The sequence below is a fragment of the Clostridium lamae genome (genome assembly GCF_033043255.1).
Classification (GTDB): Bacteria; Bacillota; Clostridia; order Clostridiales; family Clostridiaceae; genus Clostridium; species Clostridium lamae.
This window is the reverse complement of the sequence record NZ_JASCQJ010000030.1, coordinates 1-41,806: the sequence shown is the minus strand read 5'-3', so window position 1 is coordinate 41,806 and position 41,806 is coordinate 1. Positions and strand designations below refer to the sequence as shown.

At 27.6% G+C, this 41,806-nt stretch carries 38 protein-coding genes, 1 pseudogene and 1 other annotated feature; of the genes and pseudogenes, 30 read left to right on the top strand and 9 right to left on the bottom strand.

Annotated features, from left to right (window positions below):
• Nucleotides 1–210 precede the first annotated feature (210 nt).
• Together QK892_RS13330 and QK892_RS13325 are read left to right on the top strand one after the other, a co-directional pair.
• A complete protein-coding gene (locus QK892_RS13330; protein ID WP_317274030.1) occupies nt 211–420 on the top strand; it encodes a hypothetical protein in 210 nt (69 codons plus the stop codon).
• A gap of 124 nt (nt 421–544) precedes the next feature.
• Nucleotides 545–1,054: a ferritin gene (locus QK892_RS13325; RefSeq protein ID WP_317274029.1), complete on the top strand. Its 510-nt coding sequence runs from the start codon at nt 545–547 to the stop codon at nt 1,052–1,054.
• 52 nt (nt 1,055–1,106) lie between these two features.
• Here QK892_RS13325 and QK892_RS13320 read toward each other — a convergent pair whose 3' ends face one another.
• Nucleotides 1,107–1,733, bottom strand: coding sequence for a phage antirepressor (locus QK892_RS13320; protein WP_317274028.1), 627 nt, complete (start codon nt 1,731–1,733; stop codon nt 1,107–1,109).
• A gap of 170 nt (nt 1,734–1,903) precedes the next feature.
• On the opposite strand from QK892_RS13320, the gene QK892_RS13315 reads away from it, so the two are divergent.
• From QK892_RS13315 to QK892_RS13300, 4 genes are all read left to right on the top strand, one after another.
• A complete protein-coding gene (locus QK892_RS13315) occupies nt 1,904–2,800 on the top strand; it encodes a ParA family protein (protein WP_317274027.1) in 897 nt (298 codons plus the stop codon).
• Nucleotides 2,801–2,824: 24 nt separating this feature from the next.
• Nucleotides 2,825–3,328: a hypothetical protein gene (locus tag QK892_RS13310; RefSeq protein ID WP_317274026.1), complete on the top strand. Its 504-nt coding sequence runs from the start codon at nt 2,825–2,827 to the stop codon at nt 3,326–3,328.
• Between the two features lie 191 nt (nt 3,329–3,519).
• The gene (uraA, locus tag QK892_RS13305; RefSeq protein ID WP_317274025.1) at nt 3,520–4,806 is read left to right on the top strand and encodes a uracil permease; all 1,287 of its coding nucleotides are present in this window, start codon (nt 3,520–3,522) and stop codon (nt 4,804–4,806) included.
• A gap of 183 nt (nt 4,807–4,989) precedes the next feature.
• Nucleotides 4,990–5,364, top strand: coding sequence for a hypothetical protein (locus QK892_RS13300; protein WP_317274024.1), 375 nt, complete (start codon nt 4,990–4,992; stop codon nt 5,362–5,364).
• A gap of 219 nt (nt 5,365–5,583) precedes the next feature.
• On the opposite strand, the gene spoVAE is transcribed toward QK892_RS13300, so the two are convergent.
• Genes spoVAE through QK892_RS13275 form a run of 5 tightly spaced genes read right to left on the bottom strand, consistent with a single transcriptional unit; the run spans nt 5,584 to nt 8,526 of the window.
• A complete protein-coding gene (gene spoVAE / locus QK892_RS13295; RefSeq protein ID WP_317274023.1) occupies nt 5,584–5,937 on the bottom strand; it encodes a stage V sporulation protein AE in 354 nt (117 codons plus the stop codon).
• 16 nt (nt 5,938–5,953) lie between these two features.
• Complete coding sequence (gene spoVAD / locus QK892_RS13290; protein WP_317274022.1) at nt 5,954–6,955, bottom strand: stage V sporulation protein AD; 1,002 nt, start codon at nt 6,953–6,955, stop codon at nt 5,954–5,956.
• A complete protein-coding gene (gene spoVAC, locus QK892_RS13285) occupies nt 6,956–7,435 on the bottom strand; it encodes a stage V sporulation protein AC (RefSeq protein ID WP_317274021.1) in 480 nt (159 codons plus the stop codon).
• Between the two features lie 10 nt (nt 7,436–7,445).
• The gene (locus QK892_RS13280; RefSeq protein WP_317274020.1) at nt 7,446–8,306 is read right to left on the bottom strand and encodes a DUF421 domain-containing protein; all 861 of its coding nucleotides are present in this window, start codon (nt 8,304–8,306) and stop codon (nt 7,446–7,448) included.
• Between the two features lie 13 nt (nt 8,307–8,319).
• On the bottom strand, nt 8,320–8,526 hold the full coding sequence (locus QK892_RS13275; protein WP_317274019.1) for a DUF1657 domain-containing protein: 207 nt from the start codon (nt 8,524–8,526) through the stop codon (nt 8,320–8,322).
• 190 nt (nt 8,527–8,716) lie between these two features.
• Between QK892_RS13275 and QK892_RS13270 the strand changes: the two genes are divergently transcribed.
• The 4 genes from QK892_RS13270 (at nt 8,717) to QK892_RS13255 (ending at nt 12,091) form a co-directional block, all read left to right on the top strand.
• Nucleotides 8,717–8,920: a DUF1657 domain-containing protein gene (locus QK892_RS13270; protein ID WP_317274018.1), complete on the top strand. Its 204-nt coding sequence runs from the start codon at nt 8,717–8,719 to the stop codon at nt 8,918–8,920.
• Nucleotides 8,921–9,089: 169 nt separating this feature from the next.
• Nucleotides 9,090–10,595: a carboxypeptidase M32 gene (locus QK892_RS13265; RefSeq protein WP_317274017.1), complete on the top strand. Its 1,506-nt coding sequence runs from the start codon at nt 9,090–9,092 to the stop codon at nt 10,593–10,595.
• 114 nt (nt 10,596–10,709) lie between these two features.
• Complete coding sequence (locus QK892_RS13260; protein ID WP_317274016.1) at nt 10,710–11,057, top strand: hypothetical protein; 348 nt, start codon at nt 10,710–10,712, stop codon at nt 11,055–11,057.
• A gap of 329 nt (nt 11,058–11,386) precedes the next feature.
• Nucleotides 11,387–12,091: a hypothetical protein gene (locus tag QK892_RS13255; protein WP_317274015.1), complete on the top strand. Its 705-nt coding sequence runs from the start codon at nt 11,387–11,389 to the stop codon at nt 12,089–12,091.
• Nucleotides 12,092–12,159: 68 nt separating this feature from the next.
• Here QK892_RS13255 and QK892_RS13250 read toward each other — a convergent pair whose 3' ends face one another.
• On the bottom strand, nt 12,160–13,977 hold the full coding sequence (locus QK892_RS13250) for an LTA synthase family protein (RefSeq protein WP_317274014.1): 1,818 nt from the start codon (nt 13,975–13,977) through the stop codon (nt 12,160–12,162).
• Nucleotides 13,978–14,460: 483 nt separating this feature from the next.
• On the opposite strand from QK892_RS13250, the gene QK892_RS13245 reads away from it, so the two are divergent.
• Complete coding sequence (locus tag QK892_RS13245) at nt 14,461–16,800, top strand: glycoside hydrolase family 31 protein (protein WP_317274013.1); 2,340 nt, start codon at nt 14,461–14,463, stop codon at nt 16,798–16,800.
• Between the two features lie 49 nt (nt 16,801–16,849).
• Here the strand turns inward: QK892_RS13245 and QK892_RS13240 are convergent, their stop codons facing one another.
• Entirely contained in the window at nt 16,850–17,434 is a 585-nt protein-coding gene (locus tag QK892_RS13240; protein ID WP_317274031.1) for an NAD(P)H-dependent oxidoreductase, read from the bottom strand.
• A gap of 307 nt (nt 17,435–17,741) precedes the next feature.
• On the opposite strand from QK892_RS13240, the gene QK892_RS13235 reads away from it, so the two are divergent.
• The 18 genes and pseudogenes from QK892_RS13235 to pyrE all read left to right on the top strand — a co-directional run bounded on the left by QK892_RS13235 (nt 17,742) and on the right by pyrE (nt 39,437).
• On the top strand, nt 17,742–18,215 hold the full coding sequence (locus tag QK892_RS13235) for a glutathione peroxidase (protein ID WP_317274012.1): 474 nt from the start codon (nt 17,742–17,744) through the stop codon (nt 18,213–18,215).
• Nucleotides 18,216–18,321: 106 nt separating this feature from the next.
• Nucleotides 18,322–18,750, top strand: a complete 429-nt coding sequence (locus QK892_RS13230; RefSeq protein WP_317274011.1) for a MarR family winged helix-turn-helix transcriptional regulator — start codon at nt 18,322–18,324, stop codon at nt 18,748–18,750.
• A gap of 131 nt (nt 18,751–18,881) precedes the next feature.
• Nucleotides 18,882–19,610, top strand: coding sequence for a pseudouridine synthase (locus QK892_RS13225; protein WP_317274010.1), 729 nt, complete (start codon nt 18,882–18,884; stop codon nt 19,608–19,610).
• A gap of 9 nt (nt 19,611–19,619) precedes the next feature.
• Nucleotides 19,620–20,162, top strand: a complete 543-nt coding sequence (locus tag QK892_RS13220) for a tRNA (mnm(5)s(2)U34)-methyltransferase (protein WP_317274009.1) — start codon at nt 19,620–19,622, stop codon at nt 20,160–20,162.
• Nucleotides 20,163–20,297: 135 nt separating this feature from the next.
• Nucleotides 20,298–21,194, top strand: a complete 897-nt coding sequence (locus QK892_RS13215; RefSeq protein WP_317274008.1) for a MurR/RpiR family transcriptional regulator — start codon at nt 20,298–20,300, stop codon at nt 21,192–21,194.
• Nucleotides 21,195–21,311: 117 nt separating this feature from the next.
• Complete coding sequence (locus QK892_RS13210) at nt 21,312–22,535, top strand: BaiN/RdsA family NAD(P)/FAD-dependent oxidoreductase (RefSeq protein ID WP_317274007.1); 1,224 nt, start codon at nt 21,312–21,314, stop codon at nt 22,533–22,535.
• A 77-nt stretch (nt 22,536–22,612) separates the two neighbouring features.
• The gene (gene cmk, locus QK892_RS13205; RefSeq protein ID WP_317274006.1) at nt 22,613–23,269 is read left to right on the top strand and encodes a (d)CMP kinase; all 657 of its coding nucleotides are present in this window, start codon (nt 22,613–22,615) and stop codon (nt 23,267–23,269) included.
• A 16-nt stretch (nt 23,270–23,285) separates the two neighbouring features.
• A pseudogene (locus QK892_RS13200) lies at nt 23,286–25,193 on the top strand (bifunctional 4-hydroxy-3-methylbut-2-enyl diphosphate reductase/30S ribosomal protein S1).
• Between the two features lie 116 nt (nt 25,194–25,309).
• On the top strand, nt 25,310–26,224 hold the full coding sequence (locus QK892_RS13195; RefSeq protein ID WP_317274005.1) for a GNAT family N-acetyltransferase: 915 nt from the start codon (nt 25,310–25,312) through the stop codon (nt 26,222–26,224).
• A 151-nt stretch (nt 26,225–26,375) separates the two neighbouring features.
• Nucleotides 26,376–27,710, top strand: coding sequence for a tRNA (N6-isopentenyl adenosine(37)-C2)-methylthiotransferase MiaB (gene miaB / locus QK892_RS13190; RefSeq protein WP_317274004.1), 1,335 nt, complete (start codon nt 26,376–26,378; stop codon nt 27,708–27,710).
• Between the two features lie 100 nt (nt 27,711–27,810).
• Nucleotides 27,811–28,061 (top strand) — a binding site (T-box leader).
• 145 nt (nt 28,062–28,206) lie between these two features.
• Nucleotides 28,207–28,689, top strand: coding sequence for an Lrp/AsnC family transcriptional regulator (locus QK892_RS13185; RefSeq protein WP_317274003.1), 483 nt, complete (start codon nt 28,207–28,209; stop codon nt 28,687–28,689).
• Complete coding sequence (locus QK892_RS13180; protein WP_317274002.1) at nt 28,686–29,855, top strand: aminotransferase class I/II-fold pyridoxal phosphate-dependent enzyme; 1,170 nt, start codon at nt 28,686–28,688, stop codon at nt 29,853–29,855. The genes QK892_RS13185 and QK892_RS13180 overlap by 4 nt, the downstream gene beginning before the upstream one ends.
• A 204-nt stretch (nt 29,856–30,059) precedes the next feature.
• The gene (gene glnA, locus QK892_RS13175) at nt 30,060–31,391 is read left to right on the top strand and encodes a type I glutamate--ammonia ligase (RefSeq protein ID WP_317274001.1); all 1,332 of its coding nucleotides are present in this window, start codon (nt 30,060–30,062) and stop codon (nt 31,389–31,391) included.
• 25 nt (nt 31,392–31,416) lie between these two features.
• On the top strand, nt 31,417–31,965 hold the full coding sequence (locus tag QK892_RS13170; protein ID WP_317274000.1) for an ANTAR domain-containing response regulator: 549 nt from the start codon (nt 31,417–31,419) through the stop codon (nt 31,963–31,965).
• 74 nt (nt 31,966–32,039) lie between these two features.
• On the top strand, nt 32,040–36,578 hold the full coding sequence (gltB, locus tag QK892_RS13165) for a glutamate synthase large subunit (RefSeq protein ID WP_317273999.1): 4,539 nt from the start codon (nt 32,040–32,042) through the stop codon (nt 36,576–36,578).
• The gene (locus tag QK892_RS13160) at nt 36,578–38,050 is read left to right on the top strand and encodes a glutamate synthase subunit beta (RefSeq protein WP_317273998.1); all 1,473 of its coding nucleotides are present in this window, start codon (nt 36,578–36,580) and stop codon (nt 38,048–38,050) included. Before gltB ends, QK892_RS13160 begins: the two co-directional genes overlap by 1 nt.
• An 88-nt stretch (nt 38,051–38,138) precedes the next feature.
• Entirely contained in the window at nt 38,139–38,567 is a 429-nt protein-coding gene (locus QK892_RS13155) for a hypothetical protein (protein ID WP_317273997.1), read from the top strand.
• Between the two features lie 186 nt (nt 38,568–38,753).
• The gene (pyrE, locus tag QK892_RS13150) at nt 38,754–39,437 is read left to right on the top strand and encodes an orotate phosphoribosyltransferase (protein WP_317273996.1); all 684 of its coding nucleotides are present in this window, start codon (nt 38,754–38,756) and stop codon (nt 39,435–39,437) included.
• 26 nt (nt 39,438–39,463) lie between these two features.
• Here the strand turns inward: pyrE and QK892_RS13145 are convergent, their stop codons facing one another.
• Nucleotides 39,464–40,441 carry an alpha/beta hydrolase gene (locus tag QK892_RS13145; RefSeq protein ID WP_317273995.1) on the bottom strand — a complete coding sequence of 326 codons (978 nt, stop codon included), beginning with the start codon at nt 40,439–40,441 and terminating at the stop codon, nt 39,464–39,466.
• A 224-nt stretch (nt 40,442–40,665) separates the two neighbouring features.
• On the opposite strand from QK892_RS13145, the gene QK892_RS13140 reads away from it, so the two are divergent.
• A partial coding sequence (locus tag QK892_RS13140) for a hypothetical protein (protein WP_317273994.1) occupies nt 40,666–41,806 on the top strand: 1,141 nt, incomplete at its 3' end.

Below are 41,806 nucleotides of genomic sequence, written 5' to 3'. Positions count from 1 at the left end.
AAGAATACGCATTTTATAGTTATAAAATAGTTCTTTATTTGTATAAAATTAGTTGTAAATAGTGGCAAATAATAGATATAATAAATATATAGTATTATGTTATATAGAAGAGGATTTGGGATAGATATAAAAAGGTATTTTAATAAATTTAAATAATGGAAGTGATTTATAATATAAAAATTATATGTAAATCAATATTGGGAGGGCAAAATGGTAGAGTTTTTAGTTATAACAGATATTGATACATATGACGAAGATATTGGTTATTGTGGGTTAAATGAAATTGAAGCTTATAAAAATTTTAAAACTTTAAAGATAAAACATAGAAAAGTAAACATTGTTAAAGCAGAAGTAGAAAAAATATTAGTAAAAAATATTGAATTTATTATAAATTATAAAATTATTCAAATAATAAAATAAGTGTAGTTGAAAGTGCGTTAAAGAATATTTTGTATTAAATTTGTTAACTATAATATTGGAAAAGACATGAAAAAGGTATAGAATATAAGAGAGATACTGTTTATATATAGGAGGAACATATTATATGTTAAGTAAAAAGTTATTAGAAGGTTTAAATGATCAAATTAATTTTGAATTTTATTCTTCATATACATATCTTGCTATGGCTGGATACTGTGAATCTATAGATTTAGTTGGTTTTGCTAATTTCTTTAGAGTTCAAGCAAAGGAAGAATTAGATCATGCAATGAAATTATATGACTATGTATATCAAAAGAATGGTTCAGTTACATTAGAGCAAGTAGATAAGCCTAGAGCAGATTATGATGGAATCATTGATGTTTTTGAAAAAGGCTATGAGCATGAACAATTAGTTACTAAAAAGATATATGAATTAACTGACATTGCTTATGAAGAAAGAGAGCATTCTACTATAAGCTTATTAAAATGGTTTATAGATGAGCAAGTTGAAGAAGAAAATAACTTCAATACATTAGTAAAGAGAGTAAGAAGAGTTATAGAGAATCCAGCAGGACTTTACTTAATGGATGATGAGTTAGCTACAAGAGTATATACTCCACTTACAAATAATTAGTTACATAAAAAATCCATATCAGATTAAGATTAATTAATCTGATATGGATTTTCTACTTAATTTCTATAAGAGGAATAATATCTAGTTTTTCCTTTAAAATTCTATATATAAATTCTCTTCCTTTTTCTGTCCAGTAAGTTACAACTACGGGTTTTCCACTAGAAGTATTAATAGTCTTAGAATGAGTATATCCACCCTTAGCATAATCTTGATATAAGACCCACTTATTACCTAATCTATATTGTACTTTTAATGAATTAAGCAGTTTATTCATCTTTAATCCAGACATTCCATAGTCTTTTGCTATAATAGTTATAGGAATAAGTAAATCATTTTGATTAATTTCCTCTTCTTTTATTTTCACTTTATTCTTAGATCTTATATTAGGAATAATCTCATCAAATACCCATTTCTCAAATTTATCTGCATAAGGCAGCTTTGAATTTACTATGAGTTTATATAAATCAATTTCTGTTATAAAAAAGGCATCTTTAACTCCTCCTGTAGTTTCTACCTTGTGTTTAAAATAGTTATTAGTATGATTCTTTATAGCTTTAACTGGATCTGAATATCCTAGAATCAAAGCGCATGGCTTCCCTTGAAAGTATTCAACTCCATTTAAAATAAGTATTTTTATTTCGCCAAAAGTATCATTCTTAAAAACCAATAAGTTTTCCATTATTTAACCCTCCATATTACTTATATATTTAGATATTTTAGTCACATTTAATTTACAAAATTTATTCTCTATCTCTTATATACGTAAGTGAATGAATGATTTTTAATTTTTCATAAAAATAATAAAAAATAAATATATATAAAGGTATAAATATATTTAAGGAGATTATAATGGCTAAGAAAATCTTTGTTGGAAATTATAAAGGGGGAGTTGGTAAGACAACAAGTATATATCAAATTGGTATGCATATCGCAAAAACAGGTAAAAAAGTATTACTTATTGATTTAGACCCACAATGCTCACTAAGTGAAATTTGCATAGGTAAATATAATACTTTAGATGATCTTAAAATTAATGAGTGTTTAAATTATATATATGATATATGGATAAAAACAAAAGAATATCCAAATATAGAGTTTAATTTTAATAATGATACCCTAATAAAAAGAATTCCAATAGAATTAAACATATACTTAGATTATATTCCATCTAATATCTTTTATAGCGGTGGAGGATTAGATGAGATAGCAATGAGATTGAAAGATGATTTTGAGGACTTAGCTGTATTACAGCAGTTTATACAAAAACAAGGATTAGATAATGTCTATGATTATATATTATTTGATTGTCCTCCTAGTAATAACATTATAACTCAAGGTGCATTTTTGCTTTCAGACTACTTCATAATTCCAACAATTGTACAAGCTATAAGTATAAGGGGAGTAGCTCATTATATAAAAACTATAGAAAGAATATATAAGAAGTATTGTGAAGAATATAAAAATGCAGATATTGCAAGGCTATTATTTGGAGAAAAGTCAAAGTTTTTAGGGATATTTCAAACGTTGAAAAAAGGATCTGTTAATAATAATAGTGTATTAAATGAATTAAATGCTATGTTAGATACTTCAAATGTAGAGACAGTATTAAAGTTTAAAGGGAAAGGTCCTTATTTATTTGATTCTATTATTAAAAACTATGAAGATATTGCGAGAAATACAGCAGAAGGTAATATTGTTAGTGAATATGAAAGTTTAACTAATGAAATAATTAATTTAATTGAATAAAAAGAGAATAATTGAGAGGTAAATATGGAAAATATATATGTAAAAGATATTATTACTATCATGACTAAATATTGTGAAATACTAAAGGTTATTAGATGTAAAAATCTTAATTCTCAATTAAAAGATATTGATAAAATTATTAATTACATTAGCTTATATAGTGATATTTCTCTAGAGGACATGAGATTAAAGCTTGATATAAAGGATGAGGAAGATATAAAGAGTTCCAATAAACAATCGTTTATAGAAACTATAAATTTATTAGATAGTAAGGAATTTAAGAAAATTAGTGGAATAAAATTAAAATACAATAATTTTAATAATAAGTTAGACATAGTTGAATTTATTGAAAGTAAAAGTAAAGAGGAGATATTGAAATCAACAACTTTAATAGATTTAAATTTAATTTACTATTTATTAAATGGAAACAAAAAGTTTATAAAGATTAAAAAAGAAGAAATATATAATAATATAATTAGTTATATAAAAGCTATGAAACAAGGAGAGGCATTTAAAAAGTATATATAATTTTTACAGTGATAAATAGGATTTCCTATGAAAATATAGTAATAAATGCATATTTATATGAGTTATTTTCTTATTATGTGCAAATAATTTATATATTTATGCGAAAATTGTTGTATTTAATAAAAAAAAGTGGTATATTCTAAAAAATGCTTTTAATTTAGTTCAGCGAAACTAAGAAGGGGGATAATAATATGAAAAACACATCAGAAGAAGTATTAATGGTGGATGTCACCGATAAAGTTCCAATGAGGAGGGCTATTCCATTAAGTATTCAACATCTATTTGCAATGTTTGGAGCATCTATTCTAGTTCCTATCTTATTTAACATTGATCCAACAACAGTATTATTTTTTAATGGAATAGGCACATTACTTTACGCTTTTCTTACAAAGAAAAAAATACCAGCATATTTAGGTTCAAGTTTTGCATTTCTAGCACCAACGTTCTTATTATTTAGTGAAGGGTATAGTTTTCAAACTGTACAAGGTGGTTTTGTAATTTCAGGTCTTGTTTTTTCAATAGTAGCAATTATAGTAGGTTATACAGGTACAGGCTGGATTAATAAATTATTTCCACCAGCAGCAATGGGGGCAATAGTCACTATAATAGGTTTAGAACTTGCTGGTACAGCAGCAGATATGGCAGGATTCCCCGTTGGAGGATCAAATTCACCAGAGCTTAATATGACTTGGGTTACAGTTTCAATGATTACATTAATAACAGTTATATTATGTAATGTATTATTAAAAGGCTTTTTAAAGGTAATACCAATTTTAATAGGGGTCGTAGTTGGTTATATAGCAGCTTGTATCTTGGGATTAGTAGATTTTAATGCTATAAGCTCTGCATCTTTCTTTACATCACCACAAATAAAATTAGCTAAATTTGATATTACAGCTATATTAACTATACTTCCTGCAACATTTGTTGTATTAGCTGAACATATTGGACATTTAAAAGTTACTAGTAACATAGTAGGTAAAGATTTATCAAAAGATCCTGGACTTCATAGATCACTGTTAGGTGATGGAATATCAACAATGATTTCAGGTATGTTTGGATCAGTACCAACAACTACATATGGTGAAAATATAGGTGTTATGGCATTAACAAAGGTATATAGTGTATATGTAATATGCGGAGCAGGAATAATTTCAATAATACTTGGATTCTCAGGTAAGCTTTCAGCTATAATAAGTACAATTCCAACTCCAGTAGTAGGTGGTGTTAGCTTATTATTATTTGGAACTATTGCTACATCTGGACTTAGAACCTTTATAGAAGAAAAAGTGGACTTTTCAAAATCAAGAAACTTAATACTTACATCAGTAATCTTCATGATAGGATTAAGTGGTATTAAATTAAGTATAGGTGTTATAGAGTTAAAAGGAATGGGATTAGCAGCTGTAGTAGGAATTGCTTTAAACTTAGCATTTATAATATTTGATAAGCTTGGAATTATGAATGAAGAACCTTAATCATATATTTAATAAATAGCACTAAGGAAAATCACAATAAGCCTTCAGAATGCATAAATGTATTACTGAGGGTTTATTGCTTTTTAGCTAGTTAAGGTTAACAAGAGTTATAAATGATGAAATCATTTGTGGAATATAGTAAAATAAATTTAGAACTGATATAAATCTTTATAGGAGGATGCTTTGGATAGAAAGTTAATAGAAAAAATAATAGGTAAAAAGAATTACGTTGATTTAAATGATGAAATATATAATTTAAGAGAAGTCACTGCAGAGATGAGAGAAAAAATTGTATTTAAAGAAATCTTCAAAGAAGACTTACTAGATTATATTAACAATAAAGCTTTAAAGTCTAAAACTATAATAGATAATATAATTGAAGGCCTTGAAAATGATAAGTTTGCTCAAGGATATACTAATAGTAAGATTTATTTACTAAAGTACTTAAAGGATTATCAATATAATTTAAATGGAATCTTAGAAACAATAAATCCTCTAAATTATGATGAGTTAATTATATATACTAACAGTTTAATAGACCTTATACTATTATTCTAAAAAAAGCTGAATAGAAATACACCCCAAAAGTTAGAAATGAGTATTTAACTATTGAGGTGTATTCTATTTTTTGATTCTATAAAAGTAACTATACAAATAATTTTCATAATTTCGAATGAAATGAGGAATTATTACCTTCAGTTTATGAAGAACTAAATATCATATGAGGGCGACTTGGAGCCTGCGACGGAGCAACGAAAATGATATTTAGTTCTTTTCTTATCCTTTTGGTTTAAATATCATTGCTGTGAAGAAACCAAACACTATTGCAGAAGATACTCCAGCACTTACTGTTTTTAATAATCCATTAAAAAGACCTATAAAACCGAATTCCATTGCTTCATTTATTGCAGCAGTTACAAGAGTATTTCCAAAGCTACTTATTGGAACGAAGGCTCCTGCGCCTGCAAACTTTACTAAAGGATCATATAAACCAAATCCACCTAAAATTGCACCAATAACAACTAATGTGCAAGTTGTATGGGCTGGGGTGATTTTTAAAGTGTCCATTAATAGTTGACCAATTACACAAATTATACCACCTATAATAAAGGCAAAAATAAATTTTTCCATAATATATCACACCCTTTTACATTTCTATAGATACTGCATGAGCAACACAAGGTATACTTTCTTTTTGTTGAAAAGAAATAGGAGAGAATAGTGCGCCAGTTGCAACTACTAATATTTTTTTTAGTTCTCCCTTACGCATACGATTTAAAAAATGTCCATAAGTTACACTAGCAGAGCATCCACATCCACTTCCACCTGCAAAACTTGGTTGTTCTTTTTTATATATTAAAAGACCACAATCCGTAAATATATCTATTGGCATATTAATGTTATGTTTTTTGAATAATGCATTTGCCGTTTCATGACCAACTTTTCCTAAATCACCTGTGGCAATTAAGTCATAATATGTAGCATCTATATTTAAATCTCTAAAATGTGCTTCAATTGTATCTACAGCAGCAGGTGCCATTGCAGGTCCAACATTATATGGATCTGATATACCCATATCTATAACTCTTCCTATAGTGGCAGATGTTACTTTAGGACCATTTCCTTTTTCGGAAACTACTGCAGCACCAGCTCCTGTAACTGTCCATTGAGCTGTAGGAGGTCTTTGAACTCCATAATCAGTAGGATATCTAAATTGTTTTTCAGCAGCAGCATTATGACTACTTGCTGATGTAAGAACATATTTTGCAGCTTTACTGTCTATTAATTGAGCAGCCAATGCTAATCCTTCCATAGCACTAGAGCAAGCTCCAAATACACCTAAATAAGGAATACCTAGGGTTCTAGCAGAAAAGCTACTTGATATTATTTGATTCATTAAATCTCCGCTAAAATAAAAATTTATATCTTCCTTTTTCAAATTTGCTTTTTGAATTGCTCTGTGACAAGCATGTTCTAGAATAGCTTTTTCAGCTTTTTCATAACTATCTTGCCCAACCCATAGGTCTTCAGTAATAATATCAAAATCATTTGCTAAAGCTCCATTTCCTTCAAATGGACCACCTACAGCAGCAGAAGATAATATTGTAGGTTTTGATTCAAAAATCCAAGATTGATGACCTTTAAGCATTTACATCCCCCCCAACCATAGTATTGTCATTTTAATAGTAGCTACTATAAAGGCAGAAACAACACCATATACAACAATGGCCCCTGCTAATCTAAACATATTACCAGCTACTCCAAGTACTAAACCTTCACTTTTGTGTTCCATTGAAGCAGATGCAATAGAGTTTGCAAATCCAGTAATAGGGACTGCTGTTCCACATCCTGCCCATTGACTTAAATGATCAAAAACACCGAGACCAGTAAATAGGGCAGCGAAGAATATTATTACTACTAATGTAGGAGATACTGAAGTTTTTTCATCAAAACTAAAGTAATTCATAAATATCCATTGAATTATTTGACCTATTGTACAAATAGCGCCTCCAACTAGAAATGCTCTTATACAATTTTTAAATATAGGTCTTTTTGGTTCAATATCTTTGACTAATGCATCAAATTGTTGTTGTGCTGTAGTCATTTTTTTCTTTTTCATATTTGACATAAATTCACCTCTAACGTAATAAATATGGCTCTAATTTTTTTAAGATTTCATCTAACTTTTTAGAATTTTCAGAGTACATCTTTTTAGCATCTATATTATCAGTGTCTAACGAGTATGACATAAGATCCGATACTGATTTTTGAATACTTGCATATAACATTTCTTTAACTTGTGCTTTAGGTACTTGTATCATATCATCATAAAGATCCACATATAAGTCACCAGATGAATCAACTTGACCAAGAAATACGTTCTCAAGAGATACTCCTTGCATTTCTAATTGAGTAGTTAGCCATCCTTTATTTAATCCTGCATTAGTAAGACCTTCATTTAAAATATTTCCATCTAAAATTACTGCTTGTGGTTCAGACTTATCACCTGATTTTTTACCTAAATCATGAGAGGTAACAGGTTTCTTATCAGCTTTAAGACTAATATTTATATCTCCATTAGATTCCATAAGAGCAAATTCTACATCTGCTAAACTAAAGGCATTTTTTGAACGCATTTGCTGTAAAAACTCTTGTCCTGTAATTCTTTCTTTAGATAAGTTGTCTTCCATTATCTTTCCATTTTTAATTAAAACTCTTTCTTTTCCATGTAAAATGTTATAGATAGTTTTGCTTTTCATTTCAGAATAATCTAAAACTAGAGGCATAAATGCCCAAACAGCTAATGCGACTAATCCAAAATAAAAGTTACTTATTATATTTAAAGACATTAGTGAAATTATAATTGCAATAACAGAATATGAAATAAAGTCAAATGGAGTAGCCCTAGATATTGTCTTTCTCTTTATATATTTAGTTATTACTATTGCTATAAAAAATAAAAATATCGATTTTAAAAATATAATTAACCAAGTGTCCATTATTTCACCTCATTTAGTTGCCCTTATACTGTGGTTCCTCGTGTTCCATAAATCCTATTCTGTTATGTAATTCTATATTAATTTTATTTATTTCCTTTAAAGCTTCACTAAAGATATCTTTAGCTTCTTTATTTTGCTCTTGAACATAATACATTCTTAAGGTAGCTTCTGCTCCATTTAAAGTAGCTAAGGTTTGTTTTACTTTTGCAATGGCAGTCATATAAAAACCTCCGTTAATATTAAAATCTTTATAAGGTTACTTTAACCTTTATAAGGTATTTTAATTCATTACTTAATAAAAATTATTCATTGACTCTACTAAGGGAAAATTTACATTATATAATATGAATATTTAATTTGGTAATGAAAAAGAATACATTTGAAAATGAAATTAATTAGGAGGAATTATTATGCCAACAGGAACCAAATTAGAAACAGCGCTAGCTAGTGCTAAAGGGCTAGCAGCAGATATGAAAACTTTTTCGTTAGATACAGACAATCAAGAAGCTAAACAAATGTTTAATCAACTTGCAACCACTATGGATAGTGTTGAGAAATCACTTCAATCCAGGCTCGATTTTGTAAAACAACAAGAACCACAATATAATAAATAGTATTATAAGTAAGAATTTAAAGAGACATTATATAGAGTAAATCTACATAATGTCTCTTTTGAATATATTTAAATTTTTAATTCCTGATAATCAATATGAATTATTTCTATATATACCTAAAATATGGTATATTAATATTAAGTTAAACTTGAAATAAGGAGGAAAAGACATGGGATTAAAAGAAAAAATAAATGAATTGAAAGATTATCTAGGGCAATATGAAAGACTAGAGCAGGCTATTGCTCTAACTTATTGGGATATGAGAACCAATATGCCAAGCAAAGCTGGTGAATCAAGAGGAAAGGTTTTGGAATATCTATCTGGTGAATCCTTTAAAATAATTACTAGTCCAAAGGTAGAGGAGTTTATTAAAGATTTAACTAAATATAAAGATGAAATGAATCATACAGAAAAAAGAATTCTTGAGGAATTAGAAAGGAATTATTATGAGACAAAAAAAATACCTCAAGATAAATATGTAGCTTATGTAGGTCTTTGTAGTAACTCACAATTAGCATGGGAAAAAGCAAAGGATGCTAGTGATTTTGAAATATTTAAGCCTTACTTAGAAAAAGTAGTTGAATTCCAGAAGGAATTTATTAATTACTGGGGATATAAAAATGATAAATATGATACTTTATTAGATAAATATGAATTAGGACTTACTACTGAAAAGCTAGATAAGATTTTTTCAGAATTAAAGGACGGTATAATTGAAGTATTAAATAAAGTTAAAGGAAGCAAAAAGAAATTGAATCGTGATTTCTTATATGGACATTTCAATGCAGATAAGCAAAAAGATTTATCTTTATTTATATTAGAAAAAATGGGTTTTGATATGGATGCTGGTAGATTAGATGTAAGTGTTCATCCATTCACAATTAACTTTGGTAATAAGGACGTAAGATTAACTACTAATTATCATGAAGATGAATTTACATCTGCTTTATTTAGCACAATACATGAAGGTGGACATGGTATTTATGAGCAAAACATTAGTGATGACTTAGAAGCAACAAGATTACAACAAGGAGCTTCAATGGCAATTCACGAATCTCAATCAAGATTCTATGAAAACATCTTAGGAAGAAGTAAAGAATTCTGCTCATATCTTTTACCTGTAGCTAAGAAGTATTTTGAAGACTTTAAAGATGTTACTTTAGATGAATTCTATGAAGCTATGAATTATGTAGAAACATCATTAATAAGAACAGAGGCAGATGAACTTACTTATGGTCTTCATATTATAATTAGATATGAAATTGAAAAAGAATTAATTAATGGAAGAGTTACTGTAAATGAACTTAAGGATTTATGGAATAAGAAGTACAAAGAGTATCTAGGAGTGGAGCCTAAAAATGATAAAGAGGGTATTCTTCAAGATATGCACTGGTCAGATGGATCTTTTGGATATTTTCCAAGCTATGCATTAGGAAACTTATATGGTGCACAAATGTTTAATACACTTTTAAAAGAAAAACCAAATGTAATGGAAGAAGTTAAAAATGGAGATTTAACTGAAATCACTAAATGGTTAAATGAAAAGGTGCATGTGCATGGTGCTATTTATACTCCAGAAGAGCTTATAAAAAGAATTACTGGAGAAGAACTAAATCCTAAATACTTTATAGATTATTTAAAGAATAAATATTATAAGATTTATGATGTAGAATAAAGCTAAAGCTACTGTAATAGAAGTGTGATTCTTTTACAGTAGCTTTTTATATGAAGAAAATTTGATTTATAAATGCTATAATAATTATAAAGAATATAATTATGGAGCACTTAAATGGGAAAGTTTAAAGAAATATATATTAATTATTTAAATTTAGATAAAGAAAAAAGAGATTGTATTAAAACATATTCTAAGGAATATATTTATGATAAAAAGAATAGAAGGCTACTATTATCTCAATATATTCTAATGTCTAATAACTATATATATGAAATTAGAGCTATAGAAGGCACTGCTCATCTTTGGACTTGGAGTGATTTTAAAGATGAAGCTAAAGGGAAGATATTAAGTTATAAAACTGAGGGAAATATAATTTTAAGTCAGCTGATTGAATTTGAAAAAGATATTGATTTAGAAATATTAAATAAATATGGGTTAGAAATAATCCAAAGACTAAATTAAAAAAGGATAGAGATAAATTATTTGTTTCTGAGAATAAGTATAAAGCTGATAACTATGCACAATATCACTTTAATATGAAAGTAAAATCAAAGTTTTCTAAGGAAATGACTAGATCTATAAAGTTAGTCTTAGAGGAATGGGCTGGTAATAAACTTTAAATACTTGTTAGTGCAGCTAAAGATTATTAGAATATAGTATTGTTATTTACTGGGAAATAATGGAAGATGAACGGTTAATCTCCTAAGCTTAATGTTTAGGAGATTTTTATTATATGCTTGATTATATTATGGATAAACTGTCTATACTTCTAATAAGCAGGGGGTGTTGATATGAAAACAAATAGTAAAATATTATTAGTAGTGCTTGGTATATTTGTATTTCTAATTTTTGATCAAATAAGAGTTTCAGCAAATTCTGCTGAAGAAGTTATAGAAACTAATTTAGGTATTGAAACTCTAATTGATTATATTAATGAACTTGAATTAACCGAAGAAGAACTTGAGTTTATATCTGAAAAAAGTAAAACCATATCTCAAGATGTAAAAGGAAAGACTGCATTTAAAGAATATAAGATAACAGATATAATTAGAATATATAGAAATTTTACTGCTATGGCTAACTCACTAAACTTAAATATAGATTTTTCTATAAAAAATGGAGATTTTACACTTAAAGATAAAAGTAGCGGCAATTCTATATTCAGTGGTAATGTAAGTAAGATTAAAAGTTATTTTAGCGATATCAAAAATAATACAAAGCTTTTAAGTATGGACGTATTAGCTAATATAGATAATGAAGATATAGCAGATAGTAAAGAAGAGATTATTAATGATGATTCAAATATTAATAAAGATGATTTAGACAATACAAAACAAGAAGAAAATAAAAATAGAAATATTATAGAAAATGTAAAAGAAAATTCTAGTATTGAAAAGAGTTTAGGCCTAGGTGGGACTAATGATATGATAATCCCTATATCTATATTAGTTATAGCTTTTTCTGTTATTGTTATATCATATATTAAATTCAGATAAAAAAAAGACTATCATTTAATAAAATGGACTCTAGTCAAGGACATTTTACAATGATAGTCTTCCTTTTTTTAATTATTTTTTAATTTAAAGTAATTACCTTCAATAATATTATCTGCAATTTTAAATATATCTTTTAAGTGTGCCTCTTCTTTTTGATCTTTAGGAGTACCAACTATTTCGCCACTATTTAAAATTGTTGAATTTCTATTTGTGTTAACTAAAATACGCCCCATAGAAGTATCCATAAATTTATCTTTATCTACACCTAATAAATATGATATGGTTGGTAAAAAGTCAACTTGCCCACCTGCATTAGAAATTGTTGTACCTTCTATAGAATTATTATATATAATAAAAGGTATTTTGCTTTGATTAACTTTCCACCAATCACCTTCAAGTGGTGCATCTGTAATCATATCTTCATAGAATTTATGAACTCCACCATGATCACCATAAATCATTATAACTGTATTATTCAGTTGTCCATTTTTATTTAATTCTTCTAAGAATAAACTTATAGACTCATCTGTATATCTTATACTCTGAAAATAAGCACCTAACATATTTTCATCTAATTCTTCAGGTAAATCCAACAGTTTTTTATCATCTGGAATTTCAAAAGGCCCATGACTAGTTAAAGTAGCAATAAAAGTGTAATATGGTTCTTGTACATCCTTTAGTTTATCAGAAACTTGCTTTAAGTATGATTCATCTGATAAACCTGGTCCTATAATTTCATCAACATTAAAATCTTTTAATTCCCAAAGTTCATCTGCTTCAAACTTTACATGTGGTTCTGCCCAGTTCCAACTTCCCGGTAGTTCTGCATGAGTTGATATTGTAGTATATCCTTCATCATTTAATAATTTTTGAAGACTATTATATTCAACCCAAGGATATGTTAGAAAAGTTCTAAGAGCTCTATGTGGATATACTGAAGCATTTACAAGTAAATCTGCATCTGAACTTGTACCAGAATTATTTTGTTCATAAATATTATCAAAATATAAGCTGTTTGATAGAAGTTTATTTAATGTAGGTGTAATTTCTTGTCCATAGACTTCTTGGTTTATAACAAAGTTCTCTAGGGATTCTACTTGTATGGCTATTAAATTCTTACCTTCTAGGTATCCAGCATATTCATTATCTTCTAAATTTTCATCATTATATTCAAACCAACTATCAATCTCTTCTATTTCTGAAGAAGTTAATTCTTTGTCAAGACCTGTATAATAAGACAAATCATAACCATGATATCCTAATGGACTCATATCACTAAATGTTTGATATGGTGCCCATGATAAGCTTAAGAATGATTTACCAGAAGCTCCTTTTATATCTGTATAATAATGAGTTAAATAAATCATAACTCCACTTAATAAAAAGATACTTACAGCTTTTATTATCCTTATAGTGAATTTAGAATTATCTTTAAATTCTCTAATCTTGTTAAATCTAAATAAAGCAAAGAAAACTACAAAATCAATAAAAAATAATAAATCTACTATTCTAAAATTAAATAAACTTTTTCCTATTGGATTAAATATTTCTGGATGGAGTATATGTCTTATTGATAAAAAAGTACCATTTGCTCTGTAGTACCAAATATCTAATAAAAATAAAATTGAAATAATAAGGTTAATGGCTAATGCTGCCTTAATTTTACCTTTATATTTGAATAAATAGATTATACTAAAAATAAGTACTATTATTAGTAAGTGACCAATAATTACCGGCTTACCAAAGTACATCGTTGAAAAGTCAATGCTTGACGAATCTGTCGTTCTTAACATCGAAAGTAAAAGCATTGATTTTCCTTGTATTATTAAAACCATTAATATAAAGAGCCAGTTATTATAAATTAGCTTTTTAAAAAAATCCTTCATATGTGTTCCTCCAATAAATAATCTTGACTTTATTATTTTATATTAATTTAATAACTATGGCTACATTTATAGTAATAAGTAAATAAAAAGTAAGAAACTAATAATTATTAGTCTCTTATTAAAATAATGCTTTATTAAACTATAACAATAATGATACAAAAAAAATATAATGTATTATTGATAATTAAAAGGAGTTTTACTATGGAAAGTCCCTAAGCTAACCCCTATGATAATATTTATATTTTGTTCAGCTATTAACGACAATTTAAGCTATATTGATTATTTGTATGCTCGGTATAAAAAACAGTTAAAAAACATAAATAATAATGAAAAAGTAATTAAGATAAATAATGAAGGGAAAGAAGTTTTAAAGGATTTATTTAAATAAATTTACATTAGTCTTAAGGAAATAATATTTCTTAAGACTTTTATAATATATATAAAGGTTAAGAAAACGATTTTATTAAGTGCAGAGGTGATATTATGTTAGGAAGATTATTAGGACATAAAGTAAATAGTAATGTAATTACATTGAGGTATGAAAAAATTGAAACTACTATAAGTATTATTAATGATAAGGTTATTAATTTTTTTGTTCCATTTTATAGAAAAGAAAGAAAATCAAAAGCAATAGAAAACATATATTATAAACATACAGACTTTTCTGTAGAAGAAAAAATCAGCAGTATTATTATAAAAACGAAGAGTTTAATTATAGAAATAAATGATGAGTTTAAAGTTGATATATACGATAGAAGTGGAAATGTATTGTGTAGAGATTATAGAGGGGAAAGAAGTCCATTTATAAGAAGGGGGAATAATCTTGAGCTTGCAGCTGAAGAAGGTCATAATTTAAATGGACATCAAGACTTGAAAGTTTGTGTTGCTAAGACGATGGAAGATAATATGTATTTCTATGGTTTAGGAGAAAGAACAGGCTCTTTAAATAAAAAGGGATATCATTATAGAAATTGGAATACAGATGATCCGAATCCTCATGGGGAAACTTTTGAGCAATTATATAAATCAATACCATTTTTAATATCAATAAAAGATAAAGATGCATTTGGAATATTCTTTGACAATCATTTTGAAACTCATTTAGATATGGGAAAAGAGAATTCTATGTATTATTACTTTGGAGCTGTAGAAGGAAACTTAGATTATTACTTTATATATGGACCAGAAGTAAAAAATGTAGTAAATGAATATACAAGTCTTACAGGAAAAACACCTCTTCCTCAATTATGGACACTAGGGTATCAGCAATGTAGATGGTCATATGCGCCAAAAGAAAGAGCTTTAGAAATAGCACAAGCGTTCAGAGAAAAAGAGATACCTTGTGATACAATATATTTAGATATAGATTATATGGATGGTTTTAGGGTATTTACTTGGGATAATAAAAAATTTGATAATCCTAAGAAATTTATTTCTGAACTTAAGCAGATGGGATTTAAAGTAGTTACAATTATAGACCCTGGTGTCAAAATAGATAAAGATTATAGCATATATTCTGAAGGACTTAAAAATGATTACTTTGCAAAAGATAAGGATGGAATAGTTTATAAAAATAAAGTGTGGCCAGGTGATTCTGTATATCCTGATTTTATGAATTCAAGAGTTAGAAAATGGTGGGCAGATAACCAAAGGATTATGGTTGATACTGGGATTTCAGGAATATGGAATGATATGAATGAACCAGCTAGCTTTAATGGTCCATTACCTGCTGATGTTGTTTTTAATGAAGATGGAGTAGAGGTTACACATAAAGAGATTCATAATATATATGGTCATATGATGAGTAAAGCTACCTATGAAGGAATAAAAGAAAATACAAATAAGAGACCTTTTGTAATTACAAGAGCATGTTATGCAGGTACTCAAAAATATTCAACAATTTGGACTGGAGATAATCAAAGTACATGGGAACATTTAAGAATGTCAATTCCTATGTTAATGAATTTAGGTTTAAGTGGAATGAGTTTTTGTGGAACAGATGTTGGAGGATTTGGACATGACTGTACTGGAGAATTATTAAGTAGATGGGTTCAAGTAGGTGTATTTACTCCGTTGTTTAGGAATCATTCTGCAATGGGAACTAGAGATCAAGAGCCATGGACTTTTGACAAAGAAACAGAAGAAATTAATAAGAAGTATATAAAACTTAGATATAAATTAATTCCATATCTATATGATTTAATGTGGAAGTGTGAAAATACTGGTGCTCCTATAATTAGGCCTCTTCTATTTGAGTATCAAAATGATAAAAATACTTATGAAATAAATGATGAGTTCCTTTGTGGAGAAAGTATTTTAGTATCTCCAGTAGTAGAGCAAGGAATGAGACAAAAACTTGTATACTTACCAAAGGGAGATATGTGGATAGATTATTTGAGTGGTGAAAGCTATAAAGGAGGACAGTATATTATAAAAGAATCTCCTTTGGATATTTGTCCTATATTTATAAGAGCAGATTCAATTATTCCAATTGGTATAGAACAAAATTATATTGGGGAAAAAGATAATGATGAACTAATCTTAAATATATATTTAGGAGAGGATGAAAATGAGTTTAGATATATTCATTATATTGATGATGGAGAAAGCTTCGATTATAAAAAAGGAATATATAATGAATATGAAGTAATAGTATCTAATAAAGAATATATTAATATAAGATTTTTAGTTAATAAAAATAATTACAGTAATAAATATACTAAGGTTAAATTTATAATAACCAACTTAAAATCAAATAAGAAAGTAATATTAAATGATGAAGAAGTTACCTTAAATAATAATGTTGTAGAAATTAATATATAATCAGCAAATGCTAGTAGAATTAAGAAATCTACTAGCATTTATTTTAATATTATTTAACGAATTCAACTACATCATCAAATGCTCTTCTAGTTTTAGGTGCAGGATTTTCATTTCTATATCCTAAAGCCAACATACAAGATATATTAAAGTGCTTTGGATCTAAAAGATTTCTATCACTTAATATTTTTGTAACAGCTTCAGCATCATATCCACCTATTGCACAAGAGTCAACTCCAATTAAAGCAGAAGTAGTTAACATTGTACCAAGTGCAATATATACTTGTTCTCTTGAATAATGGTTCATTTCATTAACATCATTTTTATACCTAATATCATTAACACCTTTAATCATATTTAACATAATATCTGCAACTTCTTTTGGTAAGTGCTTATCTTCATAAAATAACTTAGTTAAATATTCAGAGTCTGCCTTTAAGTCATTTGGAGTTCTATTTAAAAGAATTACTAGATGGCTACAGGAAGGAAGTTGTTTTTTTCCACCTAAAGTAACATTAGATAATTCATTTTTTAAATCTTCATTAGATATAACAAGAAATTTCCAAGGCTCTATACCAATTGAACTTGGTGATAGTCTGCCACTTTCAAGAATTAAATTTAAATCTTCATCTTTGATTTTTTAATTTTTATTAAATTCTTTACAAGCATATCTGTTATTTAAAGCATTTAATATTTCAGTATTATTCATATAAAAAACCTCCCTTATTAATCATATTATAATATTTACAAATTCTATTATAATATACAAAATACATGTATAGTATATTTTTTCCTGAAAGTGTTTATAAAATTAATAAGTATATTTATAATGTATATTTTATTGATATAGTTGACTAAAGAAATAAATGGATATACTATTAATATATATAAATTAGTTGAATAAAATTAAATTTTAATAAATGTAAAAATGCGGAGGATTTTGTATGAATTTTTATGACTTTAATGCAAAAGATATTGATGGAAAAGAAGTAAGCATGAATGAATACAAGGGAAAGGTAGTTTTAGTAGTAAATACAGCTAGCAAATGTGGATTTACTCCTCAATATGCCGATTTAGAAGATCTTTATAAAGACTATAAAGATAAAGGATTAGAAATATTAGGATTTCCATGTAATCAATTTTTAAATCAAGAACCTGGGGATAATGAAGAGGTGAAAAATTTTTGTCAAATAAATTATGGAGTTACGTTTAATATGTTTGAGAAAATAGATGTAAATGGAAGTAAGACTCATCCCATATATAAATATTTGAAAGAAGAAGGAAGAGGGTTATTAACGAAAGATATTAAATGGAACTTTACTAAATTTCTAATTGATAAAGAGGGACATGTTGTAAAAAGATATTCTCCAACAACATCTCTAGTAAAAATAAAAGATTATATAGAAAAAATGCTATAAAATATATACATCTATATAATATATATTGACATGAAAGATTAAAAAATGTAAAATCAATTTAATTTAATAAAATTAAATTTGATATTTATATTGAAGGTGAAAAAATATGAATGATTATAGTAGTTTAAATTTAGATAATCAAATATGCTTCTCTCTTTATGCTGCATCTCGAGAAATAATTAAATTGTATAAGCCAGTATTAGATGAAATTGAACTTACTTATACTCAATATGTAGTAATGCTTGTATTATGGGAAGAAGGAAAAGCAACTGTAAAACATATTGGTAACAGGCTACATCTAGACTCTGGAACTTTAACACCATTATTAAAAAAATTAGAAGGAATGGATCTTATAAAAAGATATAGATCGGAAAATGATGATAGAGTTGTAATAGCTGAATTGACTGAAAAAGGTTCTAATCTTCAAGAAAAAGCAAAAGATATTCCAGATAAGATGTTATGCACTATTAATATTTCAAAGGAAAAAGCTATTGAGTTAAAAAGAAGTATAGATGAATTACTTGAAAATTTATAATAATGTAAAATAGAGTATATTTGGTTTTTTTAATTAAATATACTCTATTTTTGTATATAATAAATTTATTGCATAAAATTTTATACTAGAGTACTATATTAAGTGTTTATTAAAAAAACGGAGTGATATTAATGGAAGAAAGATTGCAAAAGTATATGGCAAGATGCGGGGTAGCATCTAGACGTAAGTGTGAAGAAATAATACTTAGTGGTAAGGTAAAAGTTAATGATAATATTATAAATGAACTTGGAGCTAAGATAAATCCAGAAAGAGATGTTGTATATTATGATGGTAAGATAATAAAGCCCGAAGAAAATAAGGTGTATATTATGCTTAATAAACCTGAAGGATATATTACATCTGTGAGTGATGAAAAAGGAAGAAAAACAATTTTAGATTTAGTTAAAGTTAATGAAAGAATATATCCTATAGGGAGATTAGATTATGATAGTTCTGGATTGATTTTACTAACTAATGATGGAGAAATATATAATAAAATAATTCATCCAAGGGTTAAGGTAGATAAGAAATATATTGTATTATGCAAGGGTGAATTTACTAATGATGAACTTACAAGGTTTGAAAATGGAATAGATATTGGTGGATATATTACCGCAAAATCAAAAATAAAGTTAATTGATATAGAAAGAAATAAAAAAAGTAATTCAATTAATTCATTAGTGGAAATAACAATTCATGAGGGGAAAAATAGACAGATAAGAAGAATGTGTGAAGCTCTTGGACATGAAGTTATAACTTTAAAAAGAATATCTGTTGGTGAAATAAAATTAGGATATTTAAAAAAAGGTGAGTGGAGAAATTTAACTAGTGATGAATTGAAATATTTAAATTCATTATAGAGGTGTAATATGTTTAAGTATGTAGGAAATATAAGTGATTTATCTCATTATATAATTAAAGACTTTGTAGAAAATAAAAAAGTTGCGATAGATGCAACTTTAGGCAATGGATATGATACTGATTTCTTAGCACAGTTTTTTGAAAAGGTATATGCTTTTGATATTCAAAAAGATGCATGCGACAAATATACAGATAATAAAAGTGATAATGTTACTATTATAAATGATTCTCATCATCTATTTAAAGCTTATGTAGATGAATCTGTAGATTGTATTATGTATAACTTAGGATTTTTACCTGGTGGGAATAAAGAAATCACTACACTACATGAAACCTCGCTTGAAAGTATAAAAGTAGGTTTAGAGATATTAAGTAGTGGTGGAATAATGACAATATGTATTTATACAGGGCATAATGAAGGTAAAATAGAAGAAACTTGCATTTTAGAATATCTTAAAACTTTACCTAAAAAACATTTTGGAGTTATGATTCAATCTTACTTAAATAGGCAAAATACACCACCATTACTAGTGGTGATCGAGAAAAAATAAAATTGACAACTTAAAATTATACTATGAGTTTCTATAATATATTAATAAGAAAATGAAATTATTATTGATGATTTATTCAAAAAATGTTAATATGTAATTGATAATTCTTAGTTTATTTGAAAAGAAGGGATAGGGATGGATACTAATCTTAGTGATAATTCAAAAGATTTAATGCGATTAATACAATCAAGGTTTCCAAGATTAAGTAAAGGACAAAAATTAATTGCTGAATATATTTTAAAAAGTTATGATAAAGCAGCCTTTATGACTGCGGCTAAACTTGGAGTCTCAGTTGGAGTTTCAGAATCAACAGTAGTTAGATTTGCCAATGAACTTGGTTTTTCAGGATATCCTAAACTTCAAAAAGCCTTACAAGAACTAATAAAAAACAAGCTAACAACAGTACAAAGGTTAGAGTTATCTAATGACTATGTAAGTGAAGGCTATGCTCTTAAGGGAGTTCTTAAAGCCGATATGGAAAATATAAGAGCTACTTTAGAGAAAATTAATTATAATACATTTGAAGAAGTTATTAAAAAAATATTTGAAGCGAAAAGAATATACATAATTGGACTTAGAAGTTCAACTGCATTAGCTGATTTCTTAGGATTTTATCTTAATATAATTTTACAAAATGTAAGAGTTGTTGGATATGGAATCTCAGATATTTTTGAACAAATGATTAATTTAGAAGAGGGAGATTTAGTTATAGGAATAGGTTTTCCTAGATATGCTTCTAGAACAATTGACGCACTAGCTTTTGCACAAGATAGAGGAGCTAATGTAGTAGCAATAACAGATAGTCTTTTATCGCCGTTAGCTGCAAAAGCAGACTATTCATTAATAGCTCAAAGTAATATGGCTTCTTTTGTTGATTCTTTAGTTGCTCCATTGTCTGTTATTAATGCTTTAATAATGGCTGTTGGTATGAGAGAAAAGCAAAGTATAGCTGCTACATTTAACAATTTAGAGTCTATTTGGAGAGACTATAATGTGTACTCTTATAACAATAAAAATGTTGGAGATGAATAATAAGGTTCAATGAATATCTACGACCAGTATTTGGTCGTTTTTTTATGGATAAAAGTTGAATTAAATTATGTTAAATGATATATTTAATAAGATAAAATAATGCATTGGAGGACTGTAATGAAAAAAGTTATAGTAATTGGAGCAGGCCCAGCAGGTATGATGGCAGCTATAACCGCAGCAAAAAATAATAATAAAGTCATATTAATAGACGGTAATGAAAAAGTTGGGAAAAAACTATTTATCACTGGGAAGGGTAGATGTAATGTTACCAACAGTAAAGATATAGCAGAGTTTTTTGATTTTATTCCAGGAAATCCTCATTTTTTATATAGCGCATTATATTCTTATACAAATGAAGATACGATTAATTTTTTTGAATCTCAAGGAATAAAGCTTAAGAGTGAAAGAGGCGGTAGAGTTTTTCCTGCTTCAGATAAGTCATCTGATATAATAAAAGGATTAATGAAAGAGATAGATAACAATAATATAGAGTTAAAATTAAACAGTACTGTTACTAACATTAAATTTAGTAATAAAGAGGTAGAGGCTGTTGAGATCAATAATAATTACTACATAGAGGGTGATCATTTCATAATGGCTACTGGTGGAGTTTCTTATCCACTAACTGGCTCTCGTGGAGATGGTATAAGGTTTTCAAAGTCTCTTGGACATAATATAATAGACTTAAAACCATCGCTAGTTCCAATAGAATTAAAGGATACTTGGATAAAAGGTTTAGTAGGATTAAATCTTAAAAACATTGAAATCTCATTATTTAATGACAATAATAAAAAGCCAATATATAAAAATCAAGGTGAAATGTTATTTACAAGTTATGGTTTATCAGGCCCTATTATTTTAAAGGCTTCAAGGTATATTGAAAAAAATAAGAGTTATACTTTACTTGTAGATTTAAAACCAGCATTAACACATGATGAATTAGATAAAAGAATACAAAAGGATTTTAAAAAATTCATAAATAAAGACTTCAAAAATTCTTTAGATGAATTGCTTCCACAAAAATTAATACCTATAATTATTTCCTTATCTAATATTGAAGAAAATAAAAAAGTTAATGAAATAACTAGAGATGAGAGAAAAAATTTAGTAAATCTAATTAAAGGAATAAAAATGAGAATAAAAGGCTTAAGGCCAATAGAAGAAGCAATAGTAACTTCTGGGGGAGTGGATACTTTAGAAATTGATCCATCAACGATGAAATCTAAGATAATTAATAATCTATCTTTCGCAGGAGAAGTTATTGATGTTGATGCTTTTACAGGTGGATATAATGTGCAAATTGCACTATCTACAGGTTATTTAGCCGGAAGCAATCTATAAAATGCTTGTTAAAAATGCATAATAATAATATAATTTATATGAAAATGTTTTTCAAATACGAAAGGTGGAATACTATTTTGAGAATATCAGTAGCTATAGATGGACCAGCTGGAGCTGGTAAAAGTACAATTGCTAAATTAGTTGCCAAGAATTTTAATTTAATGTATATAAATACAGGTGCAATGTACAGAGCTGTAGCCTTAGTAGCTAAGGAAAAAAATATTGAGGAAACAGATATTGATGCTTTATGCAAGATAATTGATTCTTTTGATATGAAATTCGAAAATGATGATTTAATTTTGAATGGGGAAAATATTCAAGAAAAAATAACTATGCCTGAAATTAGTAGTATAGTTTCTAAGTATGCTTCTATAAAAGAAGTTAGAAGTAAATTAGTTAAACTTCAAAGGGAGATGTCAAAGAAATTTGATGTAATAATGGATGGTAGAGACATTGGAACAGTGGTATTAAAGGACTCAAAGTTTAAGTTTTTTTTAACAGCAACTCCGGAAGCAAGAGCAGATAGAAGATATAAGGAGCTAAAAAATAGGGGGTTAGCAGTAGAGTACTCTACTATATTAGAAGATATAATAAAAAGGGATTATATCGATAGCCATAGAGAGGTTGACCCACTAAGGAAAGCAGAAGATGCTATTGAAATAGATACAACTAATCTTTCAATTGAAGAAGTTGTAGAAAAAATATCCCTAAGTATAAAAAGTAAAAAAATTTAATCTTAGGAGAATTAGTATGAATAAAGTGATTTTAGCTGAAAATGCTGGATTTTGTTTTGGTGTTCAAAGAGCTGTAGAAGAAGCTCTGAAAGTAAAGAAGAAATATAATAAGAAAATTTACACGTTAGGACCTTTAATACATAATAATGATGTTGTTATGTATTTAGAAGAAAATGATATTTTTGCTATTGACTATAATGAAATTAATAAACTAAATCAAGGTGATGTAATTGTAATTAGATCTCATGGAGTCTCTAAAGAAGTTACTGAAACCCTAGAAAAAAATGGTCTGATAGTTGTAAATGCAACATGTCCATATGTTACTAATATACACAAGAAAGTTAATAAGTACTCAGATTTAGGATATAATATTGTAATATTAGGAGATGACAAACATCCAGAGGTTATTGGAATTAATGGATGGTGTAAAAATAGTGCTGTTATAACTAAAGATGGTACTTTCGAAGAAAAAGTACCAAAGAAAGTATGTGTTGTATCTCAAACGACTGAGAAAGAAGAGACATGGAAAAAGACAGTAAGTAATTTATCCTCTAGCACAAAAGAACTATTAGCTTTTAATACAATTTGTTCTGCTACGGAAGTAAGACAAAAGAGTGCTAATGAATTATCTAGAGAGGTAGATACTATGATTGTAATTGGTGGAAGAAATAGTTCTAATACGACTAAACTTTATCAAATATCAAAGAAAAACTGTCCGAATACAATTCATATTGAGAATTCAAAAGAACTTACAAAAGAATTCATTGAAGAAAATAAAGATAAAACTGTTGGGATTACTGCAGGTGCATCTACTCCTGACTGGATAATAAAAGAAGTAATCGATATTATGGAGGGAAAAAACTAAATGGAAGATCAATTAAAGTTAATGGAAGAAATGGATAAGAGATTTAGAATTGGTGATGAGATCAACGGAGAGATTTTATCTGTTGGAAGAGATGAAGTTACTATCTCTTTAGTTGGATATAAATCTGATGGGGTAATACCTTTTAAAGAATTAACTTCTGAAGAAAATTTAGATACTTACCTTGAAAAAATAAAGGTTGGTGATGAAATAACTGCAAAGGTTATAAAGCTAAAAAATGAAGATGGAAATGTAGTTCTTTCAAGATTAGAATATGAAAAGAAAGCGACTTTAGAAGAGTTAGAAGCTAAGTTTAATAGCAAAGAAAACTTTAAAATTAAGATTAAAGACGCAATAGAAAAAGGATTAATTGGTTACTATAATGGAGTAAGAATTTTTGTTCCTTCATCTCAAGTAGATATTAGATTTTCTAATGATAGAAGCAACCTAGTAGGAACTGAACTAGAAGTTAGATTAATAGATTTCTCTTTAGGAAATCCTTTAAAGATAGTTGCTTCAAAAAGAGTTATTCTAGAAGAAGCTAAGAAAGCTATTGAAGATGCAGCTTGGGAAAATATAAAAGTTGGCGAAGTAGTTAAGGCAGAAGTGAAAAGATTTACTAATTTTGGAGCTTTTGCAGATATTAATGGTGTAGATGGATTAATTCATTTATCTCAAATATCATGGAATCATGTTAAGTCTGCTGAAAGTGTACTAAAAAAAGGGCAAATTGTTGATGCTAAAATTATTGAAGCTGATAGAGAAAAAAATAGAATTTCTTTAAGCATTAAAGCATTAACTCCAGAACCATGGAGCAATATAGAAGAAAAATACCCTGAAGGTTCAGCAGTACTAGGAAAAGTTGTAAGAATTAATGACTTTGGAGCTTTTGTAGAATTAGAACCAGGTGTAGATGGATTAGTTCATATTTCAAAGATAAGTAATGAAAGAATTAATAATCCAGCAGATGTATTAAGTATCGGAGACGAAATAAAAGCTATAATCTTATCTGTAGATGCAGAAAATAAGAAAATTGCTTTAAGTATAAGAGACGCTAAGTAATAAAAAATAGATCACATATAATTATATGTGATCTATTTTTATTTTTTTGTATCTTGACCAAAGTAACTAATTAGAAATATACTTATTATATAGTTAAAAAAAGGGGTTATTTGTTAATGTTGGAAAAATTGACATTAAATAATATGGATACTTTCAAAGAAATATATAATAAGAATTTTAAAAAGATTAGTTATAATAAAGATTTCTTTAGATGTTATGAAGAACAAAATTTTTTACTTAAATTTCTATATAGGAAGTTCATTAGACTTATAATTATAAATGATGAGTGTATAGGCTATATATGGTATGAGAATGGTTCTGGAAAGTATATTAAAGTATGGGCTTTATATATAGATAGTTCTTATACAGATACAATTGATGAATCTATATTATCAAGTTTTGATAATAATATTCTATATTATGAAGAAATCGAATCTATAGAAAATACAATAATATTTAATAAGTTAGGTTTTAGAAAAGATAATTACACCTTACTACTAAAACTAAACACTACTAACTATGATAATATAGAATTAAAGTTAAAGTCAGAGGATAAAAATGAAGAGGGTAGTAACAGTAACAAATATGGTTATAACAAAGATAACCTTTCAATTAGGAAATTGTATGTAGGTAAAGATGAAATTCTAAGGTGTAATATTCAAAATGATATTTTTTCACAATGGAATAGAAGACCACTAACTGTTGATGATATTTACGCAGATATGACTCAAGATTATTATTTAAAAGATCTTTGCTTCTTTGGAATGCTGAATAATGATTATATAGGATATGGTCAAATTATATTTAATAGAAATATGTACACAATAGTTAATTTTGGAATGGTTGCTAAATATAGAGGTAAGGGATTAAGTAAAATATTTTTAAGTAAAATTATAAAAGCAGCTAAAAATTATGGAATTGAAGATTTATATATAAGAGTAGATTCTAACAATGTAAAAGCAATTAATTTATATAAATCTATAGGATTTAAAGAAGTTAATAAGGTGATTGTTTGGGAGCGTGGGCATTAAAAGCTGTATCTATTGATACAGTTTTTTTTATTATAATAAGCATATAATTTAAACACAAACTATCATCAAATTTAATTATAGCTATTTAAAAATTTATGTATTTTTATTATAATGTTACTGGAGAAAATATATTCTATAAAGGAGAATACTTATGAAGGAAGAAATTAAAGAATTAAAGTATTATATTGAGACATGGGGATGTCAAATGAATGAAGAAGATTCAGAAAAGCTATCCGGTATGCTTAAAAGTATAGGTTATAGTAAAACTGATAATTTAAAAGAAGCTGGAATAATAATATATAATACATGTTGTGTTAGAGAAAATGCAGAAAATAAAGTATTTGGTAACTTAGGTGAATTAAAGCATTTAAAAAAGCAAAATCCTGATTTAATAATTGCAATTTGTGGATGTATGATGCAACAAGAAGGAATGGCAGATAAAATACTTAAGAAATTCCCTCATGTTAACATAATATTTGGTACACATAATGCATTTAAGTTCCCAGAATATTTAAATAGAGTAAAAACTGAAGGAGTTCAAGTTAAAGAAATATTTAATAAGGAAACTGAAATTGTAGAAGGAATACCTGTAGATAGAGAAAGTTCAGTTAAAGCTTTTGTAACTATAATGTATGGATGTAATAATTTCTGTACTTACTGTGTTGTTCCATATGTAAGAGGTAGAGAAAGAAGTAGAAAATCAGAAGATATTATAAATGAGATTAAGGATTTAGTATCTAAAGGATATAAAGAAGTTACTCTTTTAGGGCAAAATGTTAACTCTTATGGAAAAGGGCTAGAGGAAGATATAGATTTTGCTAAACTTTTAAGAAAGGTGAATGAAGTAGAAGGCCTTGAAAGAGTTAGATTTATGTCACCTCATCCAAAAGATTTAACTAAAGATGTTATATTAGCTATAAAAGAATGTGATAAATTATGTGAACAAGTACATTTACCTGTTCAAAGTGGTTCAAATAGAATCCTTAAGAAAATGAACAGAAATTATACTAAGGAATCATATTTAGAATTAATTGATTTAATCAAGAAAGAAATTCCTGATGTAACTTTAACAACAGATATTATTGTTGGATTCCCTGGAGAAACTGAAGAAGACTTCTTAGATACATTAGACTTAGTAAATAAGGTTCAATATGATTCAGCATTTACATTTATTTATTCAAGAAGAAATAATACTCCTGCTGATATGATGTTAAACCAAGTTTCAGATGAAGATAAGCATCATAGATTTGATAGATTAGTAAAAGCTGTGAATGAAAGTGTTATAAATAAGAATAAAGAATTCGAAAATAGAATAGTTGAAGTATTAGTTGAAGGTCCAAGTAAAAATGATGAAAGCAAATTTTCTGGTAGAACTAGAAATGGAAAACTAGTTAATTTTACGGGAGAAAATGTGAAAGTTGGAGATTTAGTTAATGTAAAAATACTTAGAGCTCAACCTTTCTCATTAATAGGTGAAGTTGTATAAAAAGTACATTTAAAATATTTATCATAATTTTTTGAATTTTTATCATAATATCTATTGAATATTTATGAATTTATTATTATAATAATAAAAAAGTATTATTTTAAAGATAATGATAAGGAAGAGTAGTTTAACTAAACATTAAAGAGAACTAAAGTTAGGTGAGAGTTTAGTATGGTATGTTAAATGAAGCAGCCTTTGAATCTCATATTGAAAAATAAGAGTATATTTCTTAATTAGATATTGACGGTTTTCTCCCGTTATAGAGAAATGAACATATGGATGTTCATAATGAGTGAGTATAATATTACTTATTAGGGTGGTACCGCGGAAGCATTGTCCTTCGTCCCTTCTTTGGGATGGAGGATTTATTTTTTTATTTTTTTTATAGTTATAGGTAAGTTATTAGTACTAGTATTATTTATACTGTACTTATATTACATATTATAATAACTTTTTTAATTTAGTTATTAACTTAAAGTTTATGGAGGTATGGAGTATGGATGAGATATTAGAAGTATTAGAAAAAAATAGTAGGTATAAGGATGAAGAAATTGCAACTATGACTGGCAAGACTGTTGAGGAGGTTAGAGAGGCAATAAGGGATTATGAAGAGAAAAATGTTATTGCAGGTTATACAACTCTTATTAATTGGGAGAATACAGGAAAAGAAACTGTAACAGCACTTATTGAAGTTAAAATTACACCTCAAAGAGGAGTTGGGTTTGATAAAGTAGCAGAAAGAATATATAAATTTAATGAAGTTAAAGCTTGCTATTTAATGTCATCTGGGGGATTTGATTTAACTGTTATAGTTGAAGGAAAAACTATGAAGGAAGTTGCTTTATTCGTATCTGAAAAACTAGCAATACAAGAATATGTTACAGGTACAGCGACTCATTTTGTATTAAAGAAATATAAAGATAATGGAAGAATATTTAAAGAAAGAAAAAATGAAAGTAGGGAGGCTATATTTATATGATATTAGAAGAAATGATAGTAGATAATGTAAGAAATATGCCTCCTTCAGGTATTAGAAAATATTTTGATTTAATTAATGAAATGGATGACGTTATTTCACTTGGAGTTGGAGAACCAGATTTTGTTACACCATGGAATGTTATTGAGGCTGGTATTTATTCATTGGAAAAAGGTGAAACACATTATTCTTCCAATGCTGGCTTTATAGAATTAAGAAGAGAGATATCAAATTATCTAAATAGACGATTTAAATTAAATTATAATCCGGATGATGAAATTTTAGTAACTGTAGGTGGGAGTGAAGGAATAGATCTTGCACTAAGAGCACTTTTAGGACCTGGAGATGAAATTATTATACCTGAGCCTAGTTTCGTAGCCTATAAAGGTTGTGCCACTTTTTGTGGGGCAACTCCAGTAATCGTTAATTTGAGGCATGAAGATGAATTTAAACTAACTGCAGAACTTCTTGAAAAAGCTATAACACCTAAAACAAAAGTAGTTATAATTCCTTTTCCTAATAATCCAACTGGAGCAATTATGACTAAGGATGAATTGAAGGAAATAGTAGATGTCTTAAAAGATAGGGATATTATAATTCTTTCAGATGAGATTTATGCGGAACTTACATATGATAAGGACCACTATTCAATTGCAAGTTTTGATGAAGTAAGGGATAAAACTTTAGTTATTAATGGTTTCTCTAAAGCTTATGCGATGACAGGATGGCGATTAGGCTATGTATGTGGACATCCTATATTAATTGATGCATTAAAGAAGATACATCAATATGCAATAATGTCCTCACCTACAACAGCACAGTTTGCGGCAATTGAGGCACTTAAAAATGGTGATGATAGTGTTAGAGAAATGGCTAGAGAATATAATAGAAGAAGAAGGATATTAGTTGATGGATTCAGAAGTATGGGGTTAGAATGTTTTGAGCCTTTAGGAGCTTTATATGTATTTCCATGTATTAAGTCTACAGGTTTATCATCAGATGAGTTCTGTGAGAAGCTATTATTAGAAGAAAAGGTACTAGCAGTTCCAGGAAATGCTTTTGGAGAATGTGGAGAAGGTTTTATAAGAGCTTGTTATGCCTCTTCTACAGAGGATTTAATAGAGGCAGTTAAAAGAATTAGAAGGTTTATTAATAAAAGGATTAATTAATAATTGTTCAAATTTTATCGGGATAATATTAACTTTTAATACTAATATGTAAAATTTTATACAAAATATTCAAAAAATAGTTGCAAATCTGATAATTTAATAATATAATTATATCAAGTAATTTAAGTAATTTTTGAACAAAGGCGTTCAATAGAGAGTTTTCTATTGTGCGCTTTTTTTATAAAGAAAAAGGGGGAAGTAATTATGTCAAAATACTCAAGAAATGATATTATTCAATTAGTGAAGGAAAATGGGGTTAAATTTATTAGGTTACAATTTACTGATATATTTGGATCCTTAAAAAATGTAGCAATTACAGACAAGCAATTAGAGAAGGCATTAGATAATCAAATTATGTTCGATGGTTCATCTATATCAGGTTTTGTTAGAATAGAAGAATCCGATATGTATTTAAGACCTAATTTAGATAGTTTTGTAATTTTTCCATGGAGACCACAACAAGGTAAGGTTGCTAGGTTGATATGTGATATATATAGACCAGAAGGAGCTCCATTTGAAGGAGACCCAAGAAATATACTAAAAAGAGTATTAAAAGATGCAGAATCTTTAGGATATTCTATGAACGTAGGTCCAGAATGTGAATTTTTCTTATTAAATACTGATGAATATGGACAACCAGTATTAAAGACTCAAGATGATGCCGGATATTTCGATTTAAGTCCTTTAGATTCTGGTGAAAATATTAGAAGAGATATAGCATTAATATTAGAAGATATGGGATTTGAAATAGAAGCATCACATCATGAAGTTGCAGCTGGACAAAATGAAATAGATTTTAAATATGAAGATGCATTAACTACTGCAGATAATATAATGACTTTCAAGTTGGTAGTTAAATCTATAGCACAAAGACATGGGGTATATGCAACATTTATGCCGAAGCCTTTCTTTGGAATAAATGGTTCAGGAATGCATATAAATATGTCATTAAACAAAGATGGAAAGAATGCTTTTGTTGATGAAAATGATAAATTAGGTTTAAGCAAAACTGCATATAGCTTTATAGCTGGATTAATAAAGAATATTAAAGGAATATCAGCTATTACTAATCCGCTTGTTAACTCTTATAAGAGATTAGTACCAGGATACGAAGCTCCAGTATATATAGCATGGTCAGCAAAGAATAGAAGTCCTTTAATAAGAGTTCCTGCATCTAGAGGAAATGGTACAAGAATTGAACTTAGATGTCCGGACCCAAGTGCAAATCCATATTTAGTATTAGCATGTCTTTTGGCTGCAGGACTTGATGGAATAAAAAATAATTTAGTTCCACCAGAAAGTGTAGAAAAGAATATATTTAAGATGTCTTTAGAAGAAAGAGGGCTAGAAGGTATCGATAGTTTACCAGGTAGCTTAGAAGAGGCAATAAAATATATGGAAGAAAGTGAATTAGTTAAGAACACTTTAGGAGAACACACATTTAATAACTATATAAAGGCAAAAAAAGCAGAGTGGGATGACTATAGAAGTAAAGTACATGCTTGGGAGATTGATAATTATTTAAATCAATATTAATTTTACTTGTAAGGGAGCAATGTAAATGGCAATAGATATAATTTTAGCACTAAGTAACGAAGATATTTCTCAAAAGATAAAGAGCATACTAGTAGGAAATGGATTTAATGTTATAACAGTGTGTAAATATGGGAATGAACTTATAAGATCCATTAAACAATTTTCTCCCTCTATAGTCATTAGTGGATATAAATTTAAGGATATGAATTTACTTGATATTTATGAGAATACTGGAGATGAATGTAGTTTTCTTGCAATTGTAAATGAACCTTATAAATCATTTGTACAAGAAGAAACTGATATTTTTTGCATATCAAGCCCAATAAACACCTTATTATTATTAAATACTTTAGATATAATATATCAAAGTGAAAGAAAGGTTAATAAGCTTAAAGAAAAAGTTAATAATCTAGAAGTAAAAATGAATGAACGGAAAATCATCGAAAAAGCTAAAGGAATACTTATGGAACAAGAAGGCCTAAATGAACAAGAAGCTTATAGATATATTCAAAAAAGCAGTATGGATTCTGGATTAAAAATGATTGATTATGCAAAACAAATTTTATCATTATAAAGAACTAAATTATACTAGCCCTAGGGCTAGTATAATTGCATATAACAAATTATTTTAAAGAAAGGAAGATATTTATGCATAATGATATAGGTTTATATAGGAGCTCTTTTGAACATGATGCATGTGGGATCGGAGCTGTAGTTAATATTGATGGAGTTAAAACCCATAAATCTGTTGAGGATGCTCTTAATATATTAATAAATTTGGAGCATAGAGGAGGTACTGGAGCAGATGGTAAAACTGGTGACGGATCAGGTATACTATTCCAAATTCCTCATAGATTTTTTAAGGAAGAGGCTCAGAAACTAGGAGTAATCCTACCTCTAGAGGGAGATTATGCTATAGGTATGTTGTTTTTACCTACAGAGGATACAGAACAAAAAGCTTGCGTAAATATATTTGAAAGATTATGCCATGAAGAAAAGCTAAGAATTTTAGCTTGGAGGTCTGTACCAGTAAATAAATCCGTTCTAGGTGAATATGCAATATCATCCATGCCATGCTTTAAACAAGTAATTATAGAAAAGCCATCAACCATGGATGATTATAGAGATTTTGAAAGAAAATTATACATTATTAGAAGAAGATTTGAGAAAGAACTAGTAACAGAAAAGGCATATATATCTTCTTTGTCATCTAAAACAATCGTTTATAAAGGATTATTACTAGCAAGCCAACTTAAAAATTTTTATTTAGATTTATCAAATGCGAAAGTTCAATCAGCAATTACAATGGTACATTCACGATATAGCACAAATACAGTTCCTAGTTGGAAAAGAGCTCATCCTAATAGATATATAATTCATAATGGTGAAATTAATACTCTAAGAGGTAATATAAATAGTTTATTAGCTAGAGAAGGCAATTTATATTCTCAAGAATTAGGGAGTGATTTAAAGAAAGTCCTACCTATTATTAATAGTGAAGGTTCAGATTCTGCAATTTTAGATAATACTTTAGAATTCTTAATGATGAATGGAAAAAGCATAGAAGAAGCTATTATGATGTTAATACCGGAACCTTGGGAGAAAAATAACTTCATCCCTAAAGAAGAAAAGGCTTTTTTTGAATATAATGCAACATTGATGGAACCTTGGGATGGACCAGCTGCAATTATTTTTACTGATGGTAATGTGATGGGAGCAACTTTAGATAGAAATGGTTTAAGACCAGCTAGATATTATATAACAAAAGATAACAACTTAATTCTATCATCAGAAGTTGGCGCTTTAGATATAAGAAATGAAGATATAGTATCAAAAGGTAGATTAACACCTGGGAAAATATTACTTGTTGATACTTTAAATAAAAAATTATTAAGCAATGAGGAAGTAAAGAAAGAATATTATTCAAAGAAGCCTTATTTAGATTGGGTAAGTAATAATATTTTGCCACTAGAAAATATACATGTAGATTCTAATAATAACGAAATATTTAATATAAATCGAGACAAATTACTGCAGATTTATAATTACACATATGAAGACTTAAATAATACTATATTACCAATGTGTGAAAATGGTGAGGAACCAATTACTTCTATGGGTGTAGATACTCCTTTAGCTGTATTATCAAAAGAACCACAACTACTCTTCAATTATTTTAAACAATTATTTGCTCAAGTTACAAACCCTCCTATTGATGCTATTAGGGAGGAAATTATAACTTCTACAACAATGTATCTTGGAGCATCTGGCAATATATTAGGTGAATTAAACGAAAATAAGCAAAAAATTAAATTAACAACACCAATTTTGACAAATGATGATTTAAATAAAATAAAAAATCTTAATAATCCTAACTTTAAAGTAAAGACTATTAATGCTTCTTATGGAAAGAAAGAAGATGAATATGATTTAGAATTAGCTTTAGATTTACTTTGTGAAGAAGCAGAAAAATTAATTTTAGATGGATATAACATTATCATATTAAGTGATAAAAATGTTAATGAAAAGATAATTCCAATCCCATCTTTATTAGCATTATCTGCTGTACATCATTATCTAATTAAAAATGGTCTTAGAAGTAAGGTAGATTTAATAGTTGAAAGTGGAGAGCCAAGAGAAGTACATCATTTTGTTACACTTATTGGATTTGGTGCTTCTGCCATAAATCCTTATTTAGTATATGAGTCTATCCTTAAATTGAAGGAAGATAATTTACTACATGAAGATTACACTATAGCTGTAAAAAAATATAATAAAGCTGTATTAAAGGGATTAATCAAAATTATATCAAAAATGGGTATTTCAACAATTCAATCATATAAAGGGGCTCAAATATTTGAAGCTCTTGGAATAAATGAACATGTTATAAATAAATACTTTACCAATACAGTAAGTAGAATAGAAGGAATATCTTTAAAAGAAATTCAAGATGAAATTTTAAGAAGGCATAGAAATGCAAATAAAAAGAGTAATTCAAATTTTAAGTTTATATTAAATTCAAGTGGTAGAGATAGATATAGAGCTGAGAAGGAGGAACATCTTTATAATCCATTAACTATTTATAAGTTACAACAGGCAACTAGAACAGGTGATTATAAAATATTTAAAGAATATTCAGAGCTAATTGATGATGATGATTCCTTCATTACTTTAAGAAGTTTATTAGATTTTAAATATTTAAGTGATCCAATTCCGATAGAAGAAGTAGAAAGTGTTGAATCAATAGTAAAAAGATTTAAAACAGGTGCTATGTCTTATGGATCTCTTTCTAAGGAGGCTCATGAAACTTTAGCAATTGCTATGAATAGAATTGGAGGAAAATCTAATACTGGAGAAGGTGGAGAAGATAGCGAAAGATATATTGTTGATAAAAATGGAGACTCAAGAAGATCTGCCATAAAACAAGTAGCTTCAGCAAGATTTGGAGTAACATCAGAATACTTAGTTAATGCTAGAGAAATACAAATAAAGATGGCTCAAGGAGCTAAACCTGGAGAAGGTGGACAACTTCCTGCAAATAAAGTATATCCTTGGATAGCAAAAACTAGAGGAGCAACTGCTGGAGTAGGATTAATATCACCTCCACCACATCATGATATATATTCAATAGAAGATTTAGCTCAGTTAATATATGATTTGAAACAATCAAATGACGAAGCTGATATTTCTGTAAAGCTAGTTTCTGAGGCAGGTGTTGGTACTGTAGCTACTGGTGTAGCTAAGGCTGGTGCAAATGTAATATTGATAGCTGGTCATGATGGAGGAACAGGTTCATCTCCTAAAACTTCAATACAAAGTGCTGGATTACCATGGGAACTTGGGATTGCAGAGGCACATCAAACTCTTATTTTAAATAATTTAAGGGATAGAGTTAGATTAGAAGTAGATGGCAAGTTAATGACAGGTAGAGATGTTGCCATTGCAGCTCTATTAGGTGGAGAAGAATTTGGATTTGCTACAGCACCATTAGTATCTTTAGGTTGCGTAATGATGAGAGTATGTAATTTAGATACCTGTCCTGTAGGAATAGCAACGCAAAATATAGAGCTTAGAAAAAGATTTAAAGGTAAACCAGAACATGTAATTAACTTTATGTATTTTATAGCTGAAGAATTAAGAGAGCACATGTCTAAGCTTGGTTTTAGAACTATTGACGAAATGGTAGGAAGATTTGATAGACTTAAAGAAAAGGAAAGTAAGAAAGGATTTAAAAGAAGTAAAGTAAATTTATCTTCATTATTAATTCAGGATCAGAGATTCTTTACTTCACAAAATAAGTTTAATAAAAATTATAAAGAAAATAAAGCTGGTACATTAGATAGAAGCTTATTAATTCCTATAGTTGAAAAAAACTTTTACAGACGTAATTCAATTAATATAGATATAGATATCAGTAATACTGATAGAACTTTAGGAACATTACTTGGGTGCTATATTACTAGAAAATATGGATATAATACTTTGAAAGATGATTCAATAGTAATAAATTGTACAGGTTCTGGAGGACAAAGTATAGGAGCATTTATTCCAAAAGGTCTAACTATAAAGGTAGAAGGCGATTGCAACGACTATTTAGGAAAAGGTCTATCTGGCGGGAAAATAATAGTTAAAAATCCAGAAGATTGTAATATAGACCCTGTAGAAAACATTATTATTGGGAATGTCGCTTTATATGGATCAACATCTGGAAAAGCATTTATTAACGGAGTTGCAGGAGAAAGATTTGCAGTAAGAAATTCTGGTGCTATAGCAGTAGTTGAAGGTGTTGGTGATCATGGCTTAGAGTATATGACTGGAGGAACAGTAGTATTACTTGGTAAGTGTGGAATTAACTTTGCAGCAGGTATGAGTGGTGGAATAGCTTATGTATTTGATAAAGATAATACACTTAATAGTAAATTAAATAAAGAGTTAGTAGAAGTAGAATCAATAGAAAAACATGACGAAGAATCTCTTATAGCTTTAATAAAAGAGCACGTAGAATTAACACAATCTAAACGTGGTGCAGAGATATTAGATAATTGGAATGAGGAAGTCAAAAATTTCAAAAAAATAGTCCCAAATGATTATAAAAAAATAATAACATTAATAGATATGAAAAAAAATGAAGGTTTAGATTATGAAGATGCTCTACTATCTGCATTTTATGAAAGGAGTGTTATGTAATGGGAAAACCAACTGGATTTTTAGAATTTGAAAGAAAGGTAGGGAAAAATGATTCTGTTGAAGAGAGAATAACTCATTACAATGAATTTCATCACTTGCTTTCAAAAGATGAACAAATTAAACAAGGTGCAAGATGTATGAATTGTGGAATTCCATATTGTCAATCTGGAATAATAATAAAAGGAATGTCATCAGGTTGTCCTTTAAATAACTTAATACCTGAGTTTAATGATTTAATATATAAAGATAATATAGATATAGCATTAGATAGATTATTAAAAACTAATCCTTTTCCTGAATTTACAGGTAGAGTTTGTCCAGCACCCTGTGAGCCTGCATGTACAGTATCTATTAATGGTCCTGCAGTTAGCATTAAGGAAAATGAAAGATATATTATTGATACTGCCTTTAATGAAGGTATTATAAAGGCAGAAGTGCCTAAGTATAGAAATAATAAAAGAGTTGCTATAATAGGTTCTGGACCTGCTGGATTATCTTGTAGCTATTATCTAAATAGATTCGGTTATAATGTTGATGTATTTGAGAGAGAAGATAGACTCGGAGGATTACTAATGTATGGTATCCCAAATATGAAGCTTGATAAAGAAGTTGTTAATAGAAGAATAGAGTTATTACAAGATGAAGGTGTTAGATTCTTTACTAAGTCTGATATCTGTTTAGATGAAAACTTAAAAAATAAAGTTCTTGAAGAATATGATGCAATTGTATTAGCTACAGGTGCTACTAAGCCAAGAAATTTAAATGTTCCTGGAAGAGAGCTTAAAGGAATACACTTTGCAGTAGATTATTTAAAGGAAAATACAAGAAATTTATTAAACAATATCTCTAATGATAACTATATTTCATGTAAAGATAAAAATGTTCTGATTATAGGTGGTGGAGATACTGGTACAGATTGTGTTGGAACGTCAATAAGACAAGGATGTAAATCGGTAATACAATTAGAAATCACAAATCAACTTCCCAAAAAAAGATTAGAAAGCAATCCTTGGCCAGAATGGAGAAGAACTCTAAAAGTAGATTATGGACAAGAAGAAGCAATTGAAATTTTTGGAGAAGATCCTAGAAGGTATTCTACAAGTGTAAAGGAATTTATTTCAGATGATTCAGGAAGCGTAAAAGCAGCTAAAACTATAAGAGTAAATTGGTATGAAGATGAAAGTGGAAGACTAACATTTAAAGAGGTGGAAGGTAGCGAAGAAATAATAGATGTTGATATAGTAATGATTGCAATGGGCTTCTTAGGAACTGAAGAATATATTAGTAATAGCTTTGATGTTAATCTAGACAATAGAGGGAATATTAATGCAGAATATAAATCTTTTAAAACTAATAAAGAAAAAATCTTTACTTGTGGTGATGCAAGAAGAGGACAATCTTTAGTCGTTTGGGCAATTAGAGAAGGATTAGAAGCAGCAAAAAGTATTAATGATTATCTAACTGTTAAATAATAATTTTTTAATAGCAAATATTACTTCCTTTAATTATTTAAGAATTTCATATACTAATATTATGAATATCTAGAAGGAGGGACAAAAGATGATAAGATATTTAACTTTACTTTCTATAATTTCAACGACAATATTATCTTCTAATGTTACTACTCTAAAATCAGATGATGTAAGATACAAAGGTAATGCATTGAGAGTATTTAGTGAAGCTACTATGAATTTAAGTAAAGATGATAAATTTGATGACTTTTGGACTCCTAAAAATGAAGGGTACCTAAGTGAATCTCAAAAAGATAAATTAAATGAATTTAGAGAAAAAGTGAAAAGCGGTGAATCATTAACTATTACTGATTATAACGAACTAAAGATAATGAAATCTGAAGTTATAAGAAGTAAACTAGGAGATGAAAAGTTTAAGGAACTTGAAAAGCTAGTAAAGAAGAGAGAAGGAACTCTAGATTTAACCTTACCTGAAAGGGAAAGGCTTTATCAATTAAATAAAGAAGCGAGAGAATAATTGAATAGATATTCATAAAGTTATTAGGGGCTGTTTTATACAGCTCCTAAATTTTATGCTTGTATTATTTGTAGTACATTATTTAATAAAAATATTGGCAATTTATGATAAATAATGATAGAATAATTAAAACGTATGTTTTCAGTAAATATATGTTTAATATTTGTATCGGAAGGAATGTTTGTTGTGGAAAGATATAAAGAAGAATTTATAGAATTTATGGTAAATAGTAATGTTTTAAGATTTGGAGAGTTTGTTACTAAAAGCGGTAGAAATACTCCATTCTTTATAAACACAGGAAATTATACTACTGGGGCTCAATTAAAGAAATTAGGGGAATTCTATGCTAAAGCAATAAATAAACATTTTGGTAATGATTTTGATGTTTTATTTGGACCTGCATATAAAGGAATCCCATTAACAGTAACAACGGCTATTTCTCTAAATGAAATGTATGATATAAATGTTGAATATTGCTCAAATAGAAAAGAAGTAAAAGACCATGGCGAAGGTGGAATTTTATTAGGTGGTTCTTTAAGAGATGGTTCAAAAGTTGTTATAGTTGAAGATGTTATGACAGCTGGAACATCAATATATGAAACAGCACCAATATTAAAATCGCAAGGGAATGTAGATATAAAAGGCCTTATTATTTCCGTAGATAGAATGGAGAAAGGGAAATCAGAAAAATCTGCACAAGATGAGATAAAAGAGAACTTTGGAATTACTACTTATTCAATAGTAACAATGAAGGAAGTTGTTGAATATCTACATAATAGAGAGTTAAATGGTAAAGTATATATAGATGATGATTTGAAAACTTCTATAGAAAAATATTATGAAAAATATGGAGTTACATATAATAAATAAGAAAGGTTAATTTTTATTAACCTTTCTTATTTATTATTTATATCTAAAAATTTAAGTACTTCAAAGATTAATGCTGCAATTTCAGGTTCGCTATATCCATTAAAATAGTGTGAGCCTGACTCTAATGTGAGAAGTTTACTTTTTACTCCGTTATCTTTTAAATTAATATATAAACTTTTAGCATTTTCATATGGTACTATTTCATCTGTTTTACTATGTATGATTAAGGTATTAGGAGAAGAGGAAGTTATATAATCCATAGGACTGAGTTTCCTTAATACATCTGGTGAGTTAATTATCTTTTTAATATCATCTTTATATTCTTCCTCAATAGATGAGGGATCTAATGTATTTAAATCAGTAGGGCCAAATATATCTAAAACATATTTTACTTTAGAAGGATACTTTTCTAGACTTTTATCTCCTATAAATTCATCATCATCAGAATAAGAAGCCATTAAGGCAAGATGAGCTCCAGAAGAAACACCTAATATTCCAATGTTATTTGTATCAAAATTATATTTATCCTTATTTTTATAAATCCATCTTATTGAATCTTTTACGTCTTTAATTGGATTATCCATAGGGGTATTTTCTTTTAAAAGCTCGTAGGATACACTTATAATTGTATATCCTCTTTTATTAAAAGCGTTTAATATTGGTTCTAGTCCAATTGGTATTCCATTATCACCATAAATCCAACTACCTCCATGTACATATAAAATTACAGGTGATGTTTTATTGTCTATATTAGATTTATAAATATCTAAAAAAACGTCTTTTGAAGATGTTTCTTTGTACTTAACATTTTTATTATCCATGGAATTTGTTATGTCATAATTAATTAATTTTCCTAAAGTCTCTACTGATTCATTAGAGTTTTTCAATTCTTCGTAAACATTATATACTATCATTAATGAGTTTTTGAAGTAAACTATTATACAAAGAGTAGTTATTAGGATTGTAACAAAAAAAATTGTAAGGACTTTAAATAATCTCTTCAAAAAATCAACTCCCTTTATTCAATATTTATATTATTGACATAAATAAAAATTATAAATGAATCTTATTATAATTTTTTAGATATATGAATATATTGTATTAATATTTAAATAAGGAGGAGATTGCTATTAGCGAAGATTTCACTCTTAATAATACTGAAAGTTTATTAAGCCTTAATAATATTGCAAATAATATTTTAAATAATATTTTAAATAATAATGCAATGATGAAAGGTTATAGGGTTCATAAGAATGACCTATTAGATGTTCTAAGAGACGTTGTATCTTATTATCTATTTAATGAGGAACAAGTTTTAATTCTTTCCAATAAATATAAAGGTTTAATTTTAGAAGATAATCTAATTAAAGAACTTGGAAAAAGAATAGTTGATTTAGATAATAATTATAATGTTAAAGAAATAATCAAAAATTTATTATCTAATTTGCAAGAACGAACAGGAAAAACTATTATAAGCAAGGTAGATCTAATTGATAGAAATACTAATAAAAAGCATAATCTATTAATGAAGATAAATAGGTTATTTAACAATAGTAATAATGATGATATTTGTCTTATAAATAAATACACCTTAACTAAAAAAAGGATAAATGAAAATCATCCTTATCAAAAATATTATAGAACTTATAGAATAAAAAAGCCTTTTAAGAATTATACGTATAATCAGTTAAAAGAAGCTTGTAATAAAATATTATCTTCAGATTTAAGCACTGTTTATATTAAACATAGAAGATTTATAGATAATGAAATATTTAAATGTTTGAAATACCCTTTAGATTATGAATTAATAAATGGATCTATCTCAATACTAAATACTATCATAGATAATAAAGAAATTGATTATAGCTTAGCTTTATCGAAATATACTGAGGATTTTATGGAGGCATTATTAGCAGGTGAAATTATCAATACTGAATATTTAGTAACATTAACAAATACAGTGAATTTAAAATATAATAATGAATTGTTGAATAAATCTGCTAAAAAGAAATGGGGTATATTTTTTAATAAGCATAATAGAAGGAATGATGAACATAATGCTAAAATCTTTTCTAGTTTAAGAGAAGATATTTATGAAGAGTATATAAAAAATTATAATTCTATTTCTATATTAAAAGAAAAATTATCATTTTTGAAATGTGTGATGGATGAAGGCAAGTTTGATGAAGAAATCACAGATATAATTAAAAATGAAAATGTTTATGAAAAATTATCTTTTTATAAAAAAATATTTGAAACAACATATCATAATAAGGATACATTTATTTTAATTAATAAAATATCTAAAATTGAAGAAGATATATTAAAATACTGTTATGATGACTTAGAAGAAAAGAAAGAAATTGATG

Excerpts from the sequence above, each read along its gene's own strand:
- QK892_RS13155 (WP_317273997.1), top strand. The coding sequence starts at position 38,139 with ATGATAAGATATTTAACTTTACTTTCTATAATTTCAACGACAATATTA.
- QK892_RS13310 (WP_317274026.1), top strand. The coding sequence starts at position 2,825 with ATGGAAAATATATATGTAAAAGATATTATTACTATCATGACTAAATAT.
- QK892_RS13275 (WP_317274019.1), bottom strand. The coding sequence starts at position 8,526 with ATGACTGCCATTGCAAAAGTAAAACAAACCTTAGCTACTTTAAATGGA.
- QK892_RS13225 (WP_317274010.1), top strand. The coding sequence starts at position 18,882 with ATGGAAGAAAGATTGCAAAAGTATATGGCAAGATGCGGGGTAGCATCT.
- QK892_RS13325 (WP_317274029.1), top strand. The coding sequence starts at position 545 with ATGTTAAGTAAAAAGTTATTAGAAGGTTTAAATGATCAAATTAATTTT.
- gltB (WP_317273999.1), top strand. The coding sequence starts at position 32,040 with ATGCATAATGATATAGGTTTATATAGGAGCTCTTTTGAACATGATGCA.
- miaB (WP_317274004.1), top strand. The coding sequence starts at position 26,376 with ATGAAGGAAGAAATTAAAGAATTAAAGTATTATATTGAGACATGGGGA.
- QK892_RS13320 (WP_317274028.1), bottom strand. The coding sequence starts at position 1,733 with ATGGAAAACTTATTGGTTTTTAAGAATGATACTTTTGGCGAAATAAAA.
- QK892_RS13235 (WP_317274012.1), top strand. The coding sequence starts at position 17,742 with ATGAATTTTTATGACTTTAATGCAAAAGATATTGATGGAAAAGAAGTA.
- QK892_RS13255 (WP_317274015.1), top strand. The coding sequence starts at position 11,387 with ATGAAAACAAATAGTAAAATATTATTAGTAGTGCTTGGTATATTTGTA.
- QK892_RS13250 (WP_317274014.1), bottom strand. The coding sequence starts at position 13,977 with ATGAAGGATTTTTTTAAAAAGCTAATTTATAATAACTGGCTCTTTATA.
- QK892_RS13160 (WP_317273998.1), top strand. The coding sequence starts at position 36,578 with ATGGGAAAACCAACTGGATTTTTAGAATTTGAAAGAAAGGTAGGGAAA.
- QK892_RS13270 (WP_317274018.1), top strand. The coding sequence starts at position 8,717 with ATGCCAACAGGAACCAAATTAGAAACAGCGCTAGCTAGTGCTAAAGGG.
- QK892_RS13170 (WP_317274000.1), top strand. The coding sequence starts at position 31,417 with ATGGCAATAGATATAATTTTAGCACTAAGTAACGAAGATATTTCTCAA.
- spoVAC (WP_317274021.1), bottom strand. The coding sequence starts at position 7,435 with ATGTCAAATATGAAAAAGAAAAAAATGACTACAGCACAACAACAATTT.
- QK892_RS13245 (WP_317274013.1), top strand. The coding sequence starts at position 14,461 with ATGTTAGGAAGATTATTAGGACATAAAGTAAATAGTAATGTAATTACA.
- spoVAE (WP_317274023.1), bottom strand. The coding sequence starts at position 5,937 with ATGGAAAAATTTATTTTTGCCTTTATTATAGGTGGTATAATTTGTGTA.
- QK892_RS13280 (WP_317274020.1), bottom strand. The coding sequence starts at position 8,306 with ATGGACACTTGGTTAATTATATTTTTAAAATCGATATTTTTATTTTTT.
- QK892_RS13220 (WP_317274009.1), top strand. The coding sequence starts at position 19,620 with ATGTTTAAGTATGTAGGAAATATAAGTGATTTATCTCATTATATAATT.
- QK892_RS13215 (WP_317274008.1), top strand. The coding sequence starts at position 20,298 with ATGGATACTAATCTTAGTGATAATTCAAAAGATTTAATGCGATTAATA.
- QK892_RS13195 (WP_317274005.1), top strand. The coding sequence starts at position 25,310 with ATGTTGGAAAAATTGACATTAAATAATATGGATACTTTCAAAGAAATA.
- QK892_RS13230 (WP_317274011.1), top strand. The coding sequence starts at position 18,322 with ATGAATGATTATAGTAGTTTAAATTTAGATAATCAAATATGCTTCTCT.
- uraA (WP_317274025.1), top strand. The coding sequence starts at position 3,520 with ATGAAAAACACATCAGAAGAAGTATTAATGGTGGATGTCACCGATAAA.
- QK892_RS13210 (WP_317274007.1), top strand. The coding sequence starts at position 21,312 with ATGAAAAAAGTTATAGTAATTGGAGCAGGCCCAGCAGGTATGATGGCA.
- QK892_RS13260 (WP_317274016.1), top strand. The coding sequence starts at position 10,710 with ATGGGAAAGTTTAAAGAAATATATATTAATTATTTAAATTTAGATAAA.
- QK892_RS13180 (WP_317274002.1), top strand. The coding sequence starts at position 28,686 with ATGATATTAGAAGAAATGATAGTAGATAATGTAAGAAATATGCCTCCT.
- QK892_RS13185 (WP_317274003.1), top strand. The coding sequence starts at position 28,207 with ATGGATGAGATATTAGAAGTATTAGAAAAAAATAGTAGGTATAAGGAT.
- glnA (WP_317274001.1), top strand. The coding sequence starts at position 30,060 with ATGTCAAAATACTCAAGAAATGATATTATTCAATTAGTGAAGGAAAAT.
- QK892_RS13330 (WP_317274030.1), top strand. The coding sequence starts at position 211 with ATGGTAGAGTTTTTAGTTATAACAGATATTGATACATATGACGAAGAT.
- QK892_RS13315 (WP_317274027.1), top strand. The coding sequence starts at position 1,904 with ATGGCTAAGAAAATCTTTGTTGGAAATTATAAAGGGGGAGTTGGTAAG.
- spoVAD (WP_317274022.1), bottom strand. The coding sequence starts at position 6,955 with ATGCTTAAAGGTCATCAATCTTGGATTTTTGAATCAAAACCTACAATA.
- QK892_RS13265 (WP_317274017.1), top strand. The coding sequence starts at position 9,090 with ATGGGATTAAAAGAAAAAATAAATGAATTGAAAGATTATCTAGGGCAA.